Origin of the sequence: Anaerophaga thermohalophila DSM 12881, from assembly GCF_000191885.1 — a bacterium.
GTDB classification, from domain to species: Bacteria; Bacteroidota; Bacteroidia; order Bacteroidales; family Marinilabiliaceae; genus Anaerophaga; species Anaerophaga thermohalophila.
Window position 1 is genome coordinate 57,672 of record NZ_AEWI01000013.1, and the last position, 57,671, is coordinate 115,342.

Sequence of the window (57,671 nt, forward strand, 5' to 3'; positions counted from 1 at the left end):
ATTCCCCAATACTTCATCAGTAGAAATTTGTCCGGTGATTTCTCCTAAATAGTGGAGTACTTCGCGGATATCCTGAGCAATGAAGTCACCCGAAATGCCGGTTTCGAGTCCCTGGCGGGTGCGAATAATTCCATCGCGGGCATTTTTGAGGGCTTCGTAGTGACGGGCGTTGGTTACCACCACTTCATCGTTGTCAATGGCACCTGTATCGACTGTTTTCAGAAGTTCGCGAACCAAATGATCGAGATTTGTGTGGTGTTTGGCCGACAAGGGAACAATGGCATCGGCGCCTGTTAATTCCCGAAAAGATTCTTCGGAAAAGCGTTTTTTAATGGTATCGGGACTTACCAAATCTGTTTTATTGATGACAACAATAAGTTGTTGATGGCCTGAATTCATGTGATTTTTGACATCCGAGACCGCCTTGTGAATTTTTTTGTCCTCATCGCGGGCATCCATGATCAGGACAACGACGGAAGCTTGTTTTATTTTATTGTAGGTCAGTGCAATACCCATACTTTCCACCTTGTCGATGGTTTCGCGAATGCCGGCAGTATCGATAAATCGGAAAGTAATACCTTCGATGTTCATTACATCCTCAATAACATCGCGGGTGGTGCCGTGAACATCGGAAACAATGGCTCTTTCTTCCTGCAGGAGGGCATTGAGGAGGGTAGATTTTCCGGCGTTGGTATGACCTACTATGGCAACAGGAATACCGTTTTTTATGGCATTGCCCAGCGAAAAAGAGTCGATGAGTTTTTTGAGTACCCTGTCAATTTCGTTGACAAGGTTGATTAACTGAGAACGGTCGGCAAATTCCACATCTTCTTCACTAAAGTCGAGTTCGAGTTCGATAAGTGAAGTAAATTCAAGAAGTTTAGCCCGCAGATTGATCAATTGGTTTGAAAAGCCTCCTTTCATTTGCTTCAGAGCCACCCGCCGGGCCGATTCGCTGCGAGCTGCAATAAGGTCGGCTACGGCTTCGGCCTGACTCAGATCCATTTTTCCGTTGAGGAATGCGCGCTGGGTAAATTCTCCAGGTTTGGCCATGCGAGCGCCATTATCAATAAGAAGGTTTAATATTTTTTGTTGAATGTAGATGGCACCGTGACAGGAGATTTCGACAATGTCGTCTCCGGTAAAGGAATGGGGTGCACGGAAAAGTGACAACACAACTTCATCAATTTCTTTTTGGCCGTCTGAAATGGAGCCATAATGAATTGTTTGGGCACGTTGCTCACTTAACTTTTTGTGTCTGGATGCGGGCCTGAAAAGTTTTTCTGATATACTAATTGCCTCCGGACCGGCAATTCTGATCACGGCAATAGCACCGGTTCCGGGAGGGGTAGATATGGCACAAATGGTATCTTCGAGAATCATTGACTAATTTTTCTGCAAAGTTACTTAGAAAAATACACTTGCAATAGACCCTTAGATTTTCGGTTTATTTTTCAGGTATTTATTATATTCACGCAAAAATATTGACCGGCACTGATGCAAGTAGATTTATCGAAATATGACAACAGTTGGTATAACCCGGGACGAGGAGCAATAGGGCGTGGAATCTGGTACCTGATAAATGCGGTATTTTTTATAAGTCCCTTTTTCCCGGTTTCCTCACTCAAGGTTTGGCTGCTCAGGTTATTTGGTGCAGAAATAGGGCAGGGGGTTGTCATAAAACCCCGTGTCAATATTAAATATCCCTGGCATTTGAAAGTGGGGGATTATTCATGGATTGGCGAGGGTGTATGGATTGATAATTTATCTAAAGTTATCATCGGTTCCCATTGCTGTCTGTCGCAAGGAGCAATGCTTTTATGTGGTAATCATGATTTTACCAGTAAAACATTCGATTTGATGATAGGTGAAATTATTCTTGAGGATGGTGTCTGGATTGGTGCAAACTCTGTAGTTCCGGGAAATACTACATGTGGCTCGCATTCTGTGTTGGCCGTTCAGAGCGTTGCATCCGGGCGGCTCGAATCCTGTTGGATATATCGGGGGAATCCGGCTGAGAAGGTGAAACCCCGTGCAATTACTCATTGAAAAAAGTCATAATAGATGTTACGAAGTGAAGTCCTGAAAGCTGCATAAATATAATTTCCCTTTATGGTTTCCTCGTCGTTGCTCATTTTCCGGTATCTGGCACCAATGGTCAGGTTCATATTATTCTGAGGGTTGATGAGAAAAATGACATTCATTTCAGCCTGGGTAAGATTGGATTTAAGGCCCTGACCGATGGTGTGACCATAATCACCGGGTCGGGTGGTATTGGGCTTATGAATATCTCCTCCATAGCTTATATCCATTGAGGGATCAAGGCCTTTGGTGGCGAACTGGAGCTTTGTTTCAAAATGCCACCGTTTGATGCGGTATCTTAAAAAAGAGATGCTTTCACGAAAGTTAGCGCCCAGGGGATGAGCCAGTTCCTGGTAAAAATGGCCGTAATTGGTAATGGGCTGATAATGCGAATAGGTGTAAGGGCGTACCTGACTATATTCGGTCAGAAGGTCGAGATTATTAATGCCAAACAAATTAAAAATTTGCAGGCCGGCAAGAAATCCCTGTTTATTGGCCCACCATTTATTGGATGAAAATACCTCATCAAATTTAAATTCTCCGAGCACAAACTGACCATAGAGGGCGGCATCTTGCCAGGGAATGTATTTCATACTGATTCCCATCGTGACATTATCCGGCGAACCCAGATTGTATTCAACAGGCCGGAATATTACAAGTGGCGTGAGGTAATTCACGTCGAGTCCCCGGTATCCGACCGTATCTTCAGCTGCCCAGATTACACTTTCGAACAAGCCGAGGTTAAACCGGTCTCCCAGGTTCCAGCTGAGATAATGAAAGGCTCCGTACTTACTTTCATATCGCGTATCGCCAAGCGTTATATCCCTTTCGTAATGCTTCAGCTCGCTCACCATCATCATATATTTGGCATTCAGGAAAGTAGCGGTCATTTTCAGGTACGGATAGCTGTAGGCATTATCGGACAAAAAGAGCGAGCGATGTCCTTCGCCAATAAAATTTTTTCCGAATCCTGCCTGAAAGTTAAACCAACGGCCGGCATTGTATGAAATGTAACCCGTCGATTGAGAAAAATCGTGCCCGTTATCACCAAAATCTTTTCGTCGTCCCTGGCCCGGGACAATCCCCTTTTTGGCAATAAAAGCATCGATATAGCCGGGGAAAGTGGCCTGGTTTTCATACAAATCAACATAAAAACCAACGTTTTTGCCCAGGGAACCTTCAATCATTGCTCCACGGGTGTTGACAAACCAGGAATCGCCGGTCTGACCATCATGGCCCGCCTCGAAATTAAACAGCGGGTTAATACGGACGGATACACCGTCTTTATTCCATTCAAAAAGATTGTCGTGGAGGAAACGGCCGAATATATTCCGATGATCCTTTGATCGTGGTATTCCCCTTTGAATTAAAGAATCCACATTGTAGTATTCTTCTATTTCGTCCAGTCGGAGAGGAGCCAGGGCACTGTGAATATTCTGTCCGGGCACGTTGGTGATACGTTCAACCGGGTTTAATCCGTTGTGTTGCAAGTGATTATATATTTGACCATTTGCACAGGAGCAAAGCAGAGTAAAAACTATAAAGATTTGGTATCGCAGATTCATATCCTTTTAGTGGTGCAAAGATTACAACAAATATTGATGAGCCCAATCTAAAAAGCATCTTTGTTGCCAAACTCGTTGTTGTTTTAAATTTTTGCATCCTCATTAACAACAAGTTAACTCCGCTACAAAAATTTAAAACGCCTTGATTTTGACAAAAATATGCCTTTTATACTGCACTCATTGATCATTTAAAATCTGATAATCAGGGATATCAGCTTTCTTCATAATAACCCTGACCATATCCGTACCCGTAGCCGTATCCGTATCCGTAATGGTACCCATATCCATAGCCGTATTTCAGTCCGCGTTTTCCCCGTTTTACCATCAGGTCGTTGAAAAGGACACCTACATTATTAATACCTTCTTCCTCGATATGATTAAGCGTTTGAGTAAAAGCTTCCCTGATGGTAAAATTTTGACGGGCAAGGAAAATCAAGGTATCGGATTTTCTGGCCAGCAAAATGGGATCGGCCACAACACCCAATGGAGGCGTATCCAAAATAATAACATCAAAACGCTTTTTAAGCTCATCGAAAAGCCGATCGGTTTTAGCGGAGGAGATCAGTTCGGAGGGATTTGGAGGAACGGCTCCGGAAGGTATTATTTCCAGGTTTTCCTGATTTCCGCTGTAGATGATTTCATCAAGAGTGGCCTTGCCAATATAATATTGAGAAAGTCCGTTACTGTCGTCCAACTCAAAAATTTTATTCAGCCCGGGTTTTCTCATGTCGAATCCAAGCAGGATGGTCTTTTTCCCGGAATAAGCAAAAACTCCGGCCAGATTAAGTGCACAAAAAGTTTTTCCTTCGCCCGGCATGGAGCTGGAAACCGCGATAACAGGAGTTTTGGTTTCGGCCGTCAGATATTCGAGTCTGGTCCTTACTCTCCTGAAAGTTTCGGTAATAACAGAGCGTGGATGATCGACTATAATATTCGCGATGCCTTTGTAGCTGTGCATGATATGTCCGATAACGGGTTTATTGGAAAGTCGCTCGAGTTCTTCCGAGGTTGAAATTTTGTTATTCAATAATTGCCGGAGTATCAAAAAAGCCAGCGGAACAAGTATGCCTGCAAAAAGAGCTTTTTGGCGATTGGCCGATTTCCGGGGGGATACAATACCTGCAAACCGGGGAGTTTCCAGAACCGAATGGTCGGAAGTGTTGGATGCTTTCTGAATCTGAGCTTCAGATCTTTTCCTGAGCAAAAATGTATAAACCTCACTGTTGAGGTCAAACTGCCGTTCAATGCCCAAAAGTTTTCTTTCTTTTTCGGGAAGCTGATAAAGCTGCCTGGTCACCACCATTTTTTCATTCCGAAGTCGCTGAATGGATTCCTTAATAATGTTTTTTTGGTTGATGATGGCTTCAATTAACGTGTTCCTGGCTACAATGATTTGTTTATCCAGTTCCTTTTTGTAAGGGTTTGATTGTCCGTCCAGTGTAAGTCGTTCGTTGTTTAAATCGATTATTTTTGATATCTGTCCGGCGATGATCGGGTTATCTATTTCGAAAACTGCAGGAGCCAGCCGTTTTTCAAGAATACTGTCTGTTGAAAAATAATCTCCCAGATAGTTGTAATAGTTCAGTGTCAGATTTTTCTCTGATATTCGTGTATTAAGTTCCTGAATTTGTGTAAAAAGATGTTCTGCTTCGGAACTGATATCCTGAATCTGATGTTCGGTACGGAATGTACTGAGCTGACTTCCTTTCCTGGCAAGGGAATCGGAGATTATTAAAAGCTGTTCTTCAATGAATCTTATGGTATTGGTTGCAATTTCATTTTTCTTTTCCAGGTTTGCATTGATAAAGGTTTCGGAAAGTTTTTTGAGAAATGCAATATTTTTTTGATGGTTCGGACCGGTCACGGACAAATTAACAATGGTACTGTTTTCGCCGGCCTTCTGAGCCTGAAGAATACGGTAATAATTGGAAACAAGACTTTCGGGATGATTAAAAACAAAATAATATGATTTTTCCCCGGAACTTCCCATACTTTTATTTTCTATACGCGCTGTAAGCCAGGGAGTATGAATCCATTCACCAAAATTATATACTTCACTAAAATCAATTCTACCGTTGTGTCCCGAAGTACTTTCAGTTTTATAGATCAATGTAGCGTAATTATCGGCTTTAACCGAAAGTTCAAACCTGTTTTCGTCAAGAACGGTTATATACAATGGCACGTTGATGATTTGAGAAGCTGCCGGATCGTAGTGAACAACAAATCCCGGATTGGGATATATTTCAGTATCCTTAAGCCTTCCGGCAGCAAAATAGCTGATATGAAAATCTAACTGGTCGATGGTTTTCCTGATGATATCGCGGGATGTCAGCACAGCAATCTGATTATCAAGATTTCTTTGGCCGGGCGTAAGGCCAAATCCTTCCATCATGTCTTCTTTTGCCCTGTCAGCCCCTCTTTCTTCCATCAGAATAGACATAGAAGCTTTATAGGTGGGGGTGGAATAGCGGTGAATGACAAAAACCACCCCGAAAGACAGAAGAATGGCAACGGCGAAGAGCCACCAAAACTGCAGCAGATCATACAATAGCTTTCTGTAGTCGAGCATGAACTGAGGTGAACCTTCTGAATCGTGTCCGTGGTGGAAATTGTTTGTGCGAATCGTTGTCTTGTTCATTAAATTGCCGCTTTTCCTTGTTTCCTTTAAGTTATTGAGTTATTGCTGTGATGGAAAGATAAATGGCAAGTACTGAACTGATCATACCGAATGAGAATGACTCGCCAATACCAAAACTTTTGGCCTTCATAGGTCTCACGTAAATAAGGTCATTAGGATAAATGTAATATTCATCCGATCCTACAATATTTTTATCGGTAATGTCAACGAAAAAAGTTTTGTATCCTTCACCTTCAGGCCGGATAATTTTAACCTGCTTTCTTTTACCGAAAGTTTTTATATCGCCGGCCAAAGCAATTGCCTCATAAATGGTGATCTGTTCTTTGCCCATTTCAATACGTCCGGGCTTACCCACTTCGCCAAGTATAACAAACGCATCATTGGCCAGTCGTATTTTTACGTGTGCATCACTGACCATGGGTTCAAGAACTTTTTCCATTCTTTCACGGGCTTGCTGCAGCGTGCATCCTCCGAGGTCAACTTTTCCGACGAAGGGAAAATCAATTTGCATACTGTCGTCGATCAGATACGTGTATAACGACTGATTGAGTTGATTATTTCCACCTGAAGAACGGGTAGGATTAAAAAATTCCGATAGCTTTGGATTGCTTGTATTAACCTGGATATATAGCAGATCATTTGGTCGTAGAACATAACGCTCGGTAATCGTTGTAAGTTCGTTGTAAGGATTCTCATAATCCTTCCTGTCATCCTGATCCTGAAGATAGACTGTTTCTTTTTGTGGAATACAGCCGGTAGTCAGCAATACAAGCAACACCAAATACAATACAAATCGCATAAGAGGATGGTTTGGTTTTAAAGGAAAACTAAAATATTTCTGCATGACATCTGAAAATCTAAGGATCTGTTCCTGCTTTCTGACGGGAAATATAAAAACAAAATACTAAAAACAAAGGTATTAACGTTGGTTATTTACTGATTTTGGATAATGACCTTCATTTTCACGGCCAAATTTATGGTTTTCTTTTAAAAATTTAAACATTCATAAATTTAAGTTTTTCAAAAGGGTTTCATAAATTTGCAGCGAATAAACTTTCTGGTTCATAACAATTCTATGACCGATTATACGACAATTTTAACAATAACATGTGCTGCTCTGATGTCGTTTTTACTTGTGTTTTTGTCTGTACCGACAATACTCAGAGTGGCTTATTACAAGAATCTGTTTGACGAGCCTGGTAAGCGCCATATCCATAAAAAGAAAGTTCCCAACCTTGGTGGTTTAGGGATATTTATTGGATTTTTGTTTACCTACACGTTTTTTCTCAACTGGTTCGATTTCGATTCTGTTCCTTTTCTCATTCCTTCTTTGCTGGTAATTTTTTCAATAGGTATTAAAGATGATATTCTTGTAACAGCTCCCATGATGAAGCTTTTGGGACAAATTCTTGCCGCGTTCATTGTCGTTGGGTTTGGCGATATACGAATTACAGATTTTCACGGATTCTTCGGCCTTCAGCCCGATTATTTTACCAGTTTGGGAGTGTCTATTTTACTCATTATTTTTATTGTAAACGGGTTTAATCTTATTGACGGGGTTGATGGTCTGGCAGGCATCAGCGGAGTTATTTCCACGTTAAGTTTTTCCGTATGGTTTTTTCTGAATAATGATATGCATGCAACCATTATCGGGGTTATTGTAATTGGTTCGCTGCTGGCTTTTCTGTATTACAATGTCTTTTCAAAAACGCAGAAAATATTTATGGGGGATTCAGGCTCAATGGTCATTGGTTTTATTCTTGCCGTCCTGGCCATTCGTTTTATGGAAGCCAATGCCAGTGCTGTAAGGGATAATTTAAATATACCCATGACATCGGCACCTGCTGTTGCCGTGGGCATTCTGATTGTTCCCGTCATCGACACCATTCGTGTTTTTTTTCTCAGGTTATCGCGCGGAAACTCACCTTTTGTAGCCGATAAGAATCATATCCATCACCGGTTGCTGACATTAGGGTTCTCACACATTCAGGTAGCGCTTATTCTTGGATTGGTTAATATCCTTTTTATTGCCATTTCCTTTTTACTGAAAGACTTTGGAATGTTGAAACTTATGGCACTGAATCTCGTATTGGGATTTGTTGTGTTCTACATTCCGGCCATTTTTATCAGGAGGAAAGCAAAAAAAAATACGCAATTTGTGATGCAGCCGCGATTAGTTGGGAAACCGGTATATTTTAACACTTGTATCCGATGAGCAAAAAAATATCGCTGATAACAGTAACCTACCAGTCGGCCAGGACGCTAAAAGCCACCATTGACTCGGTTCGTCTTCAAAAAAATGCCGATTTTGAGTATATAGTCGTTGACGGCGGGTCTGACGATACTACAGCGGATATCCTGGAAAACAGCTCCGACATTATTGACAAGTGGATAAGTGAACCTGACAGAGGCATTTACGATGCCATGAATAAAGGTATCAAAATGGCCGAAGGAGAGATTATCGGGTTTATTCATGCCGATGATGTGCTGGCTACCACGGGTGTATTGAATCAGGTAAGTGAAAGATTTGATGAATCTGAATTTCATTTGCTTTACGGAGATTTGGAATATGTGAGTGCAACCGATCCACAAAAAGTGGTACGCTACTGGCGAAGCGGTTCATTCCGGCAGCAACGACTGCAACGTGGCTGGATGCCACCCCATCCCACTGTTTACTTTAGTCGTGAACTACTCAGAAAGGTAGGATTATACAATGTTGAATACCGGATTTCGGCCGATTATGAATGGCTTCTGAGGGCGCTCTCCGTACCATCGGTAAGAGTTGAATATTTGCCTGAAGTAATGGTTCGTATGAGATTGGGAGGTCTTAGTAACGGTGCTTTGAGAAATGTCATAGCAAAATCGAGTGAAGATCTCAGGGCTTTGCGGGAAAATAACGTGGGTGGAATACGTACTCTGTTTTTAAAGAATGCCTCGAAATTGACGCAGTTCGTTCGACGTAACTGATATAATGAGTGAGTGCAGTATAAAAAGCCTTTTGACCCCTAAATCCCCTAAAGGGGACTTTTTCAAACTGCTGATTTTTAGCAGTTCCCTTTAGGGGTCAGGGGTAAAAATGGTAAAAATCAGCAGTTTGAAGGCTTTTTATTCTGCACTCAAAAAATTAAAACAACAACGAGTTTGGCAACAAAGATACTTTTTAGACCAGACTCATGAGTCCCTTTCTAAAAGTCTCTTTTTTTGCCAATATCACCAGTATAAAATTAATCTAAGTTATTGGTCGAATGCAACTTGTCTCGACATATCGGAACTCCTCATCTTATCATACTTTATTTGATATTAGATGATTAGAGATTAGAGATTAGATTCTTCGCTCTGCTCAGAATGACAGACTGTCTAATGTCATTCTGAGTGACTCCCCCAAAAAATTTTGGGGCACAATGCATCTATGACAGAAATGTTAATTTACCGAAAGAGATAATTATTAACGGCTTGTTTTTTATTTTATTACAAAAATCTGTCATTGGTAGCAGGTAACGACGAAGAATCTGTACCCTGTTTTTGGTTTCTTTCTTTAATGATTAGAGGTCAGATGGTGTTAATACATGAACCCGGTACTTCTTCGTTTTTTTAATTTCATTTTGTTGGCTATTTTAGCAATCCAAATTAAATAATTAAAGCATGGTCATGCGCTCAACAGGAGCTTCTCCCACAAGGAATTATATTCCTTCCGGTAAAACCGACGGCTTTTCCGATATTAAGAAAATTGCCCGGTTGGCCTGGCGACACTGGGTATTATTTGCCATTAGTATTCCTCTTTTCCTGGGGGCCGTCTATCTCTATCATCGATATACTTCTCCTGTTTACAAAGGTTCGGTAACCATGCTTTTCAAAAGTGACTCGGAAAAAATGCTCGACGAGATAAACCTGATGGAAGGATTTGGACTTTCGGCCGAGGTGCGAAACATCGAAAATCAGTCTTTCATCATCCGTTCTCAAAAAACCATCAGAGAGGTGATCGACCGGCTTGATTTCAGGGTTTCCTATTTTGCCGACGGACGCTTTAAAGACACAGAATTATATCATTCTGCTCCATTTAAGATCGAAATAGAAGAGAGCCATCCACAGATATTAAGTGTTCCTGTTTATATAAACATCCTGCCGGGAGGAAACTACAAGGTTACCTCTGCTTCAGAAGAAGGTATACTTCACAGATTTGACCTTTCGGAAGATGTTTCCAGAGCGGTACCCTTCTCTTTCGAACAAGAGGTGAAAGCGGGGGAACTCGTTGAACATCCTAACTTCTCGTTCCGGATTATTAATGACAATCCAAACTTTCAACCATCTGTCAAAGAGTATTTTGTTGAGTTTAAATCGCATCAGCAACTCACTGCGCAGTATCGTTCACGAGTGGCAGTGAATAATTATCGCGAGGGTTCATCTATTGTTTTTATTACCGTGACGGGTCATAATCATCATAAAATAATCCGTTTTCTGAATGTTTTATCGGAAGTGATTGTCGAAACCAATCTAAAACGGAAGAACGATATGGCTACCCGTTCGCTCGAATTTATTCAGAAACAATTGAAAAATGTTGAAGACACCCTGAATCAGACACAGGAACAGTTGATGGATTTCCGTAAACAAAACCGTTTTATGGTGCCGTCGGAATTTGCAAATCGTCTGGCGGATGATTTTCTCGAAAAGGAAAAAGAGATACGGTTGCTGAAACTAAGGTACGATTATCTGTCACAATTAAAAGACAGGCTGTTGAATGGCAGGATGGAAGAGGATTATCTTCTCACCGCTTTTGCAGAAGACGAAGCAGGCCTTGTAAACCAACTGGTCGGAAAATACATGGAAATCTGGTCGGAGATGAAGGCTTTGAAAAATTCTGCCGGAACAGATAATCCTTACTATTCACAACTTAACGATGAACTGGGGGTGATTAGTGAAACCCTCCTGCAGGCAATTGACAAACTGATGGAGACCATTGTGATACGACAAAACGAAATTCGTGAGCAAATCAGCGACTTGTCGGTCAGAATGGATCACCTTCCGGAGCTGGAAAAGAAATACCTGGAGTTGGAAAGAGCTTTTAAACTGAACGATGCTATTTATACATTTCTTCTTCAGAAAAATTCCGAAACCCAGATCGCCAAAGCATCCAATACACCTGACAATGAAGTTCTTGATCAGGCTACCATCACAGGCATTGTTGCTCCGGATAAAAAGGGTAATTACGGAAAGGCATTTCTTTTGGCACTGATTATCCCTGCTGCTATAATCGGTCTGCGGGAAGTACTCAATAACAGAATACGCGACCGGGAGGAAATGGAGGCAATTGCCGGCGAAATACCCTTAATGGGAACCATTGTCAGAAATAATACGACCCACGAAAATATCATTACACAAATGCCCAATTCGTTGCTGGCAGAGTCTTTCCGGTCGCTCAGAACAAAAATTAAATTTATGTCGCCCGACAACGACAGCCTTGTAATACTTGTTACTTCTACAAATACCGGTGAAGGAAAAACTTTTTGTGCTTTAAACCTGGCCTCTGTTTTTGCAATATCCGGTAAAAAGGTCGCTTTACTGGGGTTCGATATGCGAAAACCCCGCCTTTCTGAGATATTTGACAAACAACAGAAGGCAGGAATATCAAACTTTCTGATAGGGCAGAGCAATTTGGATGAAATAGTGTATCCTTCGGAGTTGAAAAATCTCTGGCTGGTGCCTTCGGGGGTTACCCCCCCAAATCCTTCGGAGTTGATAACCGGTGAAAAGACTAAAAAATTGTTTGAACATTTCAGAAGCCGTTTCGACGTGATTGTTGTGGATACACCACCTGTTGGATTGGTTGCCGATGCCCGCATTTTGATGCAATATGCCGATTGCCGTTTATTCATCGTCAGAGCAGGGTTGACGCATAAAGAGCATTTTGCATCAACTATTGAAGACCTGAAGAATGAAGAGATCAATCATCTGGGACTGGTATTGAACGATGTTAATCCGTCTGACAAAAGATACGGCTATTACAACACAGGCTATTACGGACATCCGTACGACAGTTGAACCAGGATTGTTTTAATTGACAATAATTTAATGGATTATTATACCGATTATTCTCTTGAGGAATATACAACGTTCGGGGTAGCAGCTCAGGCAGCCCGGTTTTTCAGATTTGATACCGAAGATGAATTAAAAAAATGGATTCGCGACGAAAGCCCTAATCATCCTGAGAAGCTGGTATTGGGAGGCGGCAGTAATCTGTTGTTTACCGGAAATTTTGATGGTACGGTATTATATCCTGCTTTTAAAGGAATAGAAATCACCCGGGAAGAGGGGGATTCAGTTTTGGTGCGCATGGCGGCAGGAGAAGCGTGGGATCGTTGTGTTGAATGGTGCGTGGAAAAAGGTTTGGGAGGCATCGAAAACCTCTCTTTTATTCCGGGACATGCCGGCGCTGCCGCGGTTCAGAATATTGGTGCTTATGGCGTCGAACTTTCCGATGTACTGGCGGAGGCACACGGGTATTATTTGGATAGCGGTGAAGCATTCAGTCTGGACTGCCGGGATTGTGATTACGATTACCGGTACAGCATTTTTAAAGGACCGTTGAAGAACAAAGCAGTTATTACTTCTGTCGTATTGCGATTGTCGAGGGTACCACGGTTTAATTTGAGTTACGGACAGGTACAAGAGGCTGTTAAAAAACGGGGAACTATAAATCTGAGAAACATCAGAAATGCCATTATTGATATCCGGAAAGAAAAACTACCCGATCCGGCTGTCTTTGGGAATGGTGGTAGTTTTTTCAAAAATCCGGTGGTAGACAGAGCCGATTTTGAAAGGCTGAAACATGCCCATCCCGGAATTGTGGGCTATCCTTTGGAAAATAACAAAGTTAAAATTGCCGCGGGATGGCTGATTGAAAAAGCCGGATGGAAGGGGAGAAGCTCAGGAAAAGCCGCCGTGCACGAAAAACAAGCGCTTGTGCTGATAAACAAGGGGGGAGCCAGCGGAAAAGAAATTGCCCGACTGGCGTATGAAATTCAGTCCGATATCCGACAAAAATTCGGGATAATGCTGGAACCGGAAGTGAATATCATTTGACGTTTTTTTTTTATTACCGCCAAATACGACGCTCACGCAAAGCCCGACGGTACTTTTCGGCATTGATATTATGCTGCCGCAGCGTTTTGGCGAAATTATGATATCCCGAAAAATCGTCTCTGGCACACATGTACAGGTAATCGTGCTTTTCGTAGTTCAATACCGCCTGAATTCCCGAAACAGATGGAAACCGTATGGGGCCTGGCGGTAATCCTGAATAAATATAAGTATTATACGGCGAATCAATCTTCAGGTCGCGGGAAAGTATCCTGTTAATTGAAAAATCACCTAAAACAAACTTGATGGTCGGGTCGGCCTGTAATCGCATGTTTCGTTTCAGTCGATTAATGTAAAGTCCGGCTACAGCAGGTTTTTCATCTTCTCTGACTGTTTCTTCATCTACAATACTTGCCAACGTGGCTACTTCAACAGGAGTCAGGCCTGCTTCGCGTGCTTTTTCTTTTCTTTTTTCGTCCCAGAAAATTTCATATTCCCGGTGCATCCGTTCCAGAAATTCATACGCATCTGTATTCCACCACATTTCATAAGTATTTGGAATAATCATGGCGTAAACAGTTGCAGTATCGAAGCCAAAATCTGCTAACACATTATTGTCATTAAGCAGATCAAGAATGGCAGAGGAGTCGGCTTCTATCGTATCTGAAACTTTTCCGGCTAAATGTTGTTTTGTACGTACGTCGCTGAAGGTAAGGTGAACAGGTGTTTGGAGTCCGCCTCTCAGCATATTTACCAGCTCATTGTTGTTCATTCCGTTCTTTAGCAGGTAATGGCCTGGTTTCACATTGCCCGGATACCCCTTTTTTTCAGCCAGCCATTTGAAGTTATCCAGATTCTTTATTGCACCCGAAATTTCAAGCAGACCTGTAACTTCTGTATAGGTTGCACCTGTGGGTATATAAAGACTTTGAGTTTCGCTGTTCGCTATCTCTACATTTGGTGAGAATATTTTATTTCGAAAATGTAACAGAAAATATAATCCCACCCCCACAATAAATGCAGCAACAATAAAAAAACGCAAAAGATTGCGTCCGGTGTTTATGTTTCGTGTATACGTTCGTTTTATTGGCATGAATATTTTTAAGCTGATTTTTAATATTACTCACAGTTCAGAGGGTGTTTAGTCCAGAGCAATAGTGGGACAAAAACAGGGCCTCTGATCCGCGTTATCGAAAAATTCGGGTTTTATCTGTCAGACGACAAAAATAGGTTTTTCTTGTCAATGACAACACCATCTTTTTTATTTGATTCCACTGATTTTTTTTGCAATTTTGGTGCCGTTTCCTGAAACCTAATTTTATACGGATGAAACGAGCATGGCAAAGATTGTCACAATAAGAATATGTATAAGTTCTTGCATGCGAGTTCCATCAGGCCAATGACTTAGACTAATTTTATACGGATGAAAAAAATACTCATATCATTACTAACCATGATGCTGGTGGCCTCATGTGGTTCTTTGCGGAAGGGATCAACCAGGATGAATGAGTCGCCCTATGCCGATGGCGTGAAAAATGAGGGCATTGAGGTTCGTGAAGACCAAATGCCGGCAGCAGAAAAGACGGAAGAAAAAACGAAAGAGCCTGAGATAGTTGTCAGGGAGGAAAAGGTGAGGTCGGTCGATGTGACGGAAACAACTGAAAATATTCATCGCTACTATGTCATTATTGGTTCTTTCCGGTATCTCGATAATGCCAGAAACTACAAAAACAGGCTCATTGAGGAGGGTTTTGTCCCGGCAATTCTTGAAAATGAAAACGGCTTGTTTCGGGTGTCGGTGGCTGCATATAATAATGAAGAACCGGCTCGCCGTAATATTGCCTCGATACGTCGAAACTACCCGAAATATAGCGATGTATGGCTGTTAATCAGAAAACAATAACAATAAAATAAAAAATAACATGTATCAACCCGTTCATTTATCCGATGATATTTATTATGTAGGCGTTAACGATCGCCGCACCGGACTTTTCGAGAATATATGGCCTTTGCCACGTGGTGTTGCCTACAACTCATACCTGATCAACGACGAAAAGGTGGCCCTTATCGATACAGTAGAAATAGGACAGGTAGAGAAATTTCTAAAAAAAATACACGCCATAATCGGGGATAAGGCCATTGATTACTTGATAATTAATCACATGGAACCCGATCATGCCGGGGCTGTTAGTATTATTCGCGAACTGTATCCGCAGATCAGGATCGTTGGAAACAAGAAGACGCTGCCAATGGTTGAAGGTTTTTTCAGTATTAACGACAATACCATCGAAGTAAAGGAAGGTGATGAATTGGACCTTGGAAAACACAAGCTCCAGTTCTATATGGCGCCTATGGTGCACTGGCCCGAAACCATGATGACTTATGAGGCTTCCCGGAAAATACTGTTTTCGGCGGATGCCTTTGGAAGTTTCGGCACATTGGATGGTGGTATATTCGATGATGAGATGGATTTTTCATATTTCTCAGATGAAATGCGCCGTTATTATTCCAATATTGTGGGTAAATACGGAAATCCGGTTCAGAAAGTCCTCGGAAAAATTAAAGAACTTTCTGTCAACATAATAGCATCTGCACATGGCCCCGTTATCCGCAGTCATATAAACGAGGTGACTGAATGGTATGATCGCTGGAGTCGTTTTGATACAGATGAAGGTGTTGTTTTGGCTTTTGCTTCAATGTATGGAAATACAGAAGAGATGGTTGAAGTAACAGCACGTGCTCTGGCTGAAGAAGGCATCAAAGAAATCAGGATATATGATGTTTCCCAAACACATTCTTCTTTTATAATTTCCGATATTTTTAAATATAAAGGTGTTGTTTTGGCAAGCCCGACTTACAACGGCAAGTTACATCCCAAAATGGAAGCACTGGTCAACGAACTTTTGCACATTGGGGTAAAGAATCGCTATCTCGGCATCCTGGGGTCTTTTACGTGGGCCGGAACAGCCGCGAAACAACTCAAAGAATCCGGCGAATCACTTAACTGGGAGTTAGTTGGACAGCCGGTTGAAGAAAAGCATGCTTTAAAGAAACAAAAATACGATGAATGCCGTATACTGGGCAAGCATTTAGCTGATAAGCTGATAAGTGAAAGAAAGTAAAAAGAGCTTCTTTTCCTTTCCTTTAAGACCGAGGCTGTCCCTGCATTATTGGGGATGGCCTTTTTCTTTAACCAGCAACCGGTAACTACCGCAACCCTATTTCTTCTATATTTTTATGCAGACTGTTAAGCGCTTTTCGAACAGCATGGTTGGCGGATTCACCGGCATCTTCAATAATACGCCTTCCAAGTTCAAACGATGGAACACCTGGAGGCACCTGTGTTGCAGTGGTGTTAATAAGTCTGGCAACTTCTTCGCGGGCCTGACGAATCAGTTCCCATGTGTCGGAAGGAATGTAGATTTGCATAGCCATGTTGTGATTAAACTCATTGCGAATGCTTTTTAAAAGGTGATTTTGAAGCTGAAAAGCGTTCATCTCTTTTCTTTGTTCTCTTAAGACCAATGATTCGGGCGAAATTCTTTGCAGGAACAAAGCGAACCGTTCAAAGGCCTGGAGCTTTTGCTTAAGAATGGTTTCTCCGCTTCTCATCAGGAATTCCTGCTTTCTTCGACGTGATTCCTGGTTAAGAAACCACCTGACCAAAATCAGGGTAAATGCAGCTATAACAATTGAAGGAGCCAAAATCCAAACGATTTCTGTTGTTTCCATATCTCTTATTTTGTTTCAAAGGTTCCATAGATCAGGTTAGACAAAACTAATCAACCTTTGTTTTCCAAAGGTCTTTTTCTGAAGTTTTTTTGAATGTCTGACTCACTAATCTTTTACCAAAACATAATCCAGGCACTTGCCACCACTGAAAAAAAGCCTATTTTTGAGCTTTCTTTTTTAACCGGCTTTATGCATAATATTTTCTGTTACGATGCTCAACACCAGGTAGCATACAAGCATCCTCAAGAATATTGACCTGAAAATAAAATATTGTACGAATGAGAACCTATTTATCTGAACGACTATCCCGTTTGCCTGAATCAGAGACCATTGCCATGTCGCAACGGAGTCGCGAATTGCAAAGCCAGGGGGTCGACATTATTAATCTGAGTGTCGGGGAACCGGATTTTCCCACCCCGCTCCACATAAAAGAAGCGGGAAAGCAGGCCATTGATGACAATTTTACACATTATCCGCCTGTTCCCGGAATTCCCGAGTTAAGAGAGGCTATTGCACGAAAATTCAAAAGAGACAATGACCTGACATATACCCCTTCACAAATAGTTGTATCAACGGGAGGGAAGCAGGCGTTGGCCAATGCCATCTACTCACTTGTAGATGAGGGGGATGAAGTAATTGTTCCGGCCCCTTACTGGGTGAGTTACCCGGCGATGGTCCAATTGGCGGGGGGAAAGCCCGTTTTCGTGAGTGCTGGTATAGACAGTGATTTCAAAATCACCCCTGAACAATTGGAGGAGACCATCACTCCACGTACCAAGGTGTTATTGATAAACAGCCCCTCAAATCCGACCGGAAGTGTATATTCCTATAACGAATTAAAAGGTCTGGCAGAAGTTTTATCCCGTCATCCCGGGGTTTTTGTCATATCCGACGAAATTTACGAATACATAAACTATGAAGATAAACATCATACGCTTGCTTCTTTTCCGGGAATGCAGGAGCGGGTGGTTATTGTGAATGGCGTTTCGAAAGGGTATGCCATGACCGGCTGGCGTTTGGGCTATATTGCTGCTCCCGAATGGATTGCATCGGCCTGTTCGCGTTTGCAGGGACAGTATACATCCGGCACCAGTACCATTTCTCAAAAAGCAGCTTTGGCAGCCATAAACGGACCACAGGACGATACCCGTAAAATGGTGGAAGCCTTCAGACGCCGTCGCGATCTTGTTGTCAAACTGGCCAATGAAATTCCCGGTCTGAAAAATAATAACCCGGAGGGGGCGTTTTATTTGTTTCCCGATATCAGCTCATTTTTCGGGAAAAGCTATAAGAATAAGACGATAAATAATTCGAGCGACCTTTGTTTTTATCTTCTCGAAGAAGTCCATGTAGCAACAGTTACAGGAACGGCTTTCGGCTGCGATACGTGCATTCGCTTTTCGTATGCCAGTAGTGATGAAATACTCAGGGAAGCCATGAAAAGAATTAAAGAAGGACTGGCCAGACTAAAATAATTTCAACCTGGGTTTTTGCTTGCAGGAATTTGGGTTCAAGGTTTTTGATAAGTCATATACAGGTCTTATCTTTACCTCTCTCATTAATGGAGATTTTGCTACCATGGGAAAAGAAACACTTCCGGTTGTAAACAGCCACGGCAATATTATAGAGATAAACGACGGACTGGTTCGTCAGAGAGAACACATTATTCTCCGGGATGTAAACCTTCATATAAAACCCGGTGAATTTGTTTACCTCATTGGCCGTGTAGGAAGCGGTAAATCAAGCCTGTTAAAAACCTTTTATGGTGATTTGCCTTTTAATGACGGATATGGATTTGTGGCAGGCTATCGTCTGAAGAGCCTCAAGAACCGTGAATTGCCATATCTGAGACGTCGAATGGGGATTGTTTTTCAGGATTTTCAGTTGTTGACAGACCGGAATGTTTATGATAATCTGCTTTTCGTGTTGAAAGCCACCGGCTGGAAGAATCAGAAAGAAATGGATCATCAGGTCAGGGATGTGCTCTCGAAAGTAGATATGGTGCACAAAGGCTACAAAATGCCTCATCAGCTTTCCGGAGGCGAACAACAACGCGTGGGAATTGCAAGAGCTTTGCTCAATCAACCCGACCTTATATTGGCCGATGAGCCTACCGGAAACCTTGATCCCGATACTTCAGATGATTTGCTGGAACTTCTTCATTCCATCTGCCGTGATGGAAAAACCGTTGTTATGGCAACCCACAATTACGGGTTAATCAAAAAATTTCCGGGAAGAACCATTCGGTGCGAAAATACCCGGTTATCCGAGTCGGCCACAGAAGAAATTGATTTCGACCAGTTGATTGAGTGACGATTAAAAGAAGCGGAAGTAAAATAATTCTGATTCGATAACTTCAGGCATTTGGTGCAGGGTGTGCCGTTGTTAACTAAGTGGTTGACTATTTCCCGGAACCGTTTATAATTTTTTAAGTCATGGATTTGATTTAGAGTCAAAATCTCTGTTACTTTGCAACTCAATCAAAACAAAACAAAACAAAAAGTTAGTCAGAATGGAAATTGCAAGAAACAAATTTGTATCGCTTTCATATCAATTGCGTCTCAATGGTGCCGAAGGTGATTTAATTGAGGAAACCGGCGAAAGCAATCCACTTCAATTCGTTTTTGGAACCGGTAAAATGATTGAGATGTTCGAAAACAAGCTGGAAGGCCTCAAAGAAGGCGACAACTTCGATTTTGAGCTTAAATCTCATGAGGCTTATGGTGAAGTTAATACCGATGCTATTGTTGATCTACCGAAGAATATTTTTGAAGTCAACGGGCAGATTGATGAATCGCTGCTTAAGACAGGTAATATGGTTCCTATGCAGGATGCCAATGGTAACCGGCTGAACGGAATAGTACTCGAAGTTACCGATGATGCCGTGAAGATGGATTTTAATCATCCCCTTGCAGGAGATGACCTCCATTTCTCCGGTCAGGTACTTGAAGTGCGTGATGCCACAGAGCAGGAACTGGTTGAAGCCGTCGGAGGCGGATGCAGTTCAGGCAATTGCGGTGATGGTTGCAGTTGCTGACAAAACAAGATAATTCGAATGAAACGAGCATGGCAAAGATTGTCACAAAAGAATATGTATAAACACCATCTAACCTCTAATCATCAAAAAAACCAAAAACAGCGAACAGATTCTTCGTCGTTACTTCCTCAGAATGACATAAAGCAGCCTGTCATTCTGACCGAAGCGAAGAATCTGGCATCAATTAGAGTATGATAAGATGAGTCCCGATAAGCCGGGACGAGTTGCATCAGACCAATAATTTAGATGAATTTTATACGAATAAAAAGGTGCTTCACTGGTGATGAAGCACCTTTTTTTTTGCTCATGTTTGTCTGATCAGCTATTTTTACCGGTCTATTGGACATTAAAAAATAATAAAGATGGCAGGAAATACTTTCGGCAGCTTATTTAAGCTAACTTCATTCGGTGAATCTCATGGAAAAGGCATCGGCGGTATCATCGAAGGTGTCAGGCCAGGACTGGTGCTCGACATGAATTTTATTCAGCATGAGTTGGATCGACGTCGACCCGGTCAATCGAAAATAACCACGCCACGTGACGAAAAAGACCAGGTGGAATTCTTGTCCGGCGTTTTTGATGGCAGGACAACCGGAACCCCTCTTGCGTTTGCCATCTGGAACAAAGATCAGAAATCGGGCGATTACGACAACCTGAAAAATTTGTATCGCCCTTCGCACGCCGATTATACTTATGATGCCAAATATGGTATTCGCGATCACCGCGGCGGCGGGAGAGCTTCGGCAAGAGAAACCATAGCAAGAGTGGTTGCAGGAGCCGTGGCCAAACTGATGCTGCGTGAAACCGGACTTGAGGTTACAGCTTTCGTATCGCAGGTTGGCGAGATAGAACTAACCGAAATACCATCCGATCTATCTTCCATTGAATCAACACCGGTCCGCTGTCCCGATCAAACGATTGCCCGGCAAATGATTGAATACATCGATAATATCCGGAAAGAGAAAGATTCTGTTGGTGGAGTTGTAAGTTGCATTATTAAAAATGTTCCTGCCGGGCTCGGAGACCCGGTTTTTGATAAACTTCATGCCAAACTGGGACAGGCGATGCTATCGATAAATGCAGTAAAAGGATTTGAATATGGCATGGGCTTCCAGGCAGCTTCGATGCGCGGATCGCAGCACAATGATGAATTTATTAACGAAAACGGACAAATAAAGGCAGAAACGAACCGATCGGGAGGCATACAGGGCGGCATTTCAAACGGTGAAGATATTGTATTCAGAGTAGCATTTAAGCCTGTTGCTACTATTCTGAAAGACCAGAAAACGGTTGATAAAAGTGGTAACGAGGTGGTTATGAAGGCACGGGGACGTCACGATCCATGCGTTGTGCCACGTGCCGTACCGATTGTTGAGGCCATGGCTGCCATGGTTTTGGCAGATGCATGGTTGATGAACAAAACCTATAAATAGGGTGTCCATAAAATGCCATCAGAACTGAGTGGCGTCAGATTAATTTTGACGGAATGATGTTTCTGTTTCGCTCAAAAGCTCATAGTTTTCCTCCCTGAAACACTGATTGCTGTGAAATTTAAGTATCGTCACCGAAAAGGAAAACAGGAATGTTGATCCTTTATTTTCATCCGAATAGAGCGTTAATTCTCCGCCCAATAATTTTACAATAGCTTTGCAAATAGAGAGGCCTAATCCAACTCCGTCGGTCGTGTTTCGGGATGAATGACTGTTATTAAGCTGGCTGAAACGCTCGAAAATCTTTTTTTGTTGTTCTTTCGGAATGCCGGGTCCCGTGTCGAAGACAAAAAAGCTGAGCTTGTCTTTTTTCCTGCGAACTCCGAATCTCACCTCGCCTTCGGAAGTTACTTTCAGCGCGTTGGTAATAAGGTTGGAAAAAACTTCAAACAGCAATGTCCGGTCGGTTTCTATAACCGCTGTTCTTAAATCGTCGGGCAGGTCTTTTTCCAGGTAAATACCTTTCTTCCGGGCCTGGTTGATATGAGCATTGTAAACCTGAGTAAAAAGAGAGTTCAGACAAAATTTTGCCGGTTTTATAGTGATCAGGTTTGCTTCCAGTTTGGAAAGATCAAGAATGTTGTTGATCATATTAAGGAGCAGCTCGCTGTTTTGCTGTATAATATAAATATATTCCTGTTGTTCTTCCTTTTCTGTTTCGGGATGTTGTAAAAGTTCGGCAAAACCCACAATGGCATTCATTGGTGTACGTATTTCATGGCTCATATTGGCAAGGTAGGCTGATTTTTTCTGATTATCCCTTTCTGCCTGTTCCTTTTCATTTATGATAACTTTCCTGACATAGGCTAAAGCAGGAATGGCTGTGGTGAAAAGAAAAGCCATGACAATTATATGATCCAAAATTCTTTGTTTATCTGAGAAATATGGTTGTATCAGTTGAGGATATTTCCATTCGATCAGAAGTAATATAACAATGTTTATCCCGGTCAAAACAGAGATAACGTTAGCACCGGGTTTGGGATTAAGATAAACAATAAGGGCCATGAAAACTACAAAAATGGCTGGGGTAGGACTCATTGAGCCTCCGTTAGAAACCCAGAGTGCATTAAGTGCGGCAATAGAAGAAAGAAAGAAGAGTATTCTTCCCAAAAACCGAAGCTTTTTGTTATTCTGTTTATAAAGTAAAAGAACAATAAGAAATATTAAAGCAACCCCGCCACTCAAAAAAGAGACTTCTTTGGAGATGCCAATCAGTAAATTACCGATGGTAACAACACAAGCAAAACAGAAGGAAAGACAAACAACTAAACAGAAGAAATGGTCTGCATAGTTGCTTTCCTTCAGTAATAACTTTTGGATTAGTTTGTGAGTATAACTTTTTAGCATACAGTGCTAAAGATTTATCTCGCACAAATTTCCAAAAATATATTAACAATGTAAAGGCATTTTTGTAAAAAAAAACCATATTTTTGTGCCCGAATCCGAAACAGAGGAACACGGGGTGTAGCGCAGGCCGGTAGCGCGCGTCGTTCGGGACGACGAGGTCGTGGGTTCGAATCCCGCCACCCCGACTGGTCAGAGTTTTAAAACCTGAAGACAATGCAAAAGCCGCATGAACACCAATATTCATGCGGCTTTTGCATGAAAAATCATCTGTAAATCTTCATCTCAAAAGAAAAATCTCAAAGCAGCTTTTCTGTTCTATTTCCTCAAATTGTTGTTAATTTGCATATAGTAAAAAGAGTACCATAAGACGTGTATGATAGAAAAGCTAATTTATCTTGAATCGGTTGACCTGATTGAGTTTTTGGGCGTGAAAAACGCTAAGCTCGACCTGATTAAATCCCGATTCCCAAAACTGAGGATTGTCGCAAGAGGCAATTGGTTAAAAGCGATGGGGGATGCCGAAGAAGTGGCGGATTTTGAAGAAAAGATCAATCAACTGCTTGAACATTATGAGCGATATAATGTATTAACTGAGGATTCGATCAATAATATTTTATCCGGTAAAAAAGTTGCTCAGCCCGGGAATCCCGATGATATTATTCTGTTTGGTGTAAACGGAAAACCAATAAAGGCACGTACGGAGAATCAGCGTAAACTGGTGGAGGCCTATGAAAACAACGACCTGATGTTTGCTGTCGGCCCTGCGGGATCAGGAAAAACATATACTGCCATTGCGCTTGCTGTCAGGGCTTTGAAAAACAGAGTGGTGCGTCGTATTATACTTAGTCGCCCTGCAGTCGAGGCCGGCGAAAAGCTGGGATTTCTGCCGGGTGATATGAAAGAGAAGATAGACCCTTATCTTCAGCCGTTGTATGATGCCCTTCAGGATATGATCCCGGCCGTGAAGCTGAAGGAGTATATGGAGAACGGTACCATACAGATAGCTCCCCTGGCATACATGAGAGGAAGAACACTTAACAATGCTTTTGTAATCCTGGATGAGGCACAGAATACAACCACCAATCAGTTGAAAATGTTCCTCACCAGAATGGGAACAAGCGCCAAATTTGTGGTTACCGGCGACATCACGCAGATTGATCTTCCCAACCCATTGACTTCAGGACTGGTGCAGGCAATGCGAATACTGAAAGGCATTGATGGTATTGAGCGCATCAAATTTACAGTCAAAGATATTGTTCGTCACCGGTTGGTGCAGGACATTGTCGAAGCTTACGAAAAAGAATAACCATATATTTTTGATCTATGCAAAACGCTATTGTAGAAACCAATTTCAGTTTTCCACGTCAAAAAGACGTTTACAAAGGGAAAGTTCGCGATGTTTACAACATTGATGACGAGTTTTTGGTCATGATTGTCTCCGACCGCATCTCGGCCTTCGATGTTGTATTGCCCAGAGGAATACCTTTTAAAGGGCAGGTGCTGAACCAGATTGCCTCGAAATTTCTGGATGCCACTGCCGATATTGTTCCCAACTGGAAAGTGGCCACTCCCGATCCTATGGCAACTGTCGGATATTATTGTGAGCCCTTCAAGGTAGAGATGGTTATACGCGGTTATCTGACGGGGCATGCGTGGCGGGAATACAAAGCAGGAAAACGTGAGTTGTGCGGAAATCCTTTGCCCGAAGGGATGGTGGAAAACCAAAAGTTTGAAGAACCGCTTATCACACCTACCACCAAGGCTGTTGTGGGTCACGATGAAGATATTTCCCGGGAGGAAATATTGAGGCAGGGTTTGGTGAGTGAAGAGGACTACATTCAGTTGGAAAGGTATACTAAAGCCCTGTTTAAGCGAGGCACCGAAATGGCTGCTGAAAAAGGACTTATCCTGGTCGATACAAAATATGAATTTGGTAAAAAAGACGGCAAAATTTACCTGATCGATGAAATTCATACCCCCGATTCATCGCGTTATTTTTATGCCGATGGCTACGAAAACCGTCTGAGAAACGGTGAACCCCAGCGTCAGCTGTCCAAAGAGTTTGTTCGCCAGTGGCTAATCGAAAATGGTTTCCAGGGTAAGGAAGGACAGAAAGTGCCTGAAATGACCGATGATTATATTGCCAGAGTATCGGAACGTTACATCGAACTTTATGAAAAAATTACCGGAGAAACCTTCCAAAAAGCCAAAGCAGAAGATGTTGCCAGCCGGATTGAGAAAAATGTGACCGAATATCTGAATCGTATTTTATAATAAATGAGTGTGCTATATAAAGCATATTTTTGTCAAAATCACGGCGTTTTAAATTTTTGTACCGGAGTTACCTGTTGTTAATTGAGAATTCATCAGTATATAATTAGTCTAAGTTATTGGCCTGATGGAACTCGCATGATTGAGTTTTATACATGTCCTTTTGTGACAAACGTTGCCATGCTCGTTTCATCCGTATAAAATTTAATTATTACGGCCGGATGGAACTCGCATGCAAGAACTTATACATATTCTGATTGTGACAAAATTTGTCATGCTCGTTTCATCAGTATATAATTAGTCTAAGTTATTAGCCTGATGGAACTCGCATGATTGGGTTTTATACATATTCTTTTGTGACAAACCTTGTCATGCTCGTTTCATTCCTTTTTGAAAATTTAGCCCACCAAAATTCATGTTCGTTTCAAAAATTTGAATCAACAATGAATCTGGCAACAAAGATGCTTTTTAGAGCGGACTCATAAATTTATTACAACACATTAACACAAAGATATAAAGAACCGAATACGAGCCACATGTGCCAAGTTGTTGGATTAAGAGGTTATTGTGCTTTTTCGGGTTTTGCTTTCTTATGAGAATCTTAAAATCTTCCACAAAAAGAAAACTTGCCCTGGCAGGGAAATTACTGCCGGGCATGCTGCCATTGATACTTTTTGTCATTGTAGAACTGATGTGGGGAACCACTGCAGGTTTAGCTTCAGCACTGGCACTGGGTATTATACAATTGTTATGGTTCTGGTTTCGCGAAAAGCGGGTCGATAAGTTTGTTCTTGCTGACATCGGGTTTCTTATTGTTTTGGGTGGGCTGGCTCTTCTTTTTGACAATGCATTGCTGTTTAAATTAAAGCCGGTATTCATAGGAGCTGCTATATTACTACTAATTGGTTATTCTGCTTTTTCAGATCACAACCTGGTTATGCTGATGAGTCAGCGATATTTCAAGGGATTCATTGTCGGTCCTTTTGAGTCGTGGCTGATGCAGCAAATGCTTAAAGTCTTTTTCTGGTTGATGGCTGCGCATACTTTAATGACACTGGCTTCAGCTCTCTGGCTGTCACATGCCTGGTGGGCTGCCATTAGCGGACCCGGTTTCTATGTAGTTGTTGCTCTAATGTTTGTGGTTTCATGGCTGGGAAACAGGCAGCGTAAAGAAAGGTGGAGTCGGGAAGAGTGGTTGCCCATCGTTGATGAAGAGGGAAAAGTGCAGGGACATGCACCACGAAGTGTGGTACATAGTGGGAAAACCAACTGGCTTCATCCGGTGGTTCATCTTCAGGTTATTACCCCTGATGGCTTATGGCTTCAAAAGCGACCTTTGCACAAAGCTGTTCAACCCGGAAAATGGGATACTGCTGTCGGCGGACACGTATCAAAAGGAGAAGACATACCAACAGCGCTTAGGAAAGAGGCAATGGAAGAGATTGGGATTAAACCTGATAACGCGATTTTTTTAGGACGTTATCTTTGGCGAAGTGAAATTGAACGTGAACTGGTTTTCGTTTTTGCTTTATGGTATGATAAGGTGATTACCCCCAATTTTAAAGAACTTGACGGTGGAAAGGTGTGGACATTCCCTGATCTGGAAGCAGCAATGGGAAAAGATGTGCTGACACCTGATTTCGAAGAAGAATACCGGAGGTATGGCAATGCCCTGAAAAGCATGTATAAAGAACAAAAGGCAGTTTTTTGATTGCCATTTTTCAAACGGCCAAACAAAACTTATCCCTGTAACAGAAACATAGTTGGTTTCTTATGCAAATCGGGGAGTTTACCTTTCCATTCCGAAACAGGCCGGGTTTCTATAAATTCATCAGGCAGTGTGATGTTACAGGCGATGCAAAGTAAAGTGGCGGAACGGCAATAATTTAGTATGTCTTTGGCCATGGCATTGTTCCGATAGGGAGCTTCAATGAATAGTTGCGTCTGATTTTCTTTTATACTGAGGCTTTCCAATTGTTTCAAAGCTTTTGAACGCTCATTTTTTTCGATGGGAAGGTACCCGTTGAAGGCAAAATTTTGTCCGTTCAACCCTGATGCCATAAGGGCTAAAAGGATGGAGGAGGGGCCGGTCAATGGTACTATTTTAATACCTTTTTGATGAGCCATTTTAACGATTTCGGCCCCGGGATCTGCCACGCCCGGACATCCTGCTTCTGAGATGATGCCGGTATCGTGTCCCTGCATAATTGGTTTCAGAAATGAAGCATATTCTTTAGTTCCTGTATGTTTATCAAGCACAAAAAATGTAGAATTGTCAATGTCCATTTTGGGGTCAAGCAGTCTGAGATAACGTCGTGCCGTTCGTAAATTTTCCACAATAAAATGGCGCAACCTGCAGGTCAGCATCGCCACATCAGAAGGTATGGTAAAGTTAGTTTGTTCATTACCGAGATGATTCGGTACCAGATAAAGTTTTCCTTGCATCGGTCATTGGATTTTCTGCAAAAGTAGGAAATTTGAGAGAGAAAAGCATAGGACAGAGAGCATGAAGCGTGGGGTGGAAAGGTTAGACGGTGAGAAGGTGAAAAAGTAAAAGGGTCGAAGTGGGAAAGGTTGGATGGGAAACGGCATTCATTCATTCAATCAATCATTCAATCATTTCTCATTACTTCAGCAGAGTTAATCAAACCGATCACTGAATGAGAGAGATGGTTGCTCATTAATTCACCGGTTCATCGGATGCTTGGTGAGATTCTTCGCTTCGCTCAGAATGACACAGTTTACTCACCAGTTCATCAGTGATTTGATGAGATGCTTCGCAAGACTCAGAATGATACTTTTGACTTGCCAGGTCATCACTCACCATATATTGCAGATTAATCTTTACATTATCGGGGAAAAAATGTAATTTTGTCCCGATATGTTAGCACATCAGGAAATAGGGAATCCACATAATACAGGTGAAAAGCGAAGAATCACTTTTCAAACATGCAGGTTTTTCCGTTATTCAAAATATTTTTAAGACCTGGCTTTTTATTGGCCGGGTCTTTTTTTGTGCCTTGATTTAAAAAATGTTACCATATTTTTTAAACCACACATAAAAATAACCCATGCTTCAGATGAAAAACCGGAGTCTTATCTCCATCAATGATTTCAGTCGCGAGGAAATTCTTCATGTATTGGATGTTGCTGAAGAATTTGAGTCGGACACCAATCAGTCCTTACTTGAAGGGAAGGTGGTTGGTAGTCTTTTTTTTGAACCGTCGACCCGGACAAGATTGAGTTTCGAAACCGCTATCAATCGTTTGGGTGGCAGAGTGGTCGGATTTTCTGACTCAGCATCCTCTTCAACCACTAAAGGAGAGAGCCTGAAAGATACCATCCAGATGGTGAGTCGTTATGCCGATCTGATTGTTATGCGACATCCGCTCGAAGGCAGCGCACGGTATGCCTCTGAGCAATCATCCGTGCCGGTTATCAATGCCGGGGACGGTGCCAATCAGCATCCGACACAAACCATGCTTGATCTTTACTCGATCAGGAAAACACAAGGCAAACTGGAAAATCTGGATATTTTTCTTGTGGGAGACTTGAAGTATGGCCGCACTGTCCATTCTTTGCTAATGGCAATGTCAAATTTTAATCCTACGTTCCATTTTGTTTCTCCCGAGGAACTCCGAATGCCAAGAGAATACAAACTTTTCCTGGAAGAACATGGCATCACTTACTATGAGCATGGTGAATTATCAGAAATTATTGATGAGGCCGATGTCATATATATGACGCGTGTTCAAAAAGAACGTTTTTCCGATCCCATGGAATATGAAAGAGTAAAAAATGCGTATGTGTTGAGGAAAAGCATGCTTAATAACACCAAAGATAATCTGCGTGTGCTGCATCCACTTCCCCGGGTTAACGAAATCCACACCGATGTTGACAGCAGTCCTAAAGCTTATTATTTCGAGCAGGCCAGAAACGGCGTCTTTACACGAATGGCGCTTATTGCTGTTGTGATGGGATACAAATAGAGGGTTAAATGATGCCTAAACGCAAAGACGCGAAGGCGCAAAGGTGCAAAGTTTTTATTAATGAAACGAGCATGGCAAGGTTTATCACAAAAGAACATGTATATAATCAATCATGCGAGTTCCTTAAAAATAGAAGATAACCATGGTGCACAATAAAGAATTGAAAGTGAGTGCGATCGAAAACGGGACGGTCATTGATCACATTCCTTCGGATAACCTGTTTAAAGTAATAACCATCCTGGGACTCGATAAAATTACGACCCAGGTAACTTTCGGAGCCAACCTCGACAGCAAAAAACTGGGACGAAAAGCCATAATAAAAGTTTCGGAGGTATTTTTTGAGGATAACGAAATAAATAAAATTTCACTGGTGGCTCCTCATGCCCGGCTGAATGTAATAAAAAACTATGAGGTGGTTGAGAAAAGAGACGTAACCATTCCCGATACCATTGTGGGCATTGTGAAATGTTTTAACCCCAAATGTATTACAAACAACGAAGCCGTTACCACTCACTTTAAAGTTGTCAACAAAAAAGAGGTTGCCTTAAGATGCCACTATTGCGAAAAAATTACCACGCAGGAAGAACTAAGATTTGAAGCTTCGTGAAAGGGGCATTACTATTTCCACCAATCATAAAAATGATGCACCGGGCCGTGACCATGTCCGATTTGATAATCAGCTCCGGCTTGAATGGCTTTTGTAATGTAATTTTTTCCATTCCGGATGGCAGTCATAAGATCGTCACCCCGGGCAAGAAAGGATGCTATGGCCGATGAAAGCGTGCAACCCGTGCCATGTGTGTTTGGGGTCTGAACGCGCTGCGATTCCAGAGGGATTACTTCATCGTTTTCTGCATCAAAGAAGACATCTTTCAGTGCCTCATCGCTCAGGTGTCCTGCTTTCAGCATCACCGAAACCTTTTTGTTGTAAGACAGGCTTCGTGCCGCATGGGGTAGATCAGACTGACTTGTTATTGCCTTGCCAAACAGGATAGAGGCTTCGGGAATGTTTGGAGTGATAACCCTTGCTAACGGGAGCAGTATGGTTTTCAGGGCGCTGATGGCATCGTCCTGCAAAAGTTTATCACCCGATGTGGCCACCATAACCGGGTCAATCACCAGATTTCTTATATTGTACTGCTTTATTTTAGCGGCAACAAGTTCAATAACTTCCGTTGAATGCAACATCCCGATTTTTACCGCATCGGCACCAATATCAGTCATCACGGCATCCATTTGCTTCTCAATGGTCGATAATTGCACCGGAAAAATATCCGTAACGCCTGTTGTATTTTGAGCTGTAACGGCAGTGATTACGGACATGCCATAACAGCCACATGCCGAAAATGTTTTCAGGTCGGCCTGTATGCCTGCTCCACCACTGCTGTCACTCCCGGCAATGGTTAGTGCTGTTTTATATTTTCTCATAAGCTTTTCTTTGTTGTGATGATTTCCAATAATTCACGGGAGGCCTTTTCAGGATCAGGTGCCGAACAAATTGCCGATACTACCGATATTCCGTCAACACCTGTTTGCAGGACTTCCCGGGCGTTTTCCTGATTAATGCCGCCTATTGCAACAGCCGGATGCCTGGAAAGCTTTGCTATATGGGTCGTTTCGTTCAGGCCAAGACCTTTTGTCAGCTCTTTTTTGGTAGGTGTTGCAAAAACCGGGCTTATCCCGATATAATCAATATCCGCCGCATTGGCCTCCTCAATCTGATCGGCAGACTCAACAGAGAGACCGATGATTTTATCAGGACCAAGGAGTCTTCTTGCCATTCGCCAGGGCATATCATTCTGTCCCAGATGAACGCCGTCAGCATCTGTTGCCAGAGCCACATCTACCCGGTCGTTGATGATTAGCGGCACATTGTATCTTTTCAGCAGTACTTTTATATTGAGCACTTCCCCTATAAATTCTCTTGTGGATGCCTCTTTTTCCCTTATCTGAACCATTGTGACACCCCCTTTCAGCGCCATTTCTAATACCTCTTTCAGCGAGCGGCCTAAAGATAATCCGCGATCGGTAACAAGATAAAGACTCAGATCAAATTCGTTTCTCATATCTTCAAATATTTGGCAATATCACGATCATTCAAATTATAGAGTGCGTCAAGAAAATATATTTGAAAAGTCCCCGGGCCCCGGGCCTTATCTTTAGCCATTTCACCTGCAACGGCCATTACAGCCATCGCCGTTGCAGCGGCCTGCATGCTGTCTTCACATACTGCAGCAAAAGCCCCTGTCAGAGTCGTGGCTGTACATCCCATACCGGTTACTTTCGGCATAAGGGGAATATGATTTTTAATACTGATGACATGGTTTCCGTCAGTTATGTAATCAACAGGGCCGCTGATGCTGATAACAGCTCCGGTTTCATTGGCAAATGTTTTTGCCACTTCCAGGGCCTTATCGGACGATTCGGTACTGTCAACCCCTTTGGTTTTTACATCACTGTTGATAAGTGCCATTATTTCAGAAGCATTTCCCCTGATAATGGTTGGCTTGCATGCTTTAATCAGTTGATGACAGGTATCCGTCCGAAAAGGTGTTGCCCCGGCACCCACAGGGTCCAATATTACGGGTATGCCTCTCTTCGACGCTGCTTTTCCGGCAATCAGCATTCCCTCGATCCACTCTTTACTAAGCGTACCGATGTTAATAACCAGTGCCGAAGCATTGCCGGCCATGGCTTCCATTTCCTCGGGAGCATGAGCCATTACCGGACTGGCACCAACGGACAGTAATGCGTTGGCCGTGTTATTCATCACCACATAATTGGTAATGTTGTGTACCAGCGGCGCTTGTTCTTTCAGTTTTAACAGATCTTCCGCTACGCTTTGGGCTGTAATCATAGTAATAAACCTTTTATGAGCCCGTTCTAAAAAGCATCTTTGTTGCCAAACTCAGTGTTGTTATAAATTTTTGCATCCTCATTAACAATAAGTTAACTCCGTCACAAAAATTTAAAACGCCTTGATTTTGACAAAAATATGCTTTTTATACCGCACTCTTTTATGCTAAAAAAAAAGCTGTTCTGCAAGTAGCAAAACAGCTCTTAAATGATTTATTTCCTGGAAAATTTTATCTCATTTAACCAACTGTTTCCCTACGCTGTTATTATACATCTCAGGTGCAAGGGTTTGTTCTCAGCCCCAAATTCGGAGCACCCCTAACAGTGTTCTACAAATTTAATAAATTAAATCAACAGCATTACTCTAAATCGAGAACTATTGAAATATTTTCTTTTACCAAATCAGCCACTTCATCAGGTAATATACCGATCTTTTTGGTCAACCGTTTATTATCAATTGCCCTGATTTGGTCAATCATAATGTCGCACGCCTTATGGAGATTAGCCATTCCTTTTTTCAAATGTACTCTTAAAATATCCGAATCGTGTCGTACATTAGTAGTAATGGGACAAACAATGGTTGATGGATGTGGAATTTTATTGAGTAAATCTGTTTGAACAACTAAAACCGGTCTTGTTTTTCCCGGTTCAGTTCCAACCCGGGGGTTTAAATCTGCAATCCAGATTTCGAATTGTTTAATCGCCATAGTCAATTTCCTCGAAATCTTTTAATACAGACATTGAATCATTTTTTACTACTTCAGATTCTTTCTTAAGCTTCTCCTCAAGAATCTGTTTACGCTGCACTTTATTGTAATGCTCTATTGCTTCGTTGATGTAACGGTTACGTGGCTTTTTAATCCTGGCAAGTATTTTTTCTGTTTCGCCGAAAATCGAGTCATCAATCTTTAAGGATACTGTTTTCATGATATTCTATTGTTACATATTACTGCTGAAAGTATATTACAAATATATATCTTTTTGGAGTATCATTCAAGTATAGTAAATATTGTTTGTAATTCTAAATCCACGAATGTTCTTTGGAATATCGCATCATCTGCTCGGCATACCCTTCGCTGTAATCAGGTATTACATCCAAAATGTTTCCATCATTATCTTTTTCCAGCCTGTAAACAGGATTTACAAATCCGCTGTAGGGGGCAAGATTAAGTTTTTTGTATCTTTCGAGGACTTCGGCATGAAGATTTCTGTCAATTTTTACACCGTAGTTTTCAACGAGTTGCCTGGCGGTTTCAAAATCCCCTTCCGATTTTACCCGCTGTATTTCAGCAAGTAATTGGGCAAATAGTTCACGCAAAGCCTGATAATTATTGATGGTGAAATAGGTTTTACCGTTTTTGACTTTCCTTTCAATTACATTATCGGCTTTACCTTTTTCGAAACACCACGATGCGATGAGCTGGCGGTTACGCATATGAGCCTCTTCAATATTATCACCGGGTTGAATACGGGTGATCTGCGTCAGGAGTCCGTTCCTGATGTAATTGTCGTATTCGGCTTTAAAAGCCTCTTCATCGGGTAAAAGTCCCAATTCAACCAGTTTATTGTCGGCAATAAAATACAAAGCAAATAAGTCGGCGCGGGTTTCTTCAATAACAGCACCGTAAGCTTTCAATTCGTCGCCGGTAACCCCTTCCAGCAGTTGTCCCGAGCCATGCCCCAGGCACTCGTGTAAGTCAGTATGCAGGTTGCCGGCCATAAAACCATATTTATTGTGGCGTTCAATTTCTTCCTGTGAATAACAAAACGCTTCTAAAAAACCGGTTCCTTTGGCAGCCTCATCATAAGCATAAGTAATGTTTTCAATGGTTACCGACTTTGAGCCATACTCTTTACGGAGCCAATCGGCATTGGGGAGATTAATGCCGATAGGGGTGTGCGGATAACAGTCGCCGCCCAGCATAGCAACATTAATTACTTTGGCCGAAACGCCACGAATCTCTTTCTTTTTGAACCGCGGATCGGTTGGAGAATGATCTTCGAACCACCGGGCATGGGCACTGATTATCTCCGTTCGTCGCGAGGCTTCAATATTTTTGAAATTCACCACGCTTTCCCAGCTTGCCTTAATGCCAAGAGGATCACCATAGGTTTCTATGAAGCCGTTAATAAAGTCGATCCGCGATTCGTTATCCTTCAACCAGGCGATATTATAATCGTTAAAAACCCCCAAATCGCCGGTTTTGTAAAAATCGATGAGTAACGAAATAATTTCTCCCTGAGTTTTATTTTCAACGACTGTCAGTGCTTTTTCAAGCCACCCGACTATTTTTTGGATTGCCGGGGAGTAAAGGCCTCCAATCTTCCAGACTTTTTCAACAAGCCGTCCGTTTTCTTTAACCAATTTTGAGTTCAATCCATGCGAAAGCGGCTTCTTTTCTTCCGGGCTTTTTTTGGATGCATAAAATGCTTCGGCTTCCTGCCGGGAAACACCTTCGTAATAATTATTGGCCGAAGTCGCAATCAGGTCTTCATGTTCGGCCTGGTTCACACGTTTTGCATCAACAGTGGGGTCAAAGAGGATGGGGATCAGTTTTTCAACAAGTTCCTTTTTTGTTTCTCCGTTGTTAAGGGGAAGTTTTTTATCATCAATATTTCCGATTGTCTGTTTAAAGAATTCAGGGCTAAACCCGGGCTCTAATTTGGCAGTAGAGTAATGGTGGTGAATACCGTTGGAAAACCATACCCGTTTAAGAAAAACTTCAAAAGACAGAAATTCGTCCGAAGAACGGTTGCCGTTAAAATTTTCATAAATAGCCTCCAGCGTCCTGCGAATAGTCAGATTATGTTTATAATTCTGGTCGAAAAGGATATCACGCCCTTCAATGGCTGCCTGCGACAAATAATAAATCAGTTTCTTCTGTGGTAAAGTCAGTTCTTCAAACCCGGAAACAGGGTAACGAAGAATGCGTAAATCGGCAAATTGTTCTACAACGTATTGAAAATTATTGTTTTGCATTATATTTGCTTTTGTGTGATATCTGGTTTTATTACAGTTAACTGTACGATACTTTCAGCATCGCATTTCAAAGCATTAACCTATTGTAAATCAAAGTAGGGTTTAATAATATCAACCAGGTACTGAGGAATCCTGGTAGGGCGACGGGTTTGGCTATTCAGAAAGGCCAGCACCGTTTCGCCTGTCACCAGTAATTTTCCCGTTTCGTTGTAGATGTTGTATTTAAAGCGTATTCGTGCTGTCGGGAATTCTTCAACATAGGTCTCGATGGTCAATTCTTCATCGTAAACAGCCGGGTGATGGTATTTGATATGAAGCTCGGAAAGCGGCAGGAGGATACCTTCCTGTTCTATTTTACTATAGGGCAGGCCCAGATTGCGAAACAATTCTGTCCGGCCCACCTCAAAATATCTGGAGTATACGGCATTATTGACGATACCCATTTGGTCGGTTTCACCGTACCTGACACGTATTTTTGTAGTATGTTTAAGCATAAAAAATTAGTTAAAAGGAGAATCCGGTTCTTTAGCCATGTGATTGTATGATAATTTTTCGATAAGTGACGGCCACCATTTGTTAATAAAAACAGTTAATTTGCCTTCTTTAAAAGTCAGAACAAGGGTTCTTTTACGTTTTATTATAGCTTTGGCAAGATGTCGGGCCACCTCTTCGGCGGTCATCATTTTTTCTTCGGCACGAGGGGTTTCGCCCTGTTGACTTCCGTTGGCTGTCAGTGCCGATTTACGAACGTTGGTACCTGTAAACCCCGGAGCAGCAAGAAGGACATGAAGTCCGTTTTTCAGATTTTCTGTTCGCAGGGTTTGAAGAAAACCGTGCATGGCAAATTTGGACGCCGAATAACCTGTACGTCCGGGTAATCCAATAAACCCTGCTATAGAAGAAATGCCAACCACCGAACCTTTGACCGCCAAAAGATAGGGCAGGGCATATTTTGTGCAATAAACAGTTCCCCAGAAATTGACATCCATAACTTTTTTCAGAACACTCAGGTCTGTATCGATAAAGAGGGCACGCATAGAAATGCCGGCATTGTTGACCAGTATATCAATTTTTCCAAAAATGATTTACCGTTTTTTCTATCAGGTTTCTGCAATCTTCTTCTTTGCTCACATCGGTGGGAACGACCAGGACATCATGGCCCTGACCGGTCAATTCTTTTTCTATTTCCTGAAGTTTGCCGACATTGCGGGCAGCCAGCGATATTTTTGCTCCCCGTCGGGCAAATTCCCTGGCGCATGCCAGTCCTATGCCCGATGATGCGCCGGTTATTATTATGACTTTGTCTTTCATCCGTATAAAATTAATCTAAGTCATTGGTCTGATGGAACTCGCATGCAAGAACTTATACATATTCTTATTGTGACAATCTTTGCCATGCTCGTTTCATCCGTATAAAATTAGTCTAAGTCATTGGTCGAATGGAACTCGCATGATTGATTTATACATATTCTTATTGTGGAAAACCTATCTGTGTTCATTTCATCTTAAATCTTATATCTAAAAATCTGATAATCTATTAAGGCAAACTTTGCCATGCTCGTTTCATCAGAGAAAAGCAATTGCAAAAATGATGTTTTTTGATGAAAGAAAGAAACAATTAAGTTGTTTACAATGGCAAAAAAGAACAGACAAGTATTGATTATCACTTAAGTTAAGCGATACGAGTTGTGCGAAGTATCGCTCGCTCCACTGCCAAAATGGTGGCCGAAGGGCCAAAATACACAGGCCTCCTTACGACTATGCGGGTGAATACATCGGCAAAGTAACCAGGAGAATTTTTTATCGTCAGCCGCCATCGCATGAAATCGTTTAAAAACTGGCCTGAACAAAAACGGTAATTTCTGAAATAACTGTTGTAAAACACACATTTTTTCTTTCTGATTTTATAGTAATAGTGGTTTAATTCTGCTAATTTTGCGGAAAATTTTCTTTAAACACCTTTAATCGTTGGATTCTTAGATGAAGGATGTGAAATAATTCGTATACTTTTGATATACTGCATTTCAACAGTCAAAAGTCTTAAATCACGACCAATTGATTTGTATTTTATTGTATGTTTTTAATTATGTATTGTTTTTTATATGAGTGCAGTCTAAAAAGCCTTTTGACCCCTAAATCCTCTAAAGGGGACTTTTTCAAACTGCTGATTTTTAGCACTTCCACTTTAGGGGTCAGGGGTAAAAACGGTAAAAATCAGCAGTTTGAAGGCTTTTTATACTACACTCTTATATAATACAGAAACCTCTTTATTAGTCCGGCTTGATTTTCTGAGTGGAAAGGATGTAAATTGTTTGCAATAAAAAAAAATATGAAATAAAAATATATTTTTATTATGAAACCAACGCATATTGAACACATCGGCATTGCCGTAAAAAGTCTTGATGAAGCAATACCCTTTTACGAAAAGGTTTTTGGATTGAAATGCTATGCAGTAGAAGAGGTAGCCGACCAAAAGGTGAAAACCGCCTTTTTCAAGGTAGGAGATACCAAGATAGAGTTACTGGAATCAACAGATAGCGAAGGACCTATAGGTAAATTCATAGAAAAGAAGGGAGAAGGCATTCATCACATGGCCTTTGCAGTAGAAGACCTTGATACAAAGCTGAAGACCGCGGAAGAACAGGGCGTACGTTTGATTGATAAACAACCCCGCAAAGGCGCCGAAGGACTTAACATTGCATTTTTACATCCAAAGTCAACCTTTGGCGTTTTGACTGAATTATGTGAAGCCCCGAAATAAGGACTGTCACAGTCCTTATTTTTTTGAATAAAATATGGAATTGTCATACAAACAAAATTTTTAAATATGTCAAATCAGGATAAAATAACACACTTAATTGAGTTGCGAAACCAGGCACGGCTTGGCGGCGGAGAAAAAAGAATTGAAGCTCAGCATAGCAAGGGAAAATTCACTGCCAGAGAGAGGATCGAGATGCTTCTTGACGATGGTAGTTTTGAAGAATTTGACATGTTTGTTACACACCGCTGCACTAATTTTGGCATGGAAAAGAAAAAATTTTTGGGCGACGGTGTTGTTACGGGACATGGAACAATAGATGGTCGGGTTGTTTATGTTTTTGCACAGGATTTTACCGTGTTTGGTGGCTCATTGTCCGAAACGTTTGCACAAAAAATATGCAAAGTTATGGATATGGCCATGAAAGTGGGTGCTCCCGTAATTGGAATTAACGACAGTGGAGGAGCCAGAATTCAGGAAGGTGTAACTTCACTGGCCGGATATGCCGAAATTTTTGAGCGAAATATTCTTGCTTCCGGTGTTATTCCTCAAATATCAGCCATTTTCGGACCTTGTGCCGGAGGTGCTGTTTATTCACCTGCACTGACCGATTTTGTCATGATGACCGAGCAAACCAGTTATATGTTTGTTACCGGACCTAAAGTGGTAAAAACCGTGACCGGAGAGGACATAACCGTTGAAGACCTTGGCGGAGCTCATGTTCATTCAACCAAGTCGGGTGTGTCCCATTTTGAACTGGAAAACGAGGAAGAAGGCATTATGCTGATACGGAAACTTCTGTCATATCTTCCTCAAAACAACCTGGAAGAACCGCCCCTGATTGATTCAAGCGATCCGATTGACCGGTTAGACGATAGTCTGAATACGATTATTCCGGACAACCCCAACCAACCGTACGATATGAAAGAAGTCATCTACACCATCATTGATGACGGTGAGTTTCTGGAAGTTCATCGCAATTATGCCAAAAATATTATTGTAGGCTTTTGCCGAATGGGGGGTGCCTCTGTAGGTCTCGTTGCCAATCAGCCGAATTTTCTGGCAGGGGTGCTTGATTCCGATGCTTCTCGTAAAGCTGCAAGGTTCGTGAGATTCTGCGATGCGTTCAACATCCCTATATTAACATTGGTTGATGTTCCCGGATTTCTGCCGGGTAGCGGTCAGGAATATGCCGGTATCATTTCTCACGGTGCTAAACTGATGTTTGCTTATGGAGAAGCCACTGTTCCCAAGGTGACTATTACACTGCGTAAATCTTACGGCGGTGCTCACGACGTGATGAGTTGTAAACAACTTCGTGGCGATTTGAATTATGCATGGCCATCGGCTGAAATTGCTGTTATGGGTGCATCAGGTGCTATTGAAGTATTGGAAGGCCGTGCGGTTAAAGAAATAGAAGACCCCGAAGAAAAGAAAAAATACATCGCCAAAAAAGAAGAAGAATACAAAGAAGCATTTGCAAATCCCTACAAAGCAGCTTCTTACGGTTATATCGACGATGTAATCGAGCCGCGCAATACACGATTCCGTATTATACGTGGCTTCCAGAGTCTGCAGACGAAAAAATTGACAAATCCGCCTAAAAAACACAGCAATATACCATTGTAAAACCGGAAACACTTATGATTCATATACTCGAAGCTGTCAACTGGACACAGATATGGGTAATTACTGCTGTCGGATATTCAGTAGTTTTTACTGCCCTGGTTCTTCTGATATTTGTTTTCAGGTTGGTGCCTAAGGTGCTCAATCTGCAAATGAAACGTAAACTGAAGAAAGAAGGAAAATATGTAGAAAACCATGGAGAGGAAGAACAGTATATTGCCGGAGAAGTAAATGCCGCCATAGGCCTGGCACTTTCTCTCTATTTCAGTGAAATGCATGATGACGAAAGCAAAATTATTACCATTAAAAGGGTGGAAAGAAGATACTCTCCGTGGAATTCGAAGATTTATAACATTAATAACATTTTACCAACAAGAAGATAGCAATGAAGAAATTTGACTTTTCCATAAACGGGAACAAATATCATGTCGATGTGAAGGACATTGATGATAATATTGCCACCGTAGAGATTAATGGAACGCCTTATACAGTAGAAATAGAGCAAGAGGTAAAAAAGGTAAAAACACCTAAGCTGGTAAGGCAGGAAGTAAAACCAAAACCGGGAGAAGGACATATTATCAAGAAACCATCCACAGGCGGACATCAGATTTTGGCGCCATTGCCGGGAAGTATTTTTAAAATTCTTGTAAAAGTAGGCGATGAAGTTAAAAAAGGTGATACCCTTATGATCATGGAGGCCATGAAAATGGAAAACAATGTAATGGCCGACAAAGAGGGTACCGTTAAAGAGATTAAAGTAAAAGAGGGTGATGCGGTACTTCAAAGCGATGTATTGATGGTGATTGAATAGCATATTTGTTCCGATTGTTTAATCCCGGAGCTGTTTTAAGCTTCCTTCAAAGTTATTTTAACGTGAGAAAATTTGTAACAGTATTTACAGTATTGGGGCTGCTTTTCATGGTTTCGATATTGACCGGAGGCAACGCAACTGCACAGGATGTTTTGCCCGACAATGTTGAAAGCAGTAGTGCCCTTGTCAAAGGCCTGAAAACGTTCTGGCACTATACCGGTTTTTCTGGTGTTACCCTGGGAAACCTGATAATGATCGTGGTTGGACTTTTCTTTATTTTTCTGGCCATAAAATTTAATTATGAACCTCTTCTGCTGGTTCCCATCGGGACCGGTATTTTGCTCGGAAATATCCCGTTCGTTGAAGGATTCCAGATTGGGATATACGAAGAAGGTTCGGTTCTCAACTATTTATATTTTGGAGTGATGAAAGGAGTCTATCCGCCGCTAATATTTTTGGGGATAGGCGCAATGACAGACTTTTCATCCCTGATATCCAATCCTCGTCTGATGATTTTGGGAGCTGCTGCCCAAATTGGTATTTTTGCAACATTTATTGGAGCAATGGCACTCGGATTTGAAATTCATCAGGCAGGAGCAATTTCTATTATTGGTGGTGCCGACGGGCCGACTGCCATTTTTGCTTCTTCCAAACTGGCACCTCAACTGATCGGGAGTATCGCCATTGCTGCTTATTCATACATGGCACTGGTACCTGTTATTCAGCCGCCTATTATTCGGCTGATGACATCAAAAAAAAGAGAGGTTGATAAGGATGAAGCCGCCCCGGGCTGTGTCAAAAACAGAGAAAATACTCTTTCCGTTAATCGGGTTGTTGCTTACGCTTTTCATCTCACCAACGGCGCTTCCACTATTGGGAATGCTCTTCTTTGGAAACTTATTGAAAGAGTGTGGTGTTACCGAACGTTTGGCTGAAACTGCCCGAACCAAGATGATAGACATCGTTACTATATTGCTGGGGCTAACAGTTGGAGCATCAACTCAGGCTAATGTATTCCTTACAGGAGAATCCATAATGATATTTGGATTGGGAGCCGCCTCATTCGTCGTTGCAACAGCCGGTGGTCTTTTGTTTGCCAAAATAATGAACCTGTTTTTAAGGAAGGATAATAAGATCAATCCGATGATTGGCGCAGCAGGCGTATCAGCAGTCCCCGATAGTGCCCGCGTTGTCCAGCACGAAGGGCTTAAAAACGATCCGTCTAACCACCTGCTCATGCATGCCATGGCCCCCAATGTTTCGGGCGTAATCGGTTCCGCCGTTGCAGCAGGGATGATGTTGAGTTTTCTTATGTAATGATGAGTCCGTTTCTGAAAGTTTCTTATAGAAACAGACTCAACAATATAATCCTGCTAGTAATTGGTTGATTGAAAAGGGGTCTCCACTGTTAGTGGAGGCCCTTTTTAATTCTTTCCTAAGTGGTGTCTGTCCATAAATTGCCAAATTCTGTGTTACGCTTGCCGCCAATATTGAATTGTTGACACAATTAATAGCACAAACCACAACTCTCTCATAATAAAAACCTTGCGCCATTGCGTCACGGCGTTTAGACTTTATTAAACTGACTAATTTATTTTCTGAACAGGCTCTACTTAAGGTCCGATGAAAAAGTCAGCAGGCCCTAAGCTGAATATCCGGAAAAATCCCCCCGTCACTGTGCCAATATTACATGACACACCGAAGAGGAGGCAGCAGACAGAAAACCGGGAATATAATATTCGACCTGCCAGTTAATTATTCAGCAATAAACCCTTCGATACAAAAATCTTATCGAACAAATAATTGTTTTTATCAAGCGCCCAATTATCGGGATGTTGGCTTGACATAATCAACGTGGAATCTTTGTCAAATTCGGCTTCTATTACTGATATCAGTCCATTTCTGTCTTTTATGGTAAGTTTATGAGTAATATTTTCGGGTTTATTATTAGCAAACGATCTGACCTTCAGATTCCTGATATCTTTTAAATAGTCAGCCACAGCAGCAGAATCGGCCGGTACTTCACCAATCACCCATTGGCCGTCTGTTTGGGTAAGAACAAACGAGCTGTCACCGGGAACTTTGAATGAAAGTTCAACGGGATATTTGAAGTCGTTTTGCAACGAAAAAAGTGATTTATCTCTGAAATGATTTACATCAGCTCTAATCAGGGAAGAAAGAAAACCTTCAACAGCAAACACTTCATCTTCCCCCTTTCTGCGGATATAAGTACTCATGGTGCCGGGATTCTGACGCATATAAGGATTACGTTGTCTCATCTGTGCAGCCATGGGCGACTGAATATAGGTGAAACGACCGATAATCAGGTCTGCCAGAACGTTGTCGTCATTGTAAAATGCTACCTCCATGCCGGCTGAGTCGGTCACTTCAAATTGTTCCCATCTGTCTCTGCTTTGTGTGGCCATCCGCATGGGCTTGAGCTGACTCATTGTCTTCAGGGTGCGCTTAATAGTGCTTGAATCGGCCATAAATTCTTTTTCGGAATTCTCGGATTTTACTATCCATTTGCCATTGGCCTCCTTACTCATGACAATGGCCGGATCATCATTTCCCCGTTGAGATATCACAATCTTGTCACATTCCTCCGGCACAAAAGAAACCAGGTTTTCGGGCAAATTACCAACACGTTTGGGTTCGGTAATTTTATGAATGGTAAAAACGACTAACAGAACGAAAAAGACAATTGATAATGTCCTTATATTCATTTTACTTAGCATAGCTCTCCTCCCTTCTTTTATTTCTGATGTTTATATTTTTCTGATATCTGACTATCCCGATAATGATGACCAAAAGCAAGGGCAGCCCAAAATTCAGGATTTTAAGCCAGGTTTGTTTGCTTTCATTTATCTGGTCTAATGGACGATGTTTAACAGTTTTAGTTCTTAACTGCATCAAACCGGTATCATCATTCAAATAATCCACCGAATTGACAAACAATGAAATGTTATCGGGTTGTAATTGCCTTGCATTCTGACCTGTGCCATTGATGACGAAATCACCGTCGGTGAAAACAATAATGTTTCCGCCCTGCTTCCCGTTCTCAGGACTGACCAAAGCAGCTACAGGAATGCGGGAACGACTGAAATCCGACTCGCTCCATTCTTTTTCGAAATTGAAGAATACAGGAGCCGTCCTGACATCTGATTGTTTACCTGAATAGGCCAGAGGAACAAAATTAACTGTAGTATCAGCCGGCTCAAGGGAGCTGGCAAATTGAAGCATAACAGCACTCAATCCTTTCACAACCGGATGATCTGCAAATTCAGAAATAACGGGAAGAAAAGGAAAGGATACCGGGGTATTGATCATAAACGGACCTTGTTGTTGTCTGATGGTAACACTGCCGCAACTGGCATCAATAAGAAAGTCAGAGTTTATCTTTACACCCTTTTTTTCAAGCCAGTCACTCATCCCGGTATAAAGGTCTCTGCCCATTCCGGTTGAAAAATTGGCTTCAACCTTGTTTATTGCGACGACTACATTACCACCATTTTCAACGAACGTGTTAAGTTTTTCAAAATGAGCAGGAGGGATGGTATCGGCAGGACGAACCCAAATCAAAGTTTTGTATTTGTCGAGGTTTACTGAATCTTCCAGTGTTATGGGTTCCGGGGTATAAAGAACCTGTAATTCGCTGGTTACTTCACTCATTTCCTCCAATGTTGGCTCTCCATGACCGGCTATTACACCAACAGGCTGTTTCTCAGGAATTGTCATCTTTTTTATGGCCATGGTCAGGGCATATTCCATCTGAGAACCGGGCTCCAGAAAAGGGATTACTTCGGTAGCTTCGCCATAGTTGATAACAGCGCCCATATAAGCCCTTTTCTGCACAGACTGGTTCTTTTCCCGTGAAGAGATCACCAATGGCTGAATGCCATTTTGCCGGGCTTCATTTTCCAATTCATCACTTTCGTTTGGATTAATGAAGGTGAAAACCACTTTATTATCCGACCGTGTTGCATACTCTTCAAGAAGATTCATGAAATCCTGACGCATACGGTCGAATTGCGGTTGCAGGTCTTCCGAAAAATAGGCTGTAACCGTAACCGGGTCCTGTAAATCTCCAATAATATCAAGCGTGCTTTGGCTAAGAGTGTATCGCTGATCTTCTGTGAAATCAAGACGTACAAAGAAGTCTGTGCTAATCAGGTTAATTAAAACTACAATACCTGATAGCAGTACCAATGTATATTTTAGCTTTGTTTTTGTCATTTTTTCAATACTTTAATTAAGGTTCTTCTTCAACAATGAAGCTTCTGCACCGGTAAGCGCTAAAAATATAACAGACAGGAAATAAATCAAATCACGACTGTCAATAATGCCACGTGTTATATTGTCGTAATGGTTTCGAAGGTCGAGGTATCCGAAGATATCTCCGATAGTACCGTCAAAAACCGATGAGAGCATACTGAAAAGTATCTGGAAAAAGATTCCTGTTATCAATGCCAGCAAAAATGCTACAATCTGGTTTTGGGTGAGACTGCTGGTAAAGATGCCAATACTGATGTAAGCCCCGCTCATCAACAGGAGTCCCAGATACCCGGTAATGGCCGTACCATGATCAATCGGGCCTAAACTGGCGATGGTAACATACCAGGGTAATGTGAGAGCGAGACTAACCGCAACGAGCAACCATGTGGCAAGAAACTTCCCTGCAATAACCTGCCAGTAGGTGACAGGCTTGGTCAGAAGAAGTTCTATGGTACCTGTTTTCAGCTCTTCTGCAATATGTTTCATGGTAAGAGCCGGGATGAATAGGAACAGAGTCCAGTAGGCTGTCTGAAAAAATGGCCTCAGACTTGCAGTATTGATATAAAAAACATCCGTTCCGTAGAGCCATGTAAAGAAACCTGTAAGTCCAAGAAAAACAAAAAGCATAATATAGGCCATCAGAGAATCGAAATAGCTTCGGAACTCTTTTGAAGTAATTATTAATGTCTTGTTCATGGGGGATAAGTTTTAATGTTCTGTGGTTACTTCGCGGAAGATGTCTTCCAAATTCTTTTCAAAAGGAGTGAGTTCTGTCAGATACCAACCATTCTTCACGCATAAGTCGAAAATGTCTTTGGTCGAACTTTCACCGGCTTTGCTTTGGATTTCAAAACCGCCCTTTTTATCGTTACGGAAATCGACAACAGCTACCTGTGGAAGTTCCTGCAAAGCTTTAAATACTTTATTATCATCGCTTTCTCCTTCAATGGAAACATGCAATATTTCATTGCCACGAGCTTGTTGCCTCAATTCCTCCGGTGTACCGTCAGCAACAAGCTGTCCTTTGTTGATGATGAGCACACGATCGCAGGTAGCTTCAACCTCGGCAAGAATATGAGAACTTAGTAATACGGTTTTTTCTTTACCTATCTGACGGATAAGTTCGCGTATCTCTATTATCTGATTGGGATCAAGGCCGGTTGTGGGCTCATCCAGTATCAACACTTGCGGGTCGTGGACCAGTGCCTGTGCCAGCCCGACACGCTGACGAAATCCCTTTGAGAGTTCACCTATTTTCTTGTGTTTTTCCGAATCAATACCGCAAATCCGTATCATCTCCCTGACTCTTTCTCTTAGCTTTCTGCCATCGAGCCCCTGAAGTTTCCCGGCAAAAATAAGATAATCAATTACCGGCATATCGCCGTAAAGGGGATTGTTTTCGGGCAGATATCCAATGGTTTGTTTGGTTCTTTCCGGATTTTTAAATACACTGACGCCATCAATCAAAATATCTCCTTCCGAAGGCGTAAGGAAGCCTGTGATGGCCTTCATTGTAGTCGTTTTTCCGGCACCATTGGGTCCTAAAAAACCAAGAATTTCGCCCGTTCTCACTTTAAAAGTGAGGTGGTCGAGTGCTTTCTGAACACCGTAGAAATGACTCAATTCTTTTACTATGATTTCCATTTTGTTTGTTTTGTTTGTTGATTACTTGCAAAAAAGACATAAAAAAACCGGGTAATAGAATTCCTCTAATACCCGGGTGAAAATTTTATAGATATAGGTCTCTGTTAATATTGCAAACTACTGTAAAAAACTCAATCCCCGGGCAAAAAATCATTGCATCAACCATGGAATTGACCCTGCAGTTATATGAACATCAGAATGACTGGTCAGCTACTGACTAACCACTACTGATTTTGCTTTTTATACCGCACTCATCTCATATCAATAATTTCTACATCAGGGTGTTTGTCAGGATCGAAAGTGAACATGCCTGACTCAAACGGGACATCTGTTTCCATGTTTGTAATATCAATAATATAATTGGTACCGTCTTTACCGATTTGCGATATTTTTGTAATGTGATTGTTGGCCTTATTTACATAAACTTTAATTCTGGAATAAGGTTTGTCCCTGTCTTCGGGAAACATATCCACGATATTGATTTCCTCGCCATCGATGGTATCTTCGCCTGCAAAAATGTATCGAAATCCCTGCTTGTGGATGTTAAAGATACTGGAAGGACTTAACGTGGTTTCATCCATAGGATCGGGATTGGAGATATTAACTTCATCCACCTCTTTAAGGTAAGTCCAAAGCGTTGTTCCATCAAAATAACTATCCACATTCATGACCGACGCCTTATATTTTTCCCCGGCTATCAGGATGGTTCCTTTATGAGTGTCGGTAACATCGGCCTGCTTATTTTCCATGGAAAAGGTAAAATCGGCCCTGATGGATTGGTGTGACTGAATAATTTCACTGACTTTATCAAGAATATTTCCGGCTTTGATCACTTCCGGACTTTGAGCCGGCAAAATTACCGGAATGAGCATCAGAATGGGGATGAATAATTTTTTCATTTCTGGTCTGTTTTATTTTGAAAGTGCTTATTCAATTATCGTTCCAAAGTCATCTATGAGCCCGGTCTAAAAAGCATCTTTGTTGCCAGACTCGTTGTTGTTTTAAATTTTTGCATCCTCATTAACAACAAGTTAACTCCGGTACAAAAATTTAAAATGCCTTGATTTTGACAAAAATATGCTTTTTATACTGCACTCATCTATTCAGACCGCACTCATCTTATAGAATCAAAAATTTTTTCCAGTTCATATTCATCCTGAACCAGAACCTGTCTGGCTTTACTGCCTTCGAAGGGGCCTACAACTCCGGCGGCCTCCAGCTGATCAATAATACGGCCTGCCCTGTTGTAGCCAATGGAAAAACGACGCTGAATAAGCGAAGTAGACCCTGACTGGTTGGCGACAACAACCCGGGCTGCTTCCTCAAATATGGGATCCCGTTTTGAAAGATCAACTTCACCGGGCTCCGTTCCTTCACTCTCACTGCCGCTATATTCGGGCAACATCATGGCAGATGGATAACCCTGTTGTGCACCAATGTAATCATTGATTTTTTCAACTTCAGGGGTATCTACAAAAGCACATTGTACCCTTATCAGATCACTCCCTTGTGTGATAAGCATATCTCCCCGTCCAATAAGCTGGTTGGCGCCGGGAGAGTCGAGAATGGTACGGCTGTCAACCATTGACGCTACTTTGAATGCAACACGTGTCGGGAAGTTGGCTTTTATAACCCCGGTAATTATATTGGTCGATGGCCGTTGGGTGGCAATAATCATGTGGATACCAACAGCCCTTGCCAGCTGGGCAATACGTGCAATAGGCATTTCAACATCCTTTCCGGCGGTCATAATCAGATCAGCAAACTCGTCGATGATAACAACAATGTAAGGCATAAAACGATGGCCTTTTTCCGGATTGAGCTGTCGCTTCACAAACTTGTGATTATATTCCTTCACATTCCTGGTATGGGCCTTTTTCAAAAGTTCATAACGCTCATCCATTTCAATGGTAAGCGAATGAAGCGTATTAACAACCCGCTGTACATCGGTAATAATCGATTCTTCTTCATCGGGAAGCTTCGCCAGAAAGTGCTTTTCTATTTTGCTGTATATATTAAGCTCGACCTTTTTGGGATCGACCAGCACGAATTTTAATTGCGACGGATGTTTTTTGTATAGCAGAGAAGTAATAATTGCATTTAATCCTACCGATTTTCCCTGCCCTGTAGCTCCCGCCACCAGCATGTGTGGTGCCTTGGTCAAATCGAGCATAAAAGTTTCGTTGCTGATGGTTTTTCCGAAAGCAACAGGCAGTTCATATTTGCTGTTCTGGAATTTCTTTGATGTTATGATCGATCGCATCGAAACAACCTCGGGTTCTGAGTTTGGCACCTCAATGCCAATGGTTCCACGGCCAGGTATCGGGGCAATGATACGAATGCCGAGGGCGGCAAGCGATAATGCAATATCATCTTCAAGGTTCTTGATTTTCGAGATGCGAACCCCGGGTGCCGGAACAATCTCGTAAAGGGTTATGGTTGGTCCAACCGTGGCTTTTATACTCCTGATTTCGATTTTGTAATCTTCAAGTGTCTTTACAATGCGGTTTTTATTGGAGATAAGCTCTTCTTCACCAACTTGTCCCGAATCGGAACTATGATCATCGAGAAGATCAAAGGTGGGCAATTTATAGGATGGAAGATCAAGCGTGGGATCATAATCACCAAGGGGCTTCCCCTCGTTGTGATCCAGTATTTCTTCGCGGGCAGCCTTCTCAATTTTCAGCTCAAGGTCATCATCTCCGGTATATTCAAGTGATTTATCCGTGTTTTCGGGTTGGAATTCCTTTTCAACGGTTTCGTCCTGATGCAATGGCGGAGTTGCTTCTGCCATGTCAGGCCGGGATATATGAACTTCTTGTTTATGTTGTATTTCAGCGTCTTTTTCAGACTGACAGGTTTCATTGTTTTGGGGATGATGGCTTTTCTGAAAGGCCGTTCCCGGCTTCTCACTTTCCGGAACACGAGAAGAACTCTTTCTGAATGGCTTTGAAATTAAAGGAATAAACCAATCAAAACAAAAAGCGAGATAAGCCGTCAAAGATACCAGTATCAGAATTAAAGTTCCGGCCCACCCAATAGCGGCATTCAGCCATTTACTGAGGAAAAAACCATGAGCTCCTCCCAGGAGAAGATACTGGTCGTTGACAGAATCGATAAAAAAGAAACCCAGGGTAACCGACAGCCAAATAGTGATTAACGCTGCATGTACAAAAGCATGCGAAAGTTTTATAATTTTAGCCCCCAGGAGCTTTATACCCGTCATAAACAACAGAATTATGATCGAGACCGAAGCTACTCCAAACCAGTCGTTAATAAGTGTGTCGGCCATCCATGCACCCAATTTACCCGTCCAGTTTTCAACTGTTATTTCTGCACTTCTGATGAAATTCCAAAAATCGATATCGAATTTGCTTCTGTCTGCAAAACCGGTAAAGAAAAACGACAGAAATGCCAGTGCCAGATAGAAGGAGAAAGCTATCAGAGTAAGCCCTGAAATGAACCGGAATTTAAAATTTTTAAAGTTGGTCTCCCATTTCGAAAGTCCAGACCTGCGTCTCTTTTTTCCTGTTCTGTTATTATTTCCGGTACTCATGATAATTGTTGATTGTATTTCTGCAAGGCTTTAAATACCTCATGCTCTTTCGTTAAGCTCACTGTGATGTCAATGAATAAAGCTTCAGGATTTAACCTGACTGCAAAATTAATAATTTGCACCACCTATTCGCTTATTGCAGCGTGATAAAATTAACAGCCTTAGCGGATAATTTCTGCAATGGTTCGCTCTATTTCCTCAATGGTAGTATGGCGGTAACCATCGGGAACAGCGAAAACTGAATCGGAAAGATCACTTTTTTCGATCGAAGATGATTTGAGTGTGAAAAGAACATTATTATAATATATGGCAAACTCAAGCATAACGCCCGGAATTTTTGAGAAGGGAGTGTTTTTATTAATCGTAGCATTAGCTATTTGTGGTGTGTACCAAACTATAATCTCTGTGTTGATCGGGTTGTTGAGATGGATAGTAGCCTTTTTTGCTTCATAACCCAGAATAGTGCGGGTTGTATCGTTGTCGAAACTTAACGAGCCGTTTTTCAGTTCCTGAAAAATAAAAAGTTTACGACTCTCGGAAGCCGGGACAAACATTTTTTTTGTTGACAATCTTTAAGAGAGTAGAGCTACTATCGTTGGTATGGTTCGATATAAAATCAAGATAATAGATACCAAGATCACCCTTAAACGATATTCGTTCCTGCCCGGGTCTGAAATAATATTTCATCTCCCCGGGCAATAGAAACGAATACGACTTTTCCATTATGTCGGGGGTGTAAGAAATGGAATAATTTACAATGCCTTCGTCAATTACCGGATAGTCTTTTTTTTCTTTCCTGGAAACGCATCCGGCTATCAAAAATATCAAAACGGTAATGAGATAAAAACGAAAAGCTTCTGTAATTTCAATATTCAGGTATTTTTTCATAAACTCTGTTTATATAGAAGGGTACCAGTTACGGTCATTGTCAACCATGTTTATACTGATGAAACGAGCATGACAAAGATTGTCACAAAAGAACATGTATAATTAACCTTTAATCATCTAAGAAACCAAAAACAGGTAACAGATTCTTCGGCGTTACCCCCTCAGAATGACATTAGACAGTCTGTCATTCTGAGCGGAGCGAAGAATCTAATATCAATTAAAGTATGATAAATTCCATCAGGCCAATAACTTAGACTAATTTTATACTGATGAAATGACAATTCGAGCCCCCCTTTAAAGTCCTTTTTTACCAATTTCATTGTTCCCGGCACAATTTTATTCTATCAAAACTAACAGAAAAAAATGAAAAGAGGTAATTCCTCGTCCTGACTTTTCATCTACTCGTCAAAAAACAGGCCAAATAGTGACTCTCCATAAAGAACCATTTGCCGGGTTACGCTTGAGCCGGCACTTTCTGAACAGACATATTGTGAAAATTTTTGCGCATTTACAGACGTGTACTAAATGTACCGGCATTGAATTATATTTTACTTCTTCCAATGACAATGATCATAGGAAAAACAGCTTATTTTATCGATTATCGTGTCATTATTTAATGGATATGCAGAGCATAGCAGAAAGATATCTGAATTACTATCTTATGTCTGATCATCTATTCACTTATATCTAAACGTCTAATTATCTGTAAATATGAGTAAGCTTGCCGTAATAGCTCTTGGTGGAAATGCCTTGTTGCGCAACAATCAGGCCGGAACCATCGAAGAACAAGAGGCCAACACTACCGAAACCCTGGAAAATTTGATTTTTCTTGTAAAAGAGGGGTATAACCTTGTCTTTACCCATGGCAACGGTCCGCAGGTTGGAAATATTCTGATGCGTAACGATGCCGGCGAAAAACAATATGGTATCCCTCAAATGCCATTGGATATTTGTGTGGCCGACAGTCAGGGTGGTATCGGGTACATGATCGAACGATGTCTGATCAACGTGCTCCGCAGCCACAAACTGAACCGGAATGTGCTTACATTGATGACGCTTACCGAAGTTGATCCAAACGATGATGCGTTTCAAAATCCCACCAAACGCATCGGAAAAATCTTGTCAAAGGAGGAAGCCGACCGCTTGTCGGCCGAGAAAGGCTGGACATTTAAAGAAGACAAGAAAAGTCCAGGTGGATACAGGAGGGTGGTTGCATCTCCAGTGCCCAGGTCGGTTATGAATTGTGAAGTTGTTGAAAGTAATGCCAGGGCGGGAACTATTGTTATTGCCGCAGGGGGAGGAGGCATACCTGTTTATACCGACAAGGAAGGTATGGTCCGTCCATCGGAAGCAGTAGTAGATAAAGACCTTGCATCTTCGCTTCTGGCCACCCAGATCAAGGCAGATGATTTTTATGTCCTGACCGATGTTCCGTTTGTTTATGCTAATTTTGGAGAGCCCAATCAGGAAAAACTCGAGTTTCTGAACTATGCCGATACATTGAAATACCTGGAAGCCGGCACTTTCGGGGAGGGAAGCATGGCTCCGAAAATTAAAGCCGCTCTGTCTTTCATAGAAAATGGCGGAAGACAAAGTATTATTACCGAATCAAAAAAACTGGAAGATAAATCCTACGGAACCAAGATTACTATGCATTACGATGAGAAAGATTTACATAAATACGAGTGATAGATAGATTGTTAGATTGTTAGATTGTTAGATAGTTAGATTGTTAGTTGTTAGGTTGTTAGTTGTTAGGTTGTTAAATGTTACTAAAAACTATTGACTAAAAACTATTGACTAAAAACTATTGACTAAAAACTAAAAACACATGGCTTTTAATTTAAAAAACAGGTCATTCCTGAAACTGCTTGATTTTTCAACAAAAGAGATTGCATTTTTACTTGACCTTGCACGGGAACTCAAAGCTGCCAGGTATGCGGGGATTGAACAGCCAAGGCTTAAGGGTAAAAACATAGCCCTCATATTTGAAAAAACATCGACACGCACCCGTTGTGCCTTTGAGGTGGCCGCATACGACCAGGGGGCACATGTTACTTATCTGGGGCCGTCCGGTTCGCAGATAGGCCATAAGGAGTCGATGAAAGATACAGCCAGGGTGCTGGGACGGATGTACGACGGGATAGAATACCGGGGATTCGGTCAGGAAGTGGTCGAAGAGCTGGCCAGATATGCCGGTGTCCCGGTCGTGGAACGGTCGTTACAGATAAATTTACATCCGACGCAGATACTTGTCCGATTTTATGACAATGCAGGAGCATTCAACCGTACCGCTCAATCAGATTTCGTTTGCCTATTTGGGAGACGCACGTAACAATATGGCCAACTCATTACTGGCAGGAGGTGCCAAAATGGGTATGGATGTGAGAATAATAGGGCCGGCTTCTTTGCAGCCCGATCCTTCCCTTGTTGAGCAATGTCACAAAATCGCTGCCGAAACGGGGGCTGTCATTACCATATCAGACGATGTAGAAAAGGGCGTGGCCGGATGTGATTTCCTATATACCGATGTTTGGGTATCCATGGGCGAACCCGATGAAGTATGGAAAGAACGTATCAATCTGCTGAAACCTTTTCAAATTAATACCCGAACCATGGAGCTTACCGGTAATCCGGCCTGCAAATTTTTACACTGTCTGCCTGCTTTCCATAACAGGGAAACAAGAGTAGGAGAGGACATCTTCAATAAATTTGGTCTTGATGGCATGGAAGTAACCGAAGAGGTTTTCGAGTCGCCCGCTTCCATCGTTTTCGACCAGGCGGAAAACCGGATGCATACGATTAAGGCCGTGATGGTAGCTACTTTGGGGCAATGACCATATTTGTTTATCTTTAAACAAAGAAAAAGATAAAGCAATATATATTGCTGCAAATACATATAATCGCTGCTTAAGATGGTTTGTTTATAGAATTGTTGCAGCCTTTTCTACATCTTGGGTTGTTAATTTTTCACTTTGGTATCCGTGGAGTTATAGCGCTTCCCGGGCATGATCCTGATGTTCGTTGCAATAATCCTGAGTGGTATTTGCTGTATTTGGAATGCTGTCCGGTAAATATGTAGCCAGACATAGGGCTAAAGTGATGGATTTATTATCTGGTTCCACTTTGAATGAATGGTTGATGATTATTCCAAATTATCAAGAAATCATTAAATTTGAAGACAAAAACGAGACAAAATGCAAATCAAAACAGATATAATACACGGTGATTGTAGAGACGTTCTGAAAAAAATACCATCCGATTCTGTTGATTTGATTTTTACATCTCCTCCTTATGCCGATCAAAGAAAAACTACTTACGGGGGGATAAAACCTGAAGAATATGTAAACTGGTTCCTGCCTGTTTCGAAGGAGCTTTTAAGAGTATTGAAACCTTCAGGAACCTTCGTGCTTAATATCAAAGAAAAAGTTGTCAATGGAGAAAGAAGCACCTATGTAATGGAACTTATACTGGCTATGCGTAAACAAGGTTGGTTGTGGACAGAAGAATTTATTTGGCATAAAAAAAACAGTTATCCGGGTAAATGGCCCAATCGTTTTAGGGATTCGTGGGAGAGGCTTCTTCAGTTTAATAAAAGCAGGAAATTTGCGATGTATCAGGAAGCTGTCATGGTGCCTATGGGTGATTGGGCAAAAAACAGGTTAAGAAAATTAAGTGACACCGATAAACGCAGAGATGAATCAAAGGTAGGCAGTGGGTTTGGTAAAAATATTTCGAATTGGCTCGCTCGTGAAAAAGCTTATCCAACCAATGTATTGCATTTATCAACAGAATGCAGTAATAAAAAGCATAGTGCTGCTTTTCCCGAAGCACTGCCAGAATGGTTCATTAAACTATTTACCAAACCTGGCGACACGGTTCTCGATCCCTTTACAGGATCCGGAACGACTAACTTTGTAGCGCAGAGAATGAACCGTCACTCTATAGGGATTGAACTATATAAAGAATATTTCGATTATATCAAAGAAAGAATTGAACCCACAAAGTTAGTTCTGTTTGAACCCAATACCGACTATGAATCAACTGAAATTAAAAGACGTAACCAAATACGTTGAGGAAAATATCGGAACATTTCATCCGTATAAAATTTAATTATTAAGGTTGGATGGAACTCGCATGCAAGAGTTTTATACATGTTCTATTGTGACAAACTTTGTCATGCTCGTTTCATCAGAAAAGAATTGATGGATTAAAGAAATTGGAGTTAAAAAGCGTTCTAAAGAGAAAGAATCCATACCTCTTTAAAGCTAAACATCTCCTTACCGCAGAAGAAATTATCCGAAAGCTTACTGATGCATTTATTTCCTCAAATGAAGAAACTCTTTTTGGGGATTGGCTGGAAGGACTTGCCATTTTCATTAATCAAAAGGTTTATAATGGTTGGAAATCCGGAATACAAGGCATTGATCTGGAATTTGATAAAAATAATATTCGTTACATTGTTAATATTAAATCCGGACCAAATTGGGGAAACAGTAGTCAAATCGGGAAAATGAAAAGTGATTTCAATACTGCCAGGCGTACCCTCAGAACCAGCAATTCCGGCTTAATGGTAGTCGCTGTTAACGGATGCTGCTATGGAAGAGATAATAATCCTGATAAAGGAAGCTATTTCAAATATTGTGGTCAGGATTTCTGGAGTTTTATTTCCGGAGAGGAGAATCTATATAAAGACATTGTTGAGCCGATAGGTCATAAAGCAAAAGAAAAAAATGAAATGTTTTTGGCTTCTTATGCCAAAATGATCAACAAATTCACAAAAGAATTCGCAAATGATTTTTGTAATGACAACGGTGAGATTAACTGGGAAAAACTTGTAGAATTTAATTCAGGCAAGGTTTCCACATAGCATTAAACTTACATATCCTGCTTTTTTACTATCTCTTTTGCTCTGGATGCATTCACAAAGAGAATATTATCCAATTGGCTGTAGTCGTTAAAATAATTGGTTCCGTGTTTCTTTAATTTTTCAGTCTGTTTCATACTCAATCGATGAACCGGTGAAACAATGAGCAACCATCTCTTTCAGTGACTGGCCCTGTTAACTCTGCTGAAGTCATGAGAAATGAGTGAATGAATGGGAGAAGGCCGTCTACCATCCAACCTTTCCACCCTTCTTACTTATGGCCCTTTTGCCCCTTTGTACCTCACTTTGCCGTTTTCGCTTCATTCCAGATTTCATCCATTTGGGCCAAAGTAAGGTCTTTGAGGTTAATACCCTGTTTTATAGTTTTTTGCTCAAGATAATTAAAGCGTTTAATGAATTTATGATTGGTACGTTCAAGTGCATTTTCAGGGTTTACGCCATACAATCGAGCTGCATTGATTAGTGAAAAGAAAAGATCACCAAATTCATCTTCAATAGCGTCTTGTCTGCCTTTGAGCATTTCATCTTTCAACTCGGCCAATTCTTCCTGCACTTTTTCCCACACCTGGTCACGGTGTTCCCAGTCGAATCCGACACCACGTGCTTTATCCTGAATTCTATTGGCTTTTACCATGGCCGGCAATGATTTTGGGACTCCTGCCAAAACAGAACGATTTCCATTTTTTTCTTTCAATTTTAGTTGTTCCCAGTTTTGCTCTACCTCGGTGGCACTTTTTACTTTAGTTTCGCCAAAAATATGCGGATGACGATAGATGAGTTTCTCAATCAACGATTCAATAACATCCTCAATGGTAAAAGTCCCTTTTTCCTCACCTATTTTAGCATAAAAAACGATATGGAGTAGCAGATCGCCCAACTCTTTTTTTATGGCTTCATCCGAGTTTTCTATAATGGCATCGGCCAGTTCATAGGTTTCTTCTATTGTGAGTGTCCGTAATGATTCATTCGTTTGTTTACGATCCCACGGGCACTTTTCTCTTAGCTCATCCATTATTTTGAGCAATCGCCCGAATGCTTCTTTCTTTTCGTGCATTTTCATCAGTATATAATTTACTTAAGTTATTGGTCTGATGGAACTCGCATCAATGATTATATACATGTTCTTTTGTGACAAACCTTGTCATGCTCGTTTCATAAGAAAAATTAGCCTAAGTTATTGGAATGATGTAACTTATCATACTTTAGTTGATGTCAGATTTTTCGCTTCGCTCAGAATGACAGGCTGCTTTATGTCATTCTGAGGAGGTAACGACGAAGAATCTGTTCCCTGTTTTTGGTTTCTTTGATGATTAGCGGTTAAATGGTGTTTATACATATTCTTATTGTGACAACCGTTGCCATGCTCGATTCGATTCATCAGTATAAAATGGCTAAATGTTGTTTTGAGGTGCTGGTAAAATTTTTCACGCAAAAGCCGCAAAACATTATCACGCAAAGGACGCAAAAAAACGGCAGGGAGCAGTCAGATCAATTTAATCCTTTTTCTGAAAGCACCTTATCCAGTCGATTTCCATAACGGCTGGTAAATCAGAATCTTTAGGTTCTTCGGGTAAAGTAGTACAAAAAGTGAGATACATGGGTTCTTCAGGAATATTGTGTGTTTGCCTGTAAACTTCCACGCCATTTATTCGCCACACCATCTCTTTTCCACTCCAGTCAAGTGAATAAATATAGAAATCCCTGGTGAAACGAGCCCCTTTTATCCGTTTGGTCGACTCTTTAACAGTCTTTTTTGTGACGTCGGCTATTATTCCTGCTTCCAACAATCTCCCCCCGGGGTACATAGATTTGAAAACATCAACATGCGGCACCATTTTTTCACCAACCATCCAGAAAGCATTAATAAAAGGATAGGCTTTGTTGAAGCGTACTTTGGCCTCAAATCTGCCGTACTGTTGCCGGAAACTCTGGCCGGTACTAATCAAACCGGATGTATAATCAAATTTTTCTTTCCTGAAGCCCCATGTGGGGTTCCATACTTTTCCTTCAATTTGTTCCTTTTGGGTAATTATCCGAAGAACAGAATCTCTTATCTCAATGTTATCGGCCGTATAATATTGTTTTTCTCCTTCCAGAGAATAAGTGTCGTTCATTAGAGCTTTGCCCCAGTAATAACCGGTTATCCACTTATTGGTGTCAAGCG

The 57,671-nt window shown here is 41.6% G+C and carries 55 protein-coding genes, 1 tRNA gene, 1 pseudogene and 1 riboswitch (2 of these 58 cut by a window edge); of the genes and pseudogenes, 29 read left to right on the forward strand and 28 right to left on the reverse strand.

Annotated features, from left to right (window positions below):
• Window positions 1-1,383 carry the 5' portion of a tRNA uridine-5-carboxymethylaminomethyl(34) synthesis GTPase MnmE gene (gene mnmE / locus ATH1_RS0105245; protein WP_010418557.1) on the reverse strand. 30 nt of this gene lie to the left of the window's left edge, so 1,383 of the gene's 1,413 nt are visible here — the first part of the coding sequence; its start codon is at window positions 1,381-1,383; the stop codon falls past the left edge of the window.
• A 114-nt stretch (window positions 1,384-1,497) separates the two neighbouring features.
• Between mnmE and ATH1_RS0105250 the strand changes: the two genes are divergently transcribed.
• Window positions 1,498-2,049: a WcaF family extracellular polysaccharide biosynthesis acetyltransferase gene (locus tag ATH1_RS0105250; RefSeq protein ID WP_010418560.1), complete on the forward strand. Its 552-nt coding sequence runs from the start codon at window positions 1,498-1,500 to the stop codon at window positions 2,047-2,049.
• Here the strand turns inward: ATH1_RS0105250 and ATH1_RS0105255 are convergent.
• The 3 genes from ATH1_RS0105255 to ATH1_RS0105265 form a co-directional block, all read right to left on the reverse strand.
• Window positions 2,043-3,572: a hypothetical protein gene (locus ATH1_RS0105255; RefSeq protein WP_010418565.1), complete on the reverse strand. Its 1,530-nt coding sequence runs from the start codon at window positions 3,570-3,572 to the stop codon at window positions 2,043-2,045. The two genes, ATH1_RS0105250 and ATH1_RS0105255, sit on opposite strands and share 7 nt — an antisense overlap.
• A 286-nt stretch (window positions 3,573-3,858) precedes the next feature.
• Complete coding sequence (locus tag ATH1_RS0105260) at window positions 3,859-6,285, reverse strand: polysaccharide biosynthesis tyrosine autokinase (RefSeq protein WP_010418567.1); 2,427 nt, start codon at window positions 6,283-6,285, stop codon at window positions 3,859-3,861.
• Between the two features lie 31 nt (window positions 6,286-6,316).
• Window positions 6,317-7,084 (reverse strand): polysaccharide biosynthesis/export family protein, encoded by a 768-nt coding sequence (locus tag ATH1_RS0105265; RefSeq protein WP_139035262.1) that lies wholly within the window; start codon window positions 7,082-7,084, stop codon window positions 6,317-6,319.
• A gap of 321 nt (window positions 7,085-7,405) precedes the next feature.
• Here ATH1_RS0105265 and ATH1_RS18965 point away from each other — a divergent pair, with 321 nt between their 5' ends.
• From ATH1_RS18965 to murB, 4 genes are all read left to right on the forward strand, one after another.
• Complete coding sequence (locus ATH1_RS18965; RefSeq protein WP_010418573.1) at window positions 7,406-8,500, forward strand: glycosyltransferase family 4 protein; 1,095 nt, start codon at window positions 7,406-7,408, stop codon at window positions 8,498-8,500.
• Window positions 8,497-9,252, forward strand: coding sequence for a glycosyltransferase family 2 protein (locus ATH1_RS0105275; RefSeq protein ID WP_010418575.1), 756 nt, complete (start codon window positions 8,497-8,499; stop codon window positions 9,250-9,252). The genes ATH1_RS18965 and ATH1_RS0105275 overlap by 4 nt, the downstream gene beginning before the upstream one ends.
• 681 nt (window positions 9,253-9,933) lie before the next feature.
• Window positions 9,934-12,321, forward strand: a complete 2,388-nt coding sequence (locus ATH1_RS0105280) for a GumC family protein (RefSeq protein ID WP_245531716.1) — start codon at window positions 9,934-9,936, stop codon at window positions 12,319-12,321.
• A 30-nt stretch (window positions 12,322-12,351) separates the two neighbouring features.
• On the forward strand, window positions 12,352-13,362 hold the full coding sequence (gene murB, locus ATH1_RS0105285; protein WP_010418580.1) for a UDP-N-acetylmuramate dehydrogenase: 1,011 nt from the start codon (window positions 12,352-12,354) through the stop codon (window positions 13,360-13,362).
• A 13-nt stretch (window positions 13,363-13,375) separates the two neighbouring features.
• Here murB and mltG read toward each other — a convergent pair whose 3' ends face one another.
• The gene (gene mltG / locus ATH1_RS0105290; RefSeq protein ID WP_010418584.1) at window positions 13,376-14,452 is read right to left on the reverse strand and encodes an endolytic transglycosylase MltG; all 1,077 of its coding nucleotides are present in this window, start codon (window positions 14,450-14,452) and stop codon (window positions 13,376-13,378) included.
• 330 nt (window positions 14,453-14,782) lie between these two features.
• Here mltG and ATH1_RS0105295 point away from each other — a divergent pair, with 330 nt between their 5' ends.
• Window positions 14,783-15,262 (forward strand): SPOR domain-containing protein, encoded by a 480-nt coding sequence (locus ATH1_RS0105295; protein ID WP_139035264.1) that lies wholly within the window; start codon window positions 14,783-14,785, stop codon window positions 15,260-15,262.
• Between the two features lie 19 nt (window positions 15,263-15,281).
• Window positions 15,282-16,481 (forward strand): FprA family A-type flavoprotein, encoded by a 1,200-nt coding sequence (locus ATH1_RS0105300; protein WP_010418591.1) that lies wholly within the window; start codon window positions 15,282-15,284, stop codon window positions 16,479-16,481.
• Window positions 16,482-16,566: 85 nt separating this feature from the next.
• Here the strand turns inward: ATH1_RS0105300 and ATH1_RS0105305 are convergent, their stop codons facing one another.
• The gene (locus tag ATH1_RS0105305) at window positions 16,567-17,091 is read right to left on the reverse strand and encodes a DUF7935 family protein (protein WP_010418593.1); all 525 of its coding nucleotides are present in this window, start codon (window positions 17,089-17,091) and stop codon (window positions 16,567-16,569) included.
• A gap of 278 nt (window positions 17,092-17,369) precedes the next feature.
• Between ATH1_RS0105305 and ATH1_RS0105310 the strand changes: the two genes are divergently transcribed.
• From ATH1_RS0105310 to aroC, 4 genes are all read left to right on the forward strand, one after another.
• Window positions 17,370-18,566 carry a pyridoxal phosphate-dependent aminotransferase gene (locus tag ATH1_RS0105310; protein WP_010418596.1) on the forward strand — a complete coding sequence of 399 codons (1,197 nt, stop codon included), beginning with the start codon at window positions 17,370-17,372 and terminating at the stop codon, window positions 18,564-18,566.
• Between the two features lie 103 nt (window positions 18,567-18,669).
• Window positions 18,670-19,404 carry a cell division ATP-binding protein FtsE gene (locus ATH1_RS0105315; protein ID WP_044114935.1) on the forward strand — a complete coding sequence of 245 codons (735 nt, stop codon included), beginning with the start codon at window positions 18,670-18,672 and terminating at the stop codon, window positions 19,402-19,404.
• Window positions 19,405-19,603: 199 nt separating this feature from the next.
• A complete protein-coding gene (locus ATH1_RS0105320; RefSeq protein WP_010418601.1) occupies window positions 19,604-20,128 on the forward strand; it encodes an FKBP-type peptidyl-prolyl cis-trans isomerase in 525 nt (174 codons plus the stop codon).
• A gap of 362 nt (window positions 20,129-20,490) precedes the next feature.
• A complete protein-coding gene (gene aroC, locus ATH1_RS0105330) occupies window positions 20,491-21,561 on the forward strand; it encodes a chorismate synthase (protein ID WP_010418605.1) in 1,071 nt (356 codons plus the stop codon).
• A gap of 39 nt (window positions 21,562-21,600) precedes the next feature.
• On the opposite strand, the gene ATH1_RS0105335 is transcribed toward aroC, so the two are convergent.
• Window positions 21,601-22,728, reverse strand: a complete 1,128-nt coding sequence (locus ATH1_RS0105335; RefSeq protein WP_245531717.1) for a sensor histidine kinase — start codon at window positions 22,726-22,728, stop codon at window positions 21,601-21,603.
• Window positions 22,729-23,076: 348 nt separating this feature from the next.
• On the opposite strand from ATH1_RS0105335, the gene ATH1_RS0105340 reads away from it, so the two are divergent.
• The 4 genes from ATH1_RS0105340 (at window position 23,077) to ATH1_RS20045 (ending at window position 26,947) form a co-directional block, all read left to right on the forward strand.
• Window positions 23,077-23,150: transfer RNA gene (locus tag ATH1_RS0105340), tRNA-Pro, on the forward strand.
• 188 nt (window positions 23,151-23,338) lie between these two features.
• On the forward strand, window positions 23,339-24,271 hold the full coding sequence (locus ATH1_RS0105345) for a PhoH family protein (RefSeq protein ID WP_010418611.1): 933 nt from the start codon (window positions 23,339-23,341) through the stop codon (window positions 24,269-24,271).
• A gap of 17 nt (window positions 24,272-24,288) precedes the next feature.
• On the forward strand, window positions 24,289-25,239 hold the full coding sequence (locus ATH1_RS0105350) for a phosphoribosylaminoimidazolesuccinocarboxamide synthase (RefSeq protein ID WP_010418614.1): 951 nt from the start codon (window positions 24,289-24,291) through the stop codon (window positions 25,237-25,239).
• Between the two features lie 589 nt (window positions 25,240-25,828).
• Window positions 25,829-26,947 (forward strand): NUDIX domain-containing protein, encoded by a 1,119-nt coding sequence (locus ATH1_RS20045; protein WP_029163972.1) that lies wholly within the window; start codon window positions 25,829-25,831, stop codon window positions 26,945-26,947.
• A 29-nt stretch (window positions 26,948-26,976) separates the two neighbouring features.
• On the opposite strand, the gene ATH1_RS0105360 is transcribed toward ATH1_RS20045, so the two are convergent.
• A complete protein-coding gene (locus ATH1_RS0105360) occupies window positions 26,977-27,681 on the reverse strand; it encodes an SAM-dependent methyltransferase (RefSeq protein ID WP_010418624.1) in 705 nt (234 codons plus the stop codon).
• A 635-nt stretch (window positions 27,682-28,316) separates the two neighbouring features.
• Here ATH1_RS0105360 and pyrB point away from each other — a divergent pair.
• Complete coding sequence (gene pyrB, locus ATH1_RS0105365; RefSeq protein ID WP_029163973.1) at window positions 28,317-29,225, forward strand: aspartate carbamoyltransferase; 909 nt, start codon at window positions 28,317-28,319, stop codon at window positions 29,223-29,225.
• A 142-nt stretch (window positions 29,226-29,367) separates the two neighbouring features.
• Window positions 29,368-29,832 carry an aspartate carbamoyltransferase regulatory subunit gene (pyrI, locus tag ATH1_RS0105370; RefSeq protein WP_010418628.1) on the forward strand — a complete coding sequence of 155 codons (465 nt, stop codon included), beginning with the start codon at window positions 29,368-29,370 and terminating at the stop codon, window positions 29,830-29,832.
• 11 nt (window positions 29,833-29,843) lie between these two features.
• Here the strand turns inward: pyrI and thiD are convergent, their stop codons facing one another.
• From thiD to ATH1_RS22150, 9 genes are all read right to left on the reverse strand, one after another.
• Entirely contained in the window at window positions 29,844-30,653 is an 810-nt protein-coding gene (gene thiD, locus ATH1_RS0105375; RefSeq protein WP_010418632.1) for a bifunctional hydroxymethylpyrimidine kinase/phosphomethylpyrimidine kinase, read from the reverse strand.
• Window positions 30,650-31,291: a thiamine phosphate synthase gene (gene thiE, locus ATH1_RS0105380; protein ID WP_010418635.1), complete on the reverse strand. Its 642-nt coding sequence runs from the start codon at window positions 31,289-31,291 to the stop codon at window positions 30,650-30,652. Before thiE ends, thiD begins: the two co-directional genes overlap by 4 nt.
• Entirely contained in the window at window positions 31,288-32,082 is a 795-nt protein-coding gene (gene thiM, locus ATH1_RS0105385; protein WP_010418638.1) for a hydroxyethylthiazole kinase, read from the reverse strand. The genes thiE and thiM overlap by 4 nt, the downstream gene beginning before the upstream one ends.
• A 234-nt stretch (window positions 32,083-32,316) precedes the next feature.
• Window positions 32,317-32,411: riboswitch (TPP riboswitch) on the reverse strand.
• A 29-nt stretch (window positions 32,412-32,440) separates the two neighbouring features.
• Window positions 32,441-32,788, reverse strand: a complete 348-nt coding sequence (locus ATH1_RS0105390) for a type II toxin-antitoxin system PemK/MazF family toxin (RefSeq protein WP_010418641.1) — start codon at window positions 32,786-32,788, stop codon at window positions 32,441-32,443.
• Window positions 32,778-33,008, reverse strand: a complete 231-nt coding sequence (locus ATH1_RS0105395) for a ribbon-helix-helix domain-containing protein (protein ID WP_010418644.1) — start codon at window positions 33,006-33,008, stop codon at window positions 32,778-32,780. The genes ATH1_RS0105390 and ATH1_RS0105395 overlap by 11 nt, the downstream gene beginning before the upstream one ends.
• 94 nt (window positions 33,009-33,102) lie before the next feature.
• A complete protein-coding gene (locus ATH1_RS0105400) occupies window positions 33,103-35,061 on the reverse strand; it encodes a dipeptidyl-peptidase 3 family protein (protein WP_010418646.1) in 1,959 nt (652 codons plus the stop codon).
• An 80-nt stretch (window positions 35,062-35,141) separates the two neighbouring features.
• Window positions 35,142-35,555, reverse strand: coding sequence for an acyl-CoA thioesterase (locus ATH1_RS0105405; protein WP_010418649.1), 414 nt, complete (start codon window positions 35,553-35,555; stop codon window positions 35,142-35,144).
• A 6-nt stretch (window positions 35,556-35,561) separates the two neighbouring features.
• Window positions 35,562-36,098: an SDR family NAD(P)-dependent oxidoreductase gene (locus tag ATH1_RS18975; protein WP_010418651.1), complete on the reverse strand. Its 537-nt coding sequence runs from the start codon at window positions 36,096-36,098 to the stop codon at window positions 35,562-35,564.
• 28 nt (window positions 36,099-36,126) lie between these two features.
• Window positions 36,127-36,372, reverse strand: coding sequence for an SDR family NAD(P)-dependent oxidoreductase (locus tag ATH1_RS22150; protein WP_010418653.1), 246 nt, complete (start codon window positions 36,370-36,372; stop codon window positions 36,127-36,129).
• 763 nt (window positions 36,373-37,135) lie between these two features.
• On the opposite strand from ATH1_RS22150, the gene ATH1_RS22565 reads away from it, so the two are divergent.
• The 7 genes and pseudogenes from ATH1_RS22565 to ATH1_RS22435 all read left to right on the forward strand — a co-directional run bounded on the left by ATH1_RS22565 (window position 37,136) and on the right by ATH1_RS22435 (window position 41,573).
• Window positions 37,136-37,315, forward strand: coding sequence for a hypothetical protein (locus ATH1_RS22565; RefSeq protein ID WP_081467423.1), 180 nt, complete (start codon window positions 37,136-37,138; stop codon window positions 37,313-37,315).
• 99 nt (window positions 37,316-37,414) lie between these two features.
• Complete coding sequence (mce, locus tag ATH1_RS0105415) at window positions 37,415-37,822, forward strand: methylmalonyl-CoA epimerase (protein ID WP_010418656.1); 408 nt, start codon at window positions 37,415-37,417, stop codon at window positions 37,820-37,822.
• 66 nt (window positions 37,823-37,888) lie between these two features.
• Window positions 37,889-39,448 (forward strand): acyl-CoA carboxylase subunit beta, encoded by a 1,560-nt coding sequence (locus tag ATH1_RS0105420; RefSeq protein WP_010418659.1) that lies wholly within the window; start codon window positions 37,889-37,891, stop codon window positions 39,446-39,448.
• A 14-nt stretch (window positions 39,449-39,462) separates the two neighbouring features.
• Entirely contained in the window at window positions 39,463-39,828 is a 366-nt protein-coding gene (locus tag ATH1_RS0105425; RefSeq protein WP_010418662.1) for an OadG family protein, read from the forward strand.
• Window positions 39,829-39,830: 2 nt separating this feature from the next.
• Window positions 39,831-40,256, forward strand: coding sequence for a biotin/lipoyl-containing protein (locus tag ATH1_RS0105430; protein WP_010418664.1), 426 nt, complete (start codon window positions 39,831-39,833; stop codon window positions 40,254-40,256).
• A gap of 251 nt (window positions 40,257-40,507) precedes the next feature.
• Window positions 40,508-40,948: pseudogene (locus ATH1_RS22430) on the forward strand (sodium ion-translocating decarboxylase subunit beta); the annotation flags it as partial.
• 82 nt (window positions 40,949-41,030) lie between these two features.
• Complete coding sequence (locus ATH1_RS22435; protein ID WP_280959757.1) at window positions 41,031-41,573, forward strand: sodium ion-translocating decarboxylase subunit beta; 543 nt, start codon at window positions 41,031-41,033, stop codon at window positions 41,571-41,573.
• A 434-nt stretch (window positions 41,574-42,007) separates the two neighbouring features.
• Here ATH1_RS22435 and ATH1_RS0105440 read toward each other — a convergent pair whose 3' ends face one another.
• The 8 genes from ATH1_RS0105440 to ATH1_RS22160 all read right to left on the reverse strand — a co-directional run bounded on the left by ATH1_RS0105440 (window position 42,008) and on the right by ATH1_RS22160 (window position 50,619).
• On the reverse strand, window positions 42,008-42,982 hold the full coding sequence (locus tag ATH1_RS0105440; protein ID WP_245531718.1) for a DUF4340 domain-containing protein: 975 nt from the start codon (window positions 42,980-42,982) through the stop codon (window positions 42,008-42,010).
• Between the two features lies 1 nt (window position 42,983).
• A complete protein-coding gene (locus ATH1_RS0105445; RefSeq protein ID WP_010418670.1) occupies window positions 42,984-44,492 on the reverse strand; it encodes a GldG family protein in 1,509 nt (502 codons plus the stop codon).
• Window positions 44,493-44,504: 12 nt separating this feature from the next.
• Window positions 44,505-45,227, reverse strand: a complete 723-nt coding sequence (locus ATH1_RS0105450) for an ABC transporter permease subunit (RefSeq protein ID WP_010418672.1) — start codon at window positions 45,225-45,227, stop codon at window positions 44,505-44,507.
• A gap of 12 nt (window positions 45,228-45,239) precedes the next feature.
• Window positions 45,240-46,175: an ATP-binding cassette domain-containing protein gene (locus ATH1_RS0105455; RefSeq protein ID WP_010418675.1), complete on the reverse strand. Its 936-nt coding sequence runs from the start codon at window positions 46,173-46,175 to the stop codon at window positions 45,240-45,242.
• 251 nt (window positions 46,176-46,426) lie between these two features.
• Entirely contained in the window at window positions 46,427-47,074 is a 648-nt protein-coding gene (gene lolA1 / locus ATH1_RS0105460; RefSeq protein ID WP_010418678.1) for an outer membrane lipoprotein periplasmic chaperone LolA1, read from the reverse strand.
• 215 nt (window positions 47,075-47,289) lie between these two features.
• Window positions 47,290-49,731 (reverse strand): DNA translocase FtsK, encoded by a 2,442-nt coding sequence (locus tag ATH1_RS0105465; RefSeq protein ID WP_010418681.1) that lies wholly within the window; start codon window positions 49,729-49,731, stop codon window positions 47,290-47,292.
• A 161-nt stretch (window positions 49,732-49,892) separates the two neighbouring features.
• Window positions 49,893-50,285: a hypothetical protein gene (locus tag ATH1_RS22155; protein ID WP_010418683.1), complete on the reverse strand. Its 393-nt coding sequence runs from the start codon at window positions 50,283-50,285 to the stop codon at window positions 49,893-49,895.
• Window positions 50,257-50,619, reverse strand: coding sequence for a hypothetical protein (locus tag ATH1_RS22160; protein WP_010418685.1), 363 nt, complete (start codon window positions 50,617-50,619; stop codon window positions 50,257-50,259). Before ATH1_RS22160 ends, ATH1_RS22155 begins: the two co-directional genes overlap by 29 nt.
• Before the next feature lie 711 nt (window positions 50,620-51,330).
• Here ATH1_RS22160 and ATH1_RS0105475 point away from each other — a divergent pair.
• From ATH1_RS0105475 to ATH1_RS18995, 5 genes are all read left to right on the forward strand, one after another.
• A complete protein-coding gene (locus tag ATH1_RS0105475) occupies window positions 51,331-52,308 on the forward strand; it encodes a carbamate kinase (protein ID WP_010418691.1) in 978 nt (325 codons plus the stop codon).
• Between the two features lie 142 nt (window positions 52,309-52,450).
• Entirely contained in the window at window positions 52,451-52,954 is a 504-nt protein-coding gene (locus ATH1_RS22750) for a Rossmann-fold NAD(P)-binding domain-containing protein (protein ID WP_010418693.1), read from the forward strand.
• Complete coding sequence (locus tag ATH1_RS22755; protein WP_425358281.1) at window positions 52,890-53,456, forward strand: Rossmann-fold NAD(P)-binding domain-containing protein; 567 nt, start codon at window positions 52,890-52,892, stop codon at window positions 53,454-53,456. Before ATH1_RS22750 ends, ATH1_RS22755 begins: the two co-directional genes overlap by 65 nt.
• Before the next feature lie 360 nt (window positions 53,457-53,816).
• On the forward strand, window positions 53,817-54,695 hold the full coding sequence (locus tag ATH1_RS0105490) for a DNA-methyltransferase (RefSeq protein WP_010418701.1): 879 nt from the start codon (window positions 53,817-53,819) through the stop codon (window positions 54,693-54,695).
• Between the two features lie 98 nt (window positions 54,696-54,793).
• Window positions 54,794-55,489, forward strand: a complete 696-nt coding sequence (locus ATH1_RS18995) for a PmeII family type II restriction endonuclease (protein WP_010418705.1) — start codon at window positions 54,794-54,796, stop codon at window positions 55,487-55,489.
• An 8-nt stretch (window positions 55,490-55,497) separates the two neighbouring features.
• Here ATH1_RS18995 and ATH1_RS22440 read toward each other — a convergent pair whose 3' ends face one another.
• The 3 genes from ATH1_RS22440 to ATH1_RS0105515 all read right to left on the reverse strand — a co-directional run.
• Window positions 55,498-55,623: a hypothetical protein gene (locus tag ATH1_RS22440; RefSeq protein WP_280959758.1), complete on the reverse strand. Its 126-nt coding sequence runs from the start codon at window positions 55,621-55,623 to the stop codon at window positions 55,498-55,500.
• A 164-nt stretch (window positions 55,624-55,787) separates the two neighbouring features.
• A complete protein-coding gene (mazG, locus tag ATH1_RS0105505; protein WP_010418707.1) occupies window positions 55,788-56,567 on the reverse strand; it encodes a nucleoside triphosphate pyrophosphohydrolase in 780 nt (259 codons plus the stop codon).
• A gap of 433 nt (window positions 56,568-57,000) precedes the next feature.
• A protein-coding gene (locus ATH1_RS0105515; RefSeq protein WP_010418713.1) for a glycoside hydrolase family 16 protein crosses the window boundary here: on the reverse strand, window positions 57,001-57,671 show its 3' end. It continues 775 nt past the right edge of the window; the window shows 671 of its 1,446 coding nt (coding positions 776-1,446); its start codon lies off the right edge, out of view; its stop codon occupies window positions 57,001-57,003.

Bases quoted from the DNA above. Each gene is read 5' to 3' on its own strand.
- ATH1_RS0105360 (WP_010418624.1), bottom strand. From the start codon at position 27,681: ATGCAAGGAAAACTTTATCTGGTACCGAATCATCTCGGTAATGAACAA.
- mce (WP_010418656.1), top strand. From the start codon at position 37,415: ATGAAACCAACGCATATTGAACACATCGGCATTGCCGTAAAAAGTCTT.
- ATH1_RS0105420 (WP_010418659.1), top strand. From the start codon at position 37,889: ATGTCAAATCAGGATAAAATAACACACTTAATTGAGTTGCGAAACCAG.
- ATH1_RS22160 (WP_010418685.1), bottom strand. From the start codon at position 50,619: ATGAAAAAATACCTGAATATTGAAATTACAGAAGCTTTTCGTTTTTAT.
- ATH1_RS0105465 (WP_010418681.1), bottom strand. From the start codon at position 49,731: ATGAGTACCGGAAATAATAACAGAACAGGAAAAAAGAGACGCAGGTCT.
- thiM (WP_010418638.1), bottom strand. From the start codon at position 32,082: ATGATTACAGCCCAAAGCGTAGCGGAAGATCTGTTAAAACTGAAAGAA.
- ATH1_RS0105390 (WP_010418641.1), bottom strand. From the start codon at position 32,788: ATGGCGATTAAACAATTCGAAATCTGGATTGCAGATTTAAACCCCCGG.
- ATH1_RS0105430 (WP_010418664.1), top strand. From the start codon at position 39,831: ATGAAGAAATTTGACTTTTCCATAAACGGGAACAAATATCATGTCGAT.
- ATH1_RS22755 (WP_425358281.1), top strand. From the start codon at position 52,890: ATGCAGGAGCATTCAACCGTACCGCTCAATCAGATTTCGTTTGCCTAT.
- ATH1_RS0105455 (WP_010418675.1), bottom strand. From the start codon at position 46,175: ATGGAAATCATAGTAAAAGAATTGAGTCATTTCTACGGTGTTCAGAAA.
- aroC (WP_010418605.1), top strand. From the start codon at position 20,491: ATGGCAGGAAATACTTTCGGCAGCTTATTTAAGCTAACTTCATTCGGT.
- ATH1_RS22150 (WP_010418653.1), bottom strand. From the start codon at position 36,372: ATGAAAGACAAAGTCATAATAATAACCGGCGCATCATCGGGCATAGGA.
- lolA1 (WP_010418678.1), bottom strand. From the start codon at position 47,074: ATGAAAAAATTATTCATCCCCATTCTGATGCTCATTCCGGTAATTTTG.
- ATH1_RS0105440 (WP_245531718.1), bottom strand. From the start codon at position 42,982: ATGAATATAAGGACATTATCAATTGTCTTTTTCGTTCTGTTAGTCGTT.
- ATH1_RS22565 (WP_081467423.1), top strand. From the start codon at position 37,136: ATGTTTTTAATTATGTATTGTTTTTTATATGAGTGCAGTCTAAAAAGC.
- mazG (WP_010418707.1), bottom strand. From the start codon at position 56,567: ATGAAAATGCACGAAAAGAAAGAAGCATTCGGGCGATTGCTCAAAATA.
- mltG (WP_010418584.1), bottom strand. From the start codon at position 14,452: ATGCCAATAAAACGAACGTATACACGAAACATAAACACCGGACGCAAT.
- ATH1_RS0105275 (WP_010418575.1), top strand. From the start codon at position 8,497: ATGAGCAAAAAAATATCGCTGATAACAGTAACCTACCAGTCGGCCAGG.
- thiE (WP_010418635.1), bottom strand. From the start codon at position 31,291: ATGAGAAACGAATTTGATCTGAGTCTTTATCTTGTTACCGATCGCGGA.
- ATH1_RS0105345 (WP_010418611.1), top strand. From the start codon at position 23,339: ATGATAGAAAAGCTAATTTATCTTGAATCGGTTGACCTGATTGAGTTT.
- ATH1_RS20045 (WP_029163972.1), top strand. From the start codon at position 25,829: ATGAGAATCTTAAAATCTTCCACAAAAAGAAAACTTGCCCTGGCAGGG.
- ATH1_RS0105490 (WP_010418701.1), top strand. From the start codon at position 53,817: ATGCAAATCAAAACAGATATAATACACGGTGATTGTAGAGACGTTCTG.
- ATH1_RS0105445 (WP_010418670.1), bottom strand. From the start codon at position 44,492: ATGACAAAAACAAAGCTAAAATATACATTGGTACTGCTATCAGGTATT.
- ATH1_RS18965 (WP_010418573.1), top strand. From the start codon at position 7,406: ATGTCGTTTTTACTTGTGTTTTTGTCTGTACCGACAATACTCAGAGTG.
- ATH1_RS0105280 (WP_245531716.1), top strand. From the start codon at position 9,934: ATGCGCTCAACAGGAGCTTCTCCCACAAGGAATTATATTCCTTCCGGT.
- ATH1_RS0105400 (WP_010418646.1), bottom strand. From the start codon at position 35,061: ATGCAAAACAATAATTTTCAATACGTTGTAGAACAATTTGCCGATTTA.
- ATH1_RS22155 (WP_010418683.1), bottom strand. From the start codon at position 50,285: ATGTTTGTCCCGGCTTCCGAGAGTCGTAAACTTTTTATTTTTCAGGAA.
- thiD (WP_010418632.1), bottom strand. From the start codon at position 30,653: ATGAGAAAATATAAAACAGCACTAACCATTGCCGGGAGTGACAGCAGT.
- ATH1_RS0105475 (WP_010418691.1), top strand. From the start codon at position 51,331: ATGAGTAAGCTTGCCGTAATAGCTCTTGGTGGAAATGCCTTGTTGCGC.
- ATH1_RS22440 (WP_280959758.1), bottom strand. From the start codon at position 55,623: ATGAAACAGACTGAAAAATTAAAGAAACACGGAACCAATTATTTTAAC.
- ATH1_RS0105395 (WP_010418644.1), bottom strand. From the start codon at position 33,008: ATGAAAACAGTATCCTTAAAGATTGATGACTCGATTTTCGGCGAAACA.
- ATH1_RS0105405 (WP_010418649.1), bottom strand. From the start codon at position 35,555: ATGCTTAAACATACTACAAAAATACGTGTCAGGTACGGTGAAACCGAC.
- ATH1_RS0105450 (WP_010418672.1), bottom strand. From the start codon at position 45,227: ATGAACAAGACATTAATAATTACTTCAAAAGAGTTCCGAAGCTATTTC.
- ATH1_RS0105265 (WP_139035262.1), bottom strand. From the start codon at position 7,084: ATGCGATTTGTATTGTATTTGGTGTTGCTTGTATTGCTGACTACCGGC.
- ATH1_RS0105315 (WP_044114935.1), top strand. From the start codon at position 18,670: ATGGGAAAAGAAACACTTCCGGTTGTAAACAGCCACGGCAATATTATA.
- ATH1_RS0105250 (WP_010418560.1), top strand. From the start codon at position 1,498: ATGCAAGTAGATTTATCGAAATATGACAACAGTTGGTATAACCCGGGA.
- pyrB (WP_029163973.1), top strand. From the start codon at position 28,317: ATGAAAAACCGGAGTCTTATCTCCATCAATGATTTCAGTCGCGAGGAA.
- ATH1_RS0105300 (WP_010418591.1), top strand. From the start codon at position 15,282: ATGTATCAACCCGTTCATTTATCCGATGATATTTATTATGTAGGCGTT.
- ATH1_RS0105260 (WP_010418567.1), bottom strand. From the start codon at position 6,285: ATGAACAAGACAACGATTCGCACAAACAATTTCCACCACGGACACGAT.
- ATH1_RS18975 (WP_010418651.1), bottom strand. From the start codon at position 36,098: ATGCGTGCCCTCTTTATCGATACAGACCTGAGTGTTCTGAAAAAAGTT.
- ATH1_RS0105425 (WP_010418662.1), top strand. From the start codon at position 39,463: ATGATTCATATACTCGAAGCTGTCAACTGGACACAGATATGGGTAATT.
- pyrI (WP_010418628.1), top strand. From the start codon at position 29,368: ATGGTGCACAATAAAGAATTGAAAGTGAGTGCGATCGAAAACGGGACG.
- ATH1_RS0105295 (WP_139035264.1), top strand. From the start codon at position 14,783: ATGAAAAAAATACTCATATCATTACTAACCATGATGCTGGTGGCCTCA.
- ATH1_RS0105305 (WP_010418593.1), bottom strand. From the start codon at position 17,091: ATGGAAACAACAGAAATCGTTTGGATTTTGGCTCCTTCAATTGTTATA.
- ATH1_RS0105320 (WP_010418601.1), top strand. From the start codon at position 19,604: ATGGAAATTGCAAGAAACAAATTTGTATCGCTTTCATATCAATTGCGT.
- murB (WP_010418580.1), top strand. From the start codon at position 12,352: ATGGATTATTATACCGATTATTCTCTTGAGGAATATACAACGTTCGGG.
- ATH1_RS0105310 (WP_010418596.1), top strand. From the start codon at position 17,370: ATGAGAACCTATTTATCTGAACGACTATCCCGTTTGCCTGAATCAGAG.
- ATH1_RS22435 (WP_280959757.1), top strand. From the start codon at position 41,031: ATGAAGCCGCCCCGGGCTGTGTCAAAAACAGAGAAAATACTCTTTCCG.
- ATH1_RS22750 (WP_010418693.1), top strand. From the start codon at position 52,451: ATGGCTTTTAATTTAAAAAACAGGTCATTCCTGAAACTGCTTGATTTT.
- ATH1_RS0105350 (WP_010418614.1), top strand. From the start codon at position 24,289: ATGCAAAACGCTATTGTAGAAACCAATTTCAGTTTTCCACGTCAAAAA.